The 57671-nt window shown below is 64.1% G+C and carries 42 protein-coding genes and 2 pseudogenes (1 of these 44 running past the window's edge); 10 read left to right on the top strand and 34 right to left on the bottom strand.

All coding sequences use genetic code 11. From position 1 onward, the window contains the following. The 5 genes from EMO90_RS08455 to EMO90_RS08435 all read right to left on the bottom strand — a co-directional run. Positions 1-989 carry the 5' portion of a quinone-dependent dihydroorotate dehydrogenase gene (locus EMO90_RS08455; RefSeq protein WP_150354140.1) on the bottom strand. It extends 163 nt beyond the left edge of the window, so 989 of the gene's 1152 nt are visible here — the first part of the coding sequence; its start codon is at positions 987-989; its stop codon lies beyond the left edge, outside the window. Positions 990-1257: 268 nt separating this feature from the next. After that, the gene (locus EMO90_RS08450) at positions 1258-2637 is read right to left on the bottom strand and encodes an NADH:flavin oxidoreductase/NADH oxidase (RefSeq protein WP_223849761.1); all 1380 of its coding nucleotides are present in this window, start codon (positions 2635-2637) and stop codon (positions 1258-1260) included. A 150-nt stretch (positions 2638-2787) separates the two neighbouring features. Continuing rightward, positions 2788-5241, bottom strand: a complete 2454-nt coding sequence (locus EMO90_RS08445; protein ID WP_150354139.1) for a transglycosylase domain-containing protein — start codon at positions 5239-5241, stop codon at positions 2788-2790. A 171-nt stretch (positions 5242-5412) separates the two neighbouring features. Beyond that, the gene (locus tag EMO90_RS08440; protein ID WP_150354138.1) at positions 5413-6144 is read right to left on the bottom strand and encodes a Crp/Fnr family transcriptional regulator; all 732 of its coding nucleotides are present in this window, start codon (positions 6142-6144) and stop codon (positions 5413-5415) included. Between the two features lie 593 nt (positions 6145-6737). Beyond that, positions 6738-7877, bottom strand: a complete 1140-nt coding sequence (locus tag EMO90_RS08435) for a lipoate--protein ligase family protein (protein WP_317909000.1) — start codon at positions 7875-7877, stop codon at positions 6738-6740. A gap of 96 nt (positions 7878-7973) precedes the next feature. Here EMO90_RS08435 and EMO90_RS12465 point away from each other — a divergent pair, with 96 nt between their 5' ends. After that, a complete protein-coding gene (locus EMO90_RS12465) occupies positions 7974-8282 on the top strand; it encodes a hypothetical protein (RefSeq protein WP_223849769.1) in 309 nt (102 codons plus the stop codon). Positions 8283-8817: 535 nt separating this feature from the next. On the opposite strand, the gene EMO90_RS08430 is transcribed toward EMO90_RS12465, so the two are convergent. From EMO90_RS08430 to EMO90_RS08395, 8 genes are all read right to left on the bottom strand, one after another. After that, on the bottom strand, positions 8818-9849 hold the full coding sequence (locus tag EMO90_RS08430) for a 3-isopropylmalate dehydrogenase (RefSeq protein ID WP_150354137.1): 1032 nt from the start codon (positions 9847-9849) through the stop codon (positions 8818-8820). A gap of 86 nt (positions 9850-9935) precedes the next feature. Next, positions 9936-12290, bottom strand: a complete 2355-nt coding sequence (locus EMO90_RS08425) for a S9 family peptidase (protein WP_150354136.1) — start codon at positions 12288-12290, stop codon at positions 9936-9938. 48 nt (positions 12291-12338) lie between these two features. Then, positions 12339-13538 (bottom strand): App1 family protein, encoded by a 1200-nt coding sequence (locus tag EMO90_RS08420; RefSeq protein ID WP_150354135.1) that lies wholly within the window; start codon positions 13536-13538, stop codon positions 12339-12341. 18 nt (positions 13539-13556) lie between these two features. Further along, entirely contained in the window at positions 13557-13958 is a 402-nt protein-coding gene (gene gcvH / locus EMO90_RS08415; protein ID WP_150354134.1) for a glycine cleavage system protein GcvH, read from the bottom strand. Between the two features lie 99 nt (positions 13959-14057). Further along, positions 14058-15695 (bottom strand): L,D-transpeptidase, encoded by a 1638-nt coding sequence (locus tag EMO90_RS08410; RefSeq protein WP_190972011.1) that lies wholly within the window; start codon positions 15693-15695, stop codon positions 14058-14060. A 207-nt stretch (positions 15696-15902) separates the two neighbouring features. Beyond that, positions 15903-16988 carry an NAD(+) diphosphatase gene (nudC, locus tag EMO90_RS08405; protein WP_150354132.1) on the bottom strand — a complete coding sequence of 362 codons (1086 nt, stop codon included), beginning with the start codon at positions 16986-16988 and terminating at the stop codon, positions 15903-15905. Then, positions 16988-17869 carry an alpha/beta fold hydrolase gene (locus EMO90_RS08400; protein ID WP_395953114.1) on the bottom strand — a complete coding sequence of 294 codons (882 nt, stop codon included), beginning with the start codon at positions 17867-17869 and terminating at the stop codon, positions 16988-16990. Before EMO90_RS08400 ends, nudC begins: the two co-directional genes overlap by 1 nt. A gap of 104 nt (positions 17870-17973) precedes the next feature. Then, positions 17974-18600 carry an NUDIX hydrolase family protein gene (locus EMO90_RS08395; RefSeq protein ID WP_150354130.1) on the bottom strand — a complete coding sequence of 209 codons (627 nt, stop codon included), beginning with the start codon at positions 18598-18600 and terminating at the stop codon, positions 17974-17976. A 167-nt stretch (positions 18601-18767) separates the two neighbouring features. On the opposite strand from EMO90_RS08395, the gene trxA reads away from it, so the two are divergent. Together trxA and EMO90_RS08385 are read left to right on the top strand one after the other, a co-directional pair. Further along, positions 18768-19124, top strand: coding sequence for a thioredoxin (gene trxA / locus EMO90_RS08390; RefSeq protein WP_150354129.1), 357 nt, complete (start codon positions 18768-18770; stop codon positions 19122-19124). Positions 19125-19399: 275 nt separating this feature from the next. Next, complete coding sequence (locus EMO90_RS08385; protein ID WP_150354128.1) at positions 19400-20452, top strand: aggregation-promoting factor C-terminal-like domain-containing protein; 1053 nt, start codon at positions 19400-19402, stop codon at positions 20450-20452. Between the two features lie 638 nt (positions 20453-21090). Here the strand turns inward: EMO90_RS08385 and EMO90_RS08380 are convergent. From EMO90_RS08380 to EMO90_RS08350, 7 genes are all read right to left on the bottom strand, one after another. Next, the gene (locus EMO90_RS08380; protein WP_150354127.1) at positions 21091-22476 is read right to left on the bottom strand and encodes an NCS2 family permease; all 1386 of its coding nucleotides are present in this window, start codon (positions 22474-22476) and stop codon (positions 21091-21093) included. 380 nt (positions 22477-22856) lie between these two features. Continuing rightward, on the bottom strand, positions 22857-23636 hold the full coding sequence (gene pstB, locus EMO90_RS08375; RefSeq protein ID WP_150394994.1) for a phosphate ABC transporter ATP-binding protein PstB: 780 nt from the start codon (positions 23634-23636) through the stop codon (positions 22857-22859). A 33-nt stretch (positions 23637-23669) separates the two neighbouring features. Next, complete coding sequence (pstA, locus tag EMO90_RS08370) at positions 23670-24665, bottom strand: phosphate ABC transporter permease PstA (RefSeq protein ID WP_190972010.1); 996 nt, start codon at positions 24663-24665, stop codon at positions 23670-23672. Then, positions 24665-25618: a phosphate ABC transporter permease subunit PstC gene (gene pstC, locus EMO90_RS08365; RefSeq protein ID WP_150354125.1), complete on the bottom strand. Its 954-nt coding sequence runs from the start codon at positions 25616-25618 to the stop codon at positions 24665-24667. Before pstC ends, pstA begins: the two co-directional genes overlap by 1 nt. Before the next feature lie 138 nt (positions 25619-25756). Beyond that, complete coding sequence (pstS, locus tag EMO90_RS08360) at positions 25757-26893, bottom strand: phosphate ABC transporter substrate-binding protein PstS (protein WP_150354124.1); 1137 nt, start codon at positions 26891-26893, stop codon at positions 25757-25759. A gap of 191 nt (positions 26894-27084) precedes the next feature. After that, on the bottom strand, positions 27085-27792 hold the full coding sequence (locus EMO90_RS08355) for a response regulator transcription factor (RefSeq protein ID WP_150354123.1): 708 nt from the start codon (positions 27790-27792) through the stop codon (positions 27085-27087). A gap of 320 nt (positions 27793-28112) precedes the next feature. After that, on the bottom strand, positions 28113-29561 hold the full coding sequence (locus tag EMO90_RS08350; protein WP_150354164.1) for a sensor histidine kinase: 1449 nt from the start codon (positions 29559-29561) through the stop codon (positions 28113-28115). A 226-nt stretch (positions 29562-29787) separates the two neighbouring features. Between EMO90_RS08350 and EMO90_RS08345 the strand changes: the two genes are divergently transcribed. From EMO90_RS08345 to EMO90_RS08330, 4 genes are all read left to right on the top strand, one after another. Continuing rightward, the gene (locus tag EMO90_RS08345) at positions 29788-30327 is read left to right on the top strand and encodes an arsenate reductase/protein-tyrosine-phosphatase family protein (protein ID WP_150354122.1); all 540 of its coding nucleotides are present in this window, start codon (positions 29788-29790) and stop codon (positions 30325-30327) included. Positions 30328-30623: 296 nt separating this feature from the next. Then, on the top strand, positions 30624-31166 hold the full coding sequence (locus EMO90_RS08340) for a hypothetical protein (RefSeq protein WP_223849759.1): 543 nt from the start codon (positions 30624-30626) through the stop codon (positions 31164-31166). Positions 31167-31431: 265 nt separating this feature from the next. Beyond that, a complete protein-coding gene (locus EMO90_RS08335) occupies positions 31432-31899 on the top strand; it encodes a hypothetical protein (RefSeq protein ID WP_150354121.1) in 468 nt (155 codons plus the stop codon). A 505-nt stretch (positions 31900-32404) separates the two neighbouring features. Then, positions 32405-33418 carry a DUF559 domain-containing protein gene (locus EMO90_RS08330; protein WP_223849758.1) on the top strand — a complete coding sequence of 338 codons (1014 nt, stop codon included), beginning with the start codon at positions 32405-32407 and terminating at the stop codon, positions 33416-33418. A 406-nt stretch (positions 33419-33824) separates the two neighbouring features. Here the strand turns inward: EMO90_RS08330 and ilvC (EMO90_RS08325) are convergent, their stop codons facing one another. Further along, complete coding sequence (gene ilvC / locus EMO90_RS08325; protein ID WP_150354120.1) at positions 33825-34877, bottom strand: ketol-acid reductoisomerase; 1053 nt, start codon at positions 34875-34877, stop codon at positions 33825-33827. Between the two features lie 473 nt (positions 34878-35350). On the opposite strand from ilvC (EMO90_RS08325), the pseudogene EMO90_RS08320 reads away from it, so the two are divergent. After that, positions 35351-36467 (top strand): annotated as a pseudogene (locus EMO90_RS08320) (ATP-binding protein). Positions 36468-36948: 481 nt separating this feature from the next. Here EMO90_RS08320 and EMO90_RS08315 read toward each other — a convergent pair. The 10 genes from EMO90_RS08315 to EMO90_RS08270 form a co-directional block, all read right to left on the bottom strand. Next, entirely contained in the window at positions 36949-38187 is a 1239-nt protein-coding gene (locus EMO90_RS08315; RefSeq protein ID WP_150354119.1) for an AGE family epimerase/isomerase, read from the bottom strand. Between the two features lie 79 nt (positions 38188-38266). Continuing rightward, positions 38267-38485, bottom strand: coding sequence for a hypothetical protein (locus EMO90_RS08310; RefSeq protein WP_150354118.1), 219 nt, complete (start codon positions 38483-38485; stop codon positions 38267-38269). Positions 38486-38750: 265 nt separating this feature from the next. Continuing rightward, positions 38751-39794: a LacI family DNA-binding transcriptional regulator gene (locus EMO90_RS08305; RefSeq protein ID WP_150354117.1), complete on the bottom strand. Its 1044-nt coding sequence runs from the start codon at positions 39792-39794 to the stop codon at positions 38751-38753. A 264-nt stretch (positions 39795-40058) separates the two neighbouring features. Continuing rightward, a complete protein-coding gene (locus EMO90_RS08300; RefSeq protein ID WP_150354116.1) occupies positions 40059-42785 on the bottom strand; it encodes a glycoside hydrolase family 2 protein in 2727 nt (908 codons plus the stop codon). 36 nt (positions 42786-42821) lie between these two features. Beyond that, positions 42822-43646 (bottom strand): ABC transporter ATP-binding protein, encoded by an 825-nt coding sequence (locus EMO90_RS08295; RefSeq protein ID WP_150354115.1) that lies wholly within the window; start codon positions 43644-43646, stop codon positions 42822-42824. A gap of 5 nt (positions 43647-43651) precedes the next feature. Continuing rightward, positions 43652-44575 carry an ABC transporter ATP-binding protein gene (locus tag EMO90_RS08290; RefSeq protein ID WP_150354114.1) on the bottom strand — a complete coding sequence of 308 codons (924 nt, stop codon included), beginning with the start codon at positions 44573-44575 and terminating at the stop codon, positions 43652-43654. Continuing rightward, entirely contained in the window at positions 44572-45576 is a 1005-nt protein-coding gene (locus EMO90_RS08285) for an ABC transporter permease (RefSeq protein WP_150354113.1), read from the bottom strand. The genes EMO90_RS08290 and EMO90_RS08285 overlap by 4 nt, the downstream gene beginning before the upstream one ends. 18 nt (positions 45577-45594) lie before the next feature. After that, complete coding sequence (locus tag EMO90_RS08280) at positions 45595-46584, bottom strand: ABC transporter permease (RefSeq protein WP_043163760.1); 990 nt, start codon at positions 46582-46584, stop codon at positions 45595-45597. Between the two features lie 19 nt (positions 46585-46603). Further along, a complete protein-coding gene (locus tag EMO90_RS08275) occupies positions 46604-48325 on the bottom strand; it encodes an ABC transporter substrate-binding protein (RefSeq protein WP_150354112.1) in 1722 nt (573 codons plus the stop codon). Between the two features lie 195 nt (positions 48326-48520). Continuing rightward, positions 48521-49909 carry a GH1 family beta-glucosidase gene (locus EMO90_RS08270; protein WP_150354111.1) on the bottom strand — a complete coding sequence of 463 codons (1389 nt, stop codon included), beginning with the start codon at positions 49907-49909 and terminating at the stop codon, positions 48521-48523. 359 nt (positions 49910-50268) lie between these two features. On the opposite strand from EMO90_RS08270, the gene EMO90_RS08265 reads away from it, so the two are divergent. Next, positions 50269-51504, top strand: coding sequence for a GDSL-type esterase/lipase family protein (locus EMO90_RS08265; protein WP_150354161.1), 1236 nt, complete (start codon positions 50269-50271; stop codon positions 51502-51504). Between the two features lie 70 nt (positions 51505-51574). Then, positions 51575-53431, top strand: a complete 1857-nt coding sequence (locus EMO90_RS08260; protein WP_150354110.1) for a sialate O-acetylesterase — start codon at positions 51575-51577, stop codon at positions 53429-53431. 251 nt (positions 53432-53682) lie between these two features. Here EMO90_RS08260 and ilvC (EMO90_RS08255) read toward each other — a convergent pair whose 3' ends face one another. The 3 genes and pseudogenes from ilvC (EMO90_RS08255) to EMO90_RS12165 form a co-directional block, all read right to left on the bottom strand. Next, positions 53683-54768, bottom strand: coding sequence for a ketol-acid reductoisomerase (ilvC, locus tag EMO90_RS08255; protein WP_223849768.1), 1086 nt, complete (start codon positions 54766-54768; stop codon positions 53683-53685). A 207-nt stretch (positions 54769-54975) separates the two neighbouring features. Beyond that, positions 54976-56271, bottom strand: a complete 1296-nt coding sequence (locus tag EMO90_RS08250) for an MFS transporter (RefSeq protein ID WP_190972016.1) — start codon at positions 56269-56271, stop codon at positions 54976-54978. Between the two features lie 1170 nt (positions 56272-57441). Next, positions 57442-57671, bottom strand: a pseudogene (locus EMO90_RS12165) (glycoside hydrolase family 25 protein); the annotation flags it as partial.

Genomic DNA, 57671 nt, shown 5'->3' with positions numbered 1-57671 from the left:
GCCTGGCGGGGCGTGAACACGCCGCCGATGCCCGCGATGGCGAAGCGGTCGCCGAAATCGCGGTACGTATTGGCGACGATCGCATTGCTGGCGCGGTACGTGGGGCCGCCGGACAGGCCACCCTCCCATTCGCGCGGGATCTGTAGGCCCGTGCGGTCCTTCTGCAGGTTGGCGATCGACACGCCGTCCACGCGATGGTCCGCCAGCACCTCAAGCAGGTCGCGGAACTCGGGCCAGGTCTTGTTGAGCGGCATCTTCACCAGCACCGGCTGCGGATGTTCGATTTTGTCCAGTTCGGTGAACAGCTTGTCCAGATTCTCCGGGCTGGAGGTGAACGGCTCGCCCACATGGGTGTTCGGGCAGGAGACGTTGACCTCGATCATCGCGGTGCGGCCGGCCGCGCGGCGCATGGAGATGCAGTAGTCCTCGATGCCCTCGTCCAGATCGCCGCAGTACTGGTCGTTGGTGCGCGCGATCGACACGGAGATCTGCATGCCGTGCGACTTGCGCCAAGCCTCCTCGGCACGCGGGATCACCTTGTCCGAGCCGTCATTGGCCAGACCCACGTGCACCATCATCGAATCGTATTCGGGCAGACGATGGAACCACGGCTTGGGATTGCCCGGGCAGACGCGCGCGGTGGTGGAGCCCACGGTTTCGAAGCCGAAGCCGGCGTTGTCCAGCAGGACCGGCATGTCGCAGTTCTTGTCCAGGCCGGCGGACAGGCCAAACGGGTTGTTGAACCGCACGCCCATCACATTGGTCTCCAGAATCGGGTCCGTGTAGTTGAGCATCTCGCGCTCCAGCCACATCAGCGGCGGAATGTTCTTGGTGACGCGGCAGAACTCGATCATCTGGTCGTGCGCCACATCGGGCGTGTGGTTGAAGACGAAATGCGGCTTGATGACGTGCTTATACCCGAAGGTGAACAGATCGGTGGTGGCCTTGTTCACGGCGTCGTGCCAGAAGTTCTCGGAAACGTAGCTCATGCGTTCCATTGTCTCACCGCATGCGGCGAAGCGCCAGCGAATGGTCGGGAGGGCCCGCGTCATCCTGAGCGCTGAACATGCCTCCTCGTCATCCTGAGCGAAGCGCGTGATTCGGTGCTCTCCCGTCATCCTGAGCGGAGCCCGTTAGGGCGGAGTCGAAGGATCCTTAATTCCCCACACAAAGTTAAGGATCCTTCGACTCCGCTATGCTCCGCTCAGGATGACGGAGAAGGGCGCTCAGGATGACGAAGCGCCTACACGCGAAGGGTCAGTACGCGCCACGGATGTACTGCGGCTGGTAGGGCGCCTCGGATGTCTTGAGGCCGAGCTTGTCGGCGGCGCGCAGCGGCCAGTACGGATCGCGCAGCGCGGCCCGTCCGATCTGCACGGCGTCGGCCTCGCCCCGGCGCACGATCCGATCGGCCTGCTTCGGCTTGGTGATGAGCCCCACCGCGGTGGTGGGCACCAGGGCCTTGAGACGAATCTGCTCGGAGAACGGCACCTGATAGTTCGGCTTGGCCGGAATGGCCACGCCCGGCAGGATGCCGCCGGTGGAGACATCCACCAGATCCACGCCGTGCACCTTGAGCACGCGCGCGGTTTCGATCGTCTGGTTCAGATCCCAGCCGCCGGCCGCCCAGTCGGTGGCGGAGACGCGCACGAACAGCGCGACGGACGGGGCCACGGCCGCGCGCACGGCGTCCACCACCTCGACGAGCATGCGCATGCGGTTCTCGAGGCTGCCGCCGTACTCGTCGGTGCGGGTGTTGGTGAGCGGGTCGAGGAATTCGCTCAGCAGGTAGCCGTGGGCCGCGTGGATCTCGATCACGTCGAATCCTGCGTTCACCGCGCGCACGGCGGCCGCGCGGAAGGCACCCACAATGCCGTGGATCTCATCCACAGTCAGTTCGCGGGGCGCGGCGAAGTTGTCGAAGGCGATGGGACTGGGAGCCACCGTGGGCCAGCCGCCCTGATCCTGCGGCACGCTTTCGCCCTCGAAGCCGGTGGCGAAGCAGCCGGTGGACCCCTTGCGCCCGGCATGGTTGAGCTGGATGGCGGCCACCGCGCCGGCATCCTTGACGCCCTGCACGATCCAACGGTACGCCTCGATCTGATCGTCGTCCCACAGACCCAGATCGCACGGTGAAATGCGGCCATCCGGCGTGACCGCGGTGGCCTCGAAGCACACCAGGCCGAAGCCGCCCATCGCGCGGGAGACATAGTGCTGGTAGTGGAAGGGCGTGGGCTTGCCGTCGCGCGCGAACGCCGAATACGTATCCATGGGCGGCAGCCAGATGCGGTTGCGGGCGGTGGCGCCGCGCAGCGCGATCGGGCTGAACAGCGCGGGCGCTTCGGCCTTCGTGGCGTTCTTGGACGACTTGAACAGTCCCTTGCGCGAGGGTTTCTTCGGACTGGGCGCGGCGGATGCGACGGACTCGGCGTCGGCCGTGTCATCATCGGCGCCAGCGGCGGAAGCGCCATCGGAGGCCTGAGCCGCGGATGTGGCCCCCTGACCGGTCAGAACGTTCGGGATGACCGGATCGTCCTCATCATCATCCCTGTCGTAGGCCGACGTCTTGTCCGCCACGGTGAATCCCCTCATATCGAAGCCGGTCATGTCCATATCGTCGTATTCAGGCTGTGCCATCGACGCATCCCCCTCTCGAAGCCGACCGGCCGCCACCTTGACGGCCGTACGCCCTTTCATTGTAGGTGAACAACAGGCGAACCCCCACGGCCATGTGTGTATGGCTCGTGAGGGTTCGCGCATTAGGGGCCGGCTGCCGGCCGGGTGACGCTACTGGCCGCTCTGCTGCTGTCCGGCGTTCTCCTGACCGGCGTTGTTGTTCTGGGCGCCCTGCTGCTGGTTCTGCTGCTGCGTTTGCTGCTGGGCCTGCTGCGTGGCGGTCGGCGCCGGCGTGGAGGTGGCGCCGGTGTTGTTGCCGTTGCCCTGGTTCGTGGTTTCGGACCGGTTCGTGGTGCCGTTCTGCCCCGTGGTGCCGGACTGGTTCGAGGCGTCGCCGCCCGCGTCGGTTGCGGTCCCATCCGACTTGGACGTGCCGGCGGAGTTCAGAACCGCCGTGTACTTCGAGGACGGGGTGCCGTAGTCGTTGTTGGCGGGGATGCCCGCGGCGTCAAGGTAGGTGTTCATGAAGTTCACCCACACCGGGGTGACCAGCTGGTAGCCGAACCAGGTGTCGTGGAACACGCCGTTGATGGTGCGGTTCGTGAAGCCGTTGGTGGTCGTCCAGGTGCCGGTCTTCTTGTCGTACTCCTTGGTGTAACCCTCCGCGTTGCCGGCGATCGCGAACGCGGCCACCTCCGGGGTGAAGCCGGCGGTGACCAGATACTCGTTCTCGTTCGTACCGGTCTTGGCGAACGTCTTGCGGCCGTTGGCCAGCTGCGCGGTGTGCGCGGCGCCGGACGGGGTGACCACGCCCTGATTCATGGCGTAGGCCACGGTCTGCGCGATCTCCGGGTCGATGGCCTGATGGCAGTTGGCGCTCGGCACGGGGATGTCCTTGCCGTTGCGGTCCACCACCTTGGTCAGCGCGATCGGGGTGCACTGCACGCCGTTGGCCGCGATCGTGGCGTACACGTTCGCCATGGTCAGCGGGGAGGCGGAGACGCCGGTACCGATCACCATGGGCGGGTTGTACAGGGTCTTCTGCTCAAGCAGGCTCTTGCCCTCGTCCGCGATGGCGGCGCTGTGATAGCCCATGTCCGCCGCGGCATTGAGGATCGGGGTCAGACCGATCACCTTGAGCATGGCCGCCTGCGTGGTGTTGTGCGAGTTGACCAGACCCATGAGCGGGGATTCGGCCGTGCCGGCGCGGCCCGAATTGCTCACGGTCCACGTGACGTTGGCCTTGTAGTCGGGGATGTCCGTGCGCTCGTTCACGCTGTTGGCCGCGGGCAGGACCTCGTTGATGGAACGACCCGCGCGCATCCATGCGACCAGGTTGATGGGCTTCCAGGTGGAGCCCACGGAGAAGCCGGTGCCGCCGCCGTCCTTCTGATCCACCGCGTAGTTGACGGCCGTGCGCGTGGGATCGGAGGCCGCGGCGCTGGTGGCGTCGTATGTGCGGTTGATGCCGAAGCCGAGCACCTCGCCGGTGCCCGGGCGGATGGCCGCGATGATCATCTCGAACTGGCTGGGGTCGTTGACCGGGATGCCCTCCTTGGCCGCATTCATGGCCGCGTTGTTGGCATTCACGTCCAGCGTGGTGTGGATCTCCAGACCACCGGCGTTGAGCAGCTTCTGGCGCTCCTCCTTGGTTTCGCCGAATTCGGGCGAGTTTTCGATCTGCTTGACCACGTAGGTGCAGAAGAACGCCGCATCGCCGGCCGCCATGCAGCCCTGGGCCACGGATGTGATGTGCAGGGTGTCCTTGATGGGGGTGTTGAAGGCCTCGTCATGCTCCTGCTGGGTGATGTAGCCCTCCTGAAGCATGATGTCCAGCACCAGATTGCGCTGCCTCTGCGCCTCCGGCTGGTTCGCCTCGATGGAGGGATCGTACTTGGCCGGGTTCTGGGTGATGGGCGTGATGGTGGCGGCCTCGACCAGGTTGAGGTCCTTGGCGCTCTTGTTGAAGTAGCGACGGGCCGCGGATTCCACGCCGTACAGGTTGCGCGTGCCGAACTGGGCGATGTTGAGGTATCCCTGCAAAATCTCCGCCTTGGAGTATTCCTTCTCGATCTGCACGGCGATCAGCATCTCGCGCAGCTTGCGGGCGATGGTGTCCTCGGTGGCGTGATACGCGGCGATCGGATCGTCATCCGATTCGGCCTGGGAGAGCAGCACGTTCTTCACGTACTGCTGGGTGAGCGACGAACCGCCCTGGGTGCCGCCGCCCGATTTGATGTATGTCTGCACGAACGCGCGCATGACGCCCTGGATGTCCACGCCGGAATGCTGGAAGAAGCGGCGGTCCTCGCTGGCGACCATGGCCTTCTTCATGATGTCCGAAACCTCGCTCAGCGGCACCACGATGCGGTTCTGCGTGTAGAACGACGTGATCTTGCTGTTGTCCGCCGCATACAGCGTGGAGGCCTGCGGCAGATCCGCGATGGAGAAATCGATGCCCTCCGCCTTGAGCGACGGGGCCACGGTCTTGATCACGGCGTTGGCGCCGAATACGGCGGGCAGCAGGAAGCCGGTCATCACCACGCCGCCGGCCCCGCAAAACATGATGTACGCCAGCAGCAGCGTGAACACGCGCTTGACGGATATCGATTTCTTCTCAGGCATGCTGCCCATTCTAAGGGCCCGCCTCTACCGGTGGACGGGCTTCGGATCCAAACGATCACCATAGCTCCACTCGCTGGGAACCCGCCGAAAACCGGCTGGATGGAGGGGTTTGCCGATCCGTCCGCGGCCCGTCTGACCGGACTGCCCCGGCCCGCCCCGGTCGCCACCCGGCTACCGCTTGGAGCGGCGGATGAGCATGCCCGGCTGGAAGATGATGATCGAACGGCCCTTGCGCGCGATCCACCCGCGGTTGTCGAAGTCCATCAGCGCCTTGTTCACGGTCTCGCGCGAGGCGCCCACCAACTGGGCGAGCTCCTCCTGCGTCAGATCGTGCGGGACCATCAGACCGGCCTCCATCGGCTCGCCGAACCGCCGGGCCAGATCCAGCAGCGTCTTGGCAAGGCGGGCGGGCACGTCCATGAACACCAGATCGGAGATGCGCTCGTTGTTGGCGCGCATGCGGCCGGCCAGCACCTGCAGCATGTCCACGGCCACGCGGGGATGCTCGTCCAGCCACGCGAACAGATCATCGTGCTCCAGGGAGACGACCACGGTGTTGTTGGTCATGGCCACCGCATTGGCCGTGCGCGGACCGCCGTGGGGATCGAACACCGGGATCTCGCCCAGAATCTCGCCGTGCCCGTGGATGCTCAGCAGCTGCACGCGATGGTCGTCGGACGTGCGGGTGAGCTTGACCCGGCCGTTTTCGAGGATGTACATGCGGTGGTCCACATCGCCCTCGCGGAAGATGGTGCCGCCCTTGTTGAGCGACCAGCGCCTCAGATGGGGAATGAGCTGCGCGGCCTCCTCCGGCGAGACCTGCTTGAACAGCGCGGTCTGGAGCAGGGCGTTGTCCGCGTCCGGCATCTCGTTCGGAACCTCATCCGGGCTGCTTGCGCTCATCCCCACCTCCATGCGATCGTGGCTTCCTCGACCTTAAATACGGGAAGACATTGTATCCTGCCATTGCGACTCAGGGGGCGGATCGTCCCATCCGCATCCGGCGGTGCCGTGCCCTACGACGCCCCGCGCCCTTCGACGTCCCGTGCGCTACGGCATCCTGTGCGCTACGGCATCCTGTGCCCCGGCGTCCCGTGCCCCATAATGTCCCGTGCCCCATAATGTCCCGTGTCTCAAATCGCATCCATTGTCGGATTCGGCAGCGGTTTGAGACACAGGTGGCTCTTCCTGCGTCTCGTTTCGCACCCGTTTTCGGAATTGGAGGTGGTTTGAGACACAGGAAAGCCGAACCGCGTCTCAAATCACCACCACTTCCCATTTCGGTGGCGACTTGAGACGCGGGGAGGGGCAACTGCGTCTCAAATCACCACCAATCATGGGAATGGATGCGACTTGAGACACAGAGGCAGACACAGAGGCATTCAGCGCGTCCGAAATCACATCCAATTCCGGATTTGGATGCGACTTGAGACACAGGCGTCGTCCCGGGCATGCGCTCTGTACAGGATGACGGAATCCGACCGCGGCCAGCCAGGCTACGGGATGATCGCGGTCCATTCCGGCGTGGAGAACCGGTCCCGGGCCAGCTCTTCGGCACGGGCGATCACCTGCGGGGGGATCGCCCTATCCAGACCGACCACACTGTCCAGACCCGCCGCATTGCCCGGACCGACCGCGCCGCTTGCCTTCTCCGTCGGTCCAGGCTCGCACAGCCGCGCGCGGTACGGTCCCGCCGGATCCGTGAGCACGCCGATCATGCGGTCGATCACCTGCGCGCGCGCCAGACCGGTCTGCGAGCGCAGCGGATCGACGCGCTTGGCGGCCGACTTGACGGCCTTGTCGGACATCTTCTCCCGGGAAATCCGCAGGATCCGCGTCATCTTGGCCGCGTCGATGTTGTACGACAGCATCGTGTGGTGCAGCACGGCACCGGGAGCTTGCGCGGTCTGCGCGGTGCGCGCGGCCCCTGAGGCATCGGCCGAGCCCACGGGCGGGAATCGCCGCTGGGCAGCCCCGCCGATCTTGCCCAAGGGCGATGCGATGTCGTTGATCGGCTGGTACCGCGCCTCGATTCCGAGTGACAGCAGCGCATCCAGCACCCACTGATCGCAACGATGGTACGATTCGCCGATTCCCACGCCGGCCACGACGTCAAGCGGCGCGACGAGCGAGTAGGTGATCACCGATTCCGGCTCGGCGAACATCGCGCCGCCGCCGGTGATGCGCCGCACGACCGTCACGCCCTCCGCCGCGGCCTGATCGAGATCCACCTCGTTGGCGAGCGACTGGAACCGTCCAATCACCACGGCCGGCCGATCCCATTGCCACAGCCGGATGATCGGCCCCATGCGACCGGCGGCCACGGCCTCCGCGCACGCCTGATCCAGGGCCAACTGCATGGCGGGCTCACGCGGCACGTCCCTGAGCACGATCAGACCGGGCAGTTGCGGGGCGGATGCGGTCTGGTTAGGCATGGACTGACCGGCCACGATTTTCCGGCCTGCCGCGGCCTGCCGATCGGCCATGGGCTGCGGAGCGGGCGAAGACGCAACCGCCACATCGGCGCCCATCGCGCGCAAAGCCGCCGTGGCGATCGTGCGGGCGTTCGCGCCGACCATCGTCACCTCCGGCCATCGGCCCATCACCGCAGCCAGCCGATCGGACAAATCAGACATTGCCTTGGCCGCGGACCCCGCACAGGACGCGACGACGGGATCAGCGGGCACTCCCTGCGACTCCCCCGCATACGCGACGATCGCACGCTCCAACTCATGCAGCAGCCCGCGCGCGGCCGACGCATCGCCCTCCACGAAAAAATCCCCGTCGATCCGGGCCTTGACCGTACCATCGTCCCCATCCGCCGCGGGGCCGATGCCGACCGCCACCAGCTTGCCGCCTGGCATCTTGCACTCGCCGCGACGCCAACCACCGTCGGCATCATGCCCATTGCGACCATCGCGCCCGTCACACCGTATGTCAGCCATCACTCCCCCGATCATCTGATTCCGACCATTGCTCCCACCATACCGCCGATTCGCTCAGCGATCCGCTCACTCTACGAATCCACGAGGCCAGAATGAGCAAATCCGATGTCCTACAGCCAGAAATCGACCGCAAGACAGCAAACTTGCTCACTCTGTGCAGAACCGGAATCAGAATGAGCAAATCCGATGGCCGACGGACTCAATGCAGAACGCCATGCAGAACCCGCACATCCGATCCGTTCACTCTGGATTTCCAAGACGCATAATGAGCACCTCGAAGGCCACGTCAATCGGCACGTTCCGTAACGGCGTTACAAAACGGGCATCCCGGGCGTCTCTCCGGCGCACATTCTGTAACGGATTTACAGAACGCACCTCGAAGACCCCTCCAATCGGCACGTTTTGTAAATCCGTTACAGAAGCGACTGCGAAAGACCCTCTCAGACGCACGTTCTGTAACGGATTTACAGAAAGGACTCTGAAACCAGACCGCCAAGCCCGGGCCACCAAGCCGGACCGACGAAACCGGACCAAACCCGTGCCGATATGAAAACGGACACCAAGCCACGGGGATGCCACGACCGGTGTCCGTTCCGTAAGATCCGCACGCCGAGCCCAGACCGAATGCAGGTCAGATGCGGGCCAGAATGTCCTTGCCCACCTGCTCGGTGGTGCGCGTGGTGGAGCCCAGCTCCTCGATGTCCGCCTCGACGGCCGCGTCGATCTTCGCGGCGGCCGCATCGAAGCCGAGGTGGCGCAGCAGCATGGCGGCGGAGAGGATCGCGGCCGTGGGGTTCGCGATGCCCTTGCCGGCGATGTCCGGGGCGGAACCGTGGATCGGCTCGAACATGGACGGGAACTCGTTGGAGGCGTTGATGCAGCCGGACGCGGAGTAGCCCACGCCGCCCACCACGGCGCCTGCCTCGTCGGTCAGGATGTCACCGAAGAGGTTGTCCGTGAGGATCACGTCGAAGCGCGACGGGTCGGAGACCAGGTAGATGGTGGCCGCGTCGATGTGGGAGTAGTCGTGCGTGACCTCGGGGAACTCCTCGCCCACGCGGTCCACGATGCGCTGCCACATGTCGCCGGCGTTGATGAGCACGTTCTTCTTGTGCACCAGCGTGACATGCTTGCGGCGCTTCATGGCCAGCTGGAAAGCGTAGCGGACCACGCGCTCCACGCCGTACGCGGTGTTGATGGACACCTCGGTGGCCACCTCGTTGGGGGTGTCGCGGCGGACCGCACCGCCGGCGCCGCAGTACAGGCCCTCGGTGCCCTCGCGGACCACCACGAAGTCGATGTCGCCCGGGTTGGCGAGCGGGGAGGTGACGCCCTTGTACAGCTTGGACGGGCGCAGGTTGACGTACTGGTCCAGATCGAAGCGCAGCTTCAGCAGCAGTCCGCGCTCCAGAATGCCGGCCTTGATGCGCGGGTCGCCCACGGCGCCCAGCAGGATCGCGTCGGTGGCCTTGATGCGGTTCTCCTCGTCCTCGGGGAGGATCGCGCCGTCGCGCAGATAGCGCTCGGCACCCAGATCGAATTGCTCGTAGGTGAACGATGCCTCGCCCTCGGCGGCCTTTTCAAGAGCCGCCTGGGCCCAGGGGGTGACTTCCTTGCCGATGCCGTCGCCGGGGATGACGGCGATTGTGTATGACTTGCTCATAGCACGGCAGACTACTCGCGCGCCCATGGGCCGGATCGATGCCGCTCAGCAAGTGGACACCGATCCGGCCGGCGGGCACGGCAGCGCTACTCCCGCAGCCCCATGATCCACAGGCACCAGGCGTTCTCGTAGGAGATCTCCTCCCACTGCTTGTACCGCCCGCTGGTGCCGCCGTGGCCGGCCTCCACCTCGATCTTCACGATCGCGTCGGCGCCCACCTCGGGCTCCTGCAGACGCGCGATCCACTTGAGCGGCTCCACGTACAGCACGCGCGTGTCGTTCATGGACGTGGTGACGAAGATCCGCGGGAAATGATCGGTCCCGAACCGCGCCAGGCGCTCGGCGGCCGTGGGCACGTTCTCGTAAGGTGTGTAGGACTTCATGTAGTCGTACACGGAGGCATCGTGCAGTGGGTCGCCCCACTCGTCCCATTCGGTCACCGTAAGCGGCAGATCAGGGTTGAGGATCGAGGTGAGCGCGTCCACGAAGGGCACGTCCGCCTCCACGCCGGCGTACAGGTCCGGGGCCATGTTGGCCACCGCGCCCATCAGCAGGCCGCCCGCGGATCCGCCATTGGCCACTGTGCGCTTCGGATCGGCCCAGCCTTCCTCCTCCAGCGCGCGCGTGACGTCCACGAAGTCCTCGAAGCTGTGCTTCTTGTTGAGCCTGCGCCCCTGCTCGTACCATGCGCGGCCCATCTCGCCGCCGCCCCGGATGTGCGCCACCGCATACAGCACACCGCGGTCCAGCAGGCTCAGGCGCGGCACGGAGAAACCCGGGTCGAGGCTGTACTCGTAGGCGCCGTAGCCGGTGATGAACATGGGCGCCGGACTTCCCTCGATCTGCGGATGGCACACGGACGGCCTCCACACCAGCGACACGGGGATCCGCTCGCCGTCGCGCGCGGTGATCCACAGCCGGTGCTCCACGTAGTCCTCGGGGTCGAAGTCGCCCAACACCCTGACGCGCTTGAGGAGTACGTCCTCGCCGGTGGCCGGATCGAACTCGTGCAGCTCGCCGGGCAGGGTGTAGCTGCCGAAGGAGTAGCGCAGCCGAGGAGCCTCGTAGGACGGGTTGCCGCCGGCGCCGATCGAATACAGCCGCTCCGCATGGGGGTTCCGCAGCGGCGCGGACGGCCTGGGATGCAGCTCCTCGAACCGCCAGGGACGCCCGGCCCGCCAGTCCTCCACGGCCGCCTGCTTGGTCATCACGGCCAGATGCGGCAGACCGTCGGCGCGGTAGGACAGCAGCACGAAGTGGCGGTGGATCGCGATGCCCTCGATCCCCAATCCGCTCGCCCCGTCCAGAATCGCCGGATTGTCCGGATTGCGGTAGGGCCGGCCCACCGGCATGCCCGAGCACTCCCCGCCGCGCTCGCAGCCGTAGGGCGATCCGGCGGCCACGACCACGCCCTCGTCCAGCGCATACGGCGGCTCGTGGCGGCGCATGTCGATCACGTTGATCTGGAAGTTCGGATTGCTGACGTTGTGGTACACGATCGCCACGGGCACGTCCGCCCCATCGTCCCCGGCGCCCTCGAAGCACGCGAAGCTCACATCGTATTCGATGCCCTCGCGACGCGGGATGAACGGCTGGAAGAGGCCCGTCGGATCATCCACGGACAGGGTGAGCACCTCGGTGGTGGTTTTGGAGCCGGTGCCGATCACGATGTTGCGCTCGTCGAAGCTCATGCCCACGCCCACCCAGAAGCGCTCGTCGTCCTCGCGCCACGCCTCCACGTCCTCGGCGGCGTCGGTGCCCACGCGGTGGCGCCACACGGCATACGGCCGCCAGGCGTCGTCCACCTTCACGTAGAACGCCCACTTGCCGTCCGGGGTCAGGCATCCGCCGGCGGACACCTGCTCGATCGTTTCCGGCAGATCGCGCCCGGTGTTGAGGTCCCGGATCTTGAGATCGTACCGCTCGTCGCCCTTGACGTCGACGCCGTAGAGCATCCACCGGCCGTCGCGGCTCAGATCGATGCCGCCCAGCCGGAAGAAATCGTGCCCTTCGGCCTCGGCGTTTGCATCGAACACAATCTCCTCGCCGGGCATGGATCCGGGCGCGGCCTCGGGATCCACCTCGGGCGGGGTCCAGTCGTCCGGACCGGCCACCGGGATGCGGCACTGCGTGGCATACTGGCGGCCCTCCTGTGTGCGGGCGAAGTACCAGTAGCCGTTCACGCGCGTGGGCACGGACATGTCGGTCTGCTGCACGCGCGACTTGAGTTCGTCGAACAGTTTGGCGCGCAGTCCCGCAAGGGGCTTCATGCGCTCCTCGGCATAGGCGTTCTGCCCGCGCACGAACTCCTGCGTGCGCGGATCATCCTTGGCCCGCATCCACTCATAGGGGTCGGAGAACAGGTCGCCGTGGAAGGACCGGTCCTTGGGTTCGCGGACCGCGGCGGGATAGTCGTTTCGGTATGCAGTCGTTGCAGTCATAGTGGGGACCATGCTACACCGGCGCGGGGCCGAACGGACAATCCCCGCTCACACGTTGTGCTTCAGGAACGGCAGCATGGTCCTCATGAGGTTCGAGCCTGTGGGACCCATGAACACCGGCACATCGGTGACCGGGATGGGCTGGGTGGTGGTCATGCCGGCGATCTGCATGGGCATGACCGACGCCTCGCGCGGCGTGAGCTGGCGGATGGCGATGCAGATCACGCGCCCCGGGTACCGCTTGGCGATCGTGGCGTAGGTGGTGGGATCCTTCTGCCCGTCGTCGCCGATCAGGATGAACCGCATGTGCGGGAAGTCGGCCATGAGCTGCTCGGCGAATTCGAGCTTGTGCTGCACGCCGGTGGGGATGAAGGTCTTGGGCCGCGGATCGAGGTCGCGCAGCAGCAGCGGCCCCTCCGGGTAACCCTGATAGCGGATGAAATGGCGGATGGAGGTCTCCACGTTCCACGGCGAGGTGGACAGGTAGAAGAACGGGGCGTCCGGGAACAGGTCCGCGATCTTGGAGTACAGCACGTTCATGCCGGGCACCACCGCGCGCTTGCGGGGGTTCAGGAACAGCAGGTTGTACGCGGCCTTCCACAGGGTGGGGGCCTGCGTGACCATGATCGTGTCGTCCACGTCGGAGATGATGCCCACCTGCGCCTCGGAGGGGATGGTGAACAGCGGGGCGGCCACGTCGCGGCGGCGCTCCACGCTGTAGGTCACCTGATGCACGCCGGGCGACATATGGTGTTCGGCCACCAGATCGAGGTAGCCGGCATCGTCGGAGATCGCGAAGCTGCTGGGCTGATCCTTGGACGGATCGACCGCGTCGTACACCTCGGAGACGCCCACCTGCACGGTTTCGAGCGGACGACGGTCCACGGTGATGCGCACCTGCGTGCGCGGGGCGGGCACGGTGAGCATGCCGCGGATGCCACGCATGAGCACACCGGCCTCGCCGTTCTCCGGGGCGCGCACGGTACGGCAGATGAGACGCGAATAGGATTCGGTGCCGTACCCCACATAGGGCTCCACGCGCGGATACCAGCCGAGCTGGCGGGTGAACAGCGTGGAGAGGGCCGACCACACGCCGAACCCGCGCGTGACCACCCGGCGGACCGCACGGGTGAGGATCGGCTTGTTCTCGATGCGCTCGCGCCACGAGACGGCGTCCACGATCGTGGTGGTGCGCCGCGCCCGTATGGGCTTGGGCCTTTGCTCGCGTTTCTGATCGCGATTGGACATGGTCCCGCGCCGCCTCGCCTAGCGGATCATCGCGGCGTAGGCGTCGGCGTCCAGCAGTTCGGGCTCGTCGTCGTCCAGCTCGATCTTGACGATCCAGCCTTCGCCGTAGGGGTCGTTGTTGACCACGCTCGGGTCGTCCGCGGCGGCCTGGTTGACGTATCGGATGGTGCCGGCCACCGGGCTAATCAGCGGCTCGACGGCCTTGGAGGATTCAAGCTCGAGGATCTCGTCGCCGGCCTGCACGCGGGTGCCGACCTCGGGCATGTCGATGAACACGAGTTCGCCCAGCTGGCCCGCCGCGTATTCGGTGATGCCGATGATCGCCGGGTCGACGGACTGGTCCACCCACACATGCTCCTCGGAGTATTCCAGATGCTCGGGGATGTCCAGGTTCTGGGGCTTGTCTTCTTCAACGCTCATGCGTCCACCATAACACGTCGGTTTGAGCGGCCATGTCGGGTTTGCGGGCGGTTGCGTCCGGTCGGCACCGCGCAGCGGGCCAATCAGTAGACGGGCGGCTCAGGCGACGGGCGCAGCGGCCGCCGGATCGGCGGCGGGGTCGGGTGCCGGGGCGCGCACGGCGGCAGTGGGCGTGGTGCCCACGACCTGCACCATCGCGCCGACGGGCAGGAAGTCGTACATCCACTTGGCGTCCGCCACGTTCATGTTGACGCAGCCGTGGGAACGCGGCTCGCCCTTGGCGATGCCGTCCGGATTCCACGGGGCGCCGTGCAGTGCCTCGCCCTGGTTGTAGAAGATCGACCACGGCACGTTGGGGGTGACGTAGTCGGCGCCGCGCATGGTCTTCTTCTCGTACTTGATGTACACGAAGAACGTTCCGTTGTCCGTGGGCGTGGACAGCTTGCCGGTGGAGGTGAGGAACGTGTTCACGAGCGTGGAGCCCTTGTACGCGTAGACCTTCTGCTCGCTCAGGTTGACCACCACATGCGGGTCGCCGTTGGGGCTCTCGTAGTCCACCACGCGCGAATCGGTCTCGAACTTGGTGACGTCGGTCTTCACCGTGGCGGTCACATCCGAACCGGAGTGCAGGGCGTTGACCACCTGGCTCACGGCATCATCCGTGTTGGCCACGGTCACGCCGTCAACGCCCTCCTGCAGGGTGATCATGACCTTGCCGGCCTTGTTGGTGACCACGGAGGCCTTGACCATGTCCTGCTTGAGCTCGTTCGGCAACACTTGGTTCAGGTAGCTTTCGGCGGCCTTGTCGTCGTACTTGAGGGCGATCGTGCCAGCGTCCGGATCCTCATCGAAGCCGATCCACTTGGCCACCTCCTCGGCGGGGACCGTGAAGGACTTCTTGGCGCCGTTGTTGACCACGAGCTTGACGTTCAGACGCGCGTTCGCATCGTCCGCGGCCTTCTGCGCGGTCTGGACGGTGATCGGCATGGCCACGGTCTCGTAGGTGACCGACGCGTTCACCGTGGTGCCCGGGTGGGCGGCCGCCTGGACGACGGCGTCCTCGACGGACTTGGAAACCGGGGACTGGCCCTCTTTGCCGGGGGTGACCGCGAAGTTCTTCGTCTCGGGGCCGTAGGACACGGTGGAGGCCACCGCGCGTTCGCTTTCGTCGATGAACTGCGCGGTGAGCGCGTTGGACAGCGCGAGCTTGTCCGTGGAGACCACCAGCGGCACATCCTGCGCGCTCCAAGGGTTGATGCGGGACAGATCGTCCGCCACGCTACCGCCGGCCTTGGCCGCCACCAGATTGGCCACGGTCGCGTCAACGTCCACGCTCACGCCCAGATCGTCCAGCGAGGCGGTGAAGGTCTTGCCGTCCTGCGCGCTCACGGCGATGCGGGAATCGGCGGCCTTGGACTCGACCACCGCACGCGCCTCGTCCGCACTTTTGCCGGCAAGGCTCTCCCCCGCGAAGGTGACGCCGGGGGCCACACGGTCCGCGAAGTAGGAGCGGGCGCCGAAGAAGCCGCCCACGGCGATGACCAGCACGGCCGCCAGCACACACAGGGCCACAATGAGCCCTGTGTGGCGCTTACTGGCCAGATGGGCCGCGCCCCGGGTGTGGTCATGTCCGCGTGCCGGGCCGGAGCCGGGCATGGTCAGCGTTTCGGGAGCGGGCAGCGGCGGAATGTACGCCGTGCGCTCCGGATCGAAGCCCTCATTGATAGCGTTGGCCATTGCCCTCATCCTCTCATCAAACTTCAGCCTTGAGTCTGGGGCCCACTATATACCGCAAAACGGACGCCGTATATTGCGAAATCGTTGCCATTCGGGCTTTCCGAGGCCGTTTGGGGCCTTTTGGAACGATCGGAACGCCGTTGCGCGCAGCGCTGAACTGTGAATCCCGTCACAGTGAACGCTCACAATTCGCGGCATGCACGGCCCTCACAACTCGTGGCCCAGCCATTCCTCGATCATGTAGCGGGCGATCGTGGCCTTGCCCGGGGCCTCCATGCGGCCGGCGATCAGCGCATGCGTGTACTCGTCGCGCGTCACCCACACCGCGTCGGTGGTCTCCTTGCCATCCACGTGGATCTCATCGGTTTCGGCCTGACCCTTGAACGCCACCATCAGGGAGGACGGGAACGGCCACGGCTGCGAGCCCAGATAGCGCAGTTCGCCCACCTTCACGCCGGTCTCCTCGAACGCCTCGCGACGGGCCGCATGCTCCAGATTCTCGCCAGCCTCCACGAATCCGGCCGATGTGGAGTACAGCGCGCCGCGCCAGGCGGCGTTGTGCTGCAGCATCAGACGGTCCTTGCGGTCCACGATCGCGGTGATCACGGCCGGCTCGATGCGCGGGAACAGGATGCGGTTGCCGTCGGCCTCGGACGTGCAGCGCTGCGCCCAACCGCCCAGCGCCGGGGCCACCGGGGCTCCGCAGCAGGGGCAGTGCCGCTGGGCGTTGTGCCACATGCTCACGCTCGCCGCACTGGTGGCCAGACCGGCCTCGCGCGCGGAGGCATGCGGCGCAAAGCCCCTCAGGTCCACCCAATCGAAGCGCTGCGGGGCTTGGTCGATGATCGAGGCGCCCCGCCCGCGCGACGGGCCGTCAGCCGCGCCGAAGGAGTCATCCGCACCCACACCGGCCGCATCGGGGATCGAATCGGCCGTGCGCACCGCCCGGGTCACATCCACGGCCACCACGTGTTCGGCGTCCGCGCGCGGCCCATACGCACCCAGGAAGATCGCCACCGCGCCGGGGTGCGAGGCCAGTTCGGCGGACATATAGCGCCCGGGCAGCATGGCCAGACGCATCTTGGCCGCCTCGTAGTTGACCATGGCCGCCTCGCCGCGCGGCACGGCGATCCGGCCGGCGTTGACCAGCATCACGCGCGTGGTGGGCTCGGCCAGCACGGTTTCGATCAGCCCCTCCTCGCCACGGCGATCCACCTGATAGTCGATGTCTCCCTGCGCGAGGGGCAGGAACGGCAGGGCGTGGGTCAGGGAAAGCGGCGTGAAACCCGTCATCAGCGGCGGTCCTCCTTGATTGTTTCGATCGTGTCCACGCGGGCGGCCAGCGCCAGCAGCGGGCGGACCAGCTTGTCCGGGTGCTCCAGGGCGGAGAAGTGGCCGCAGTCGGCGATCACCGTGAACGCGGCCGTGGTGCCGGTCATCGCGTCGGCGATCGGGCCCATCACGGCCGGCGGGCTGGAGGGATCCTTGTCCCCGCAGACCACGGCGGCGGGCACGCTGATGAGCGGCAGCTGGTCGTTGAGGTCCGGGCGGCCGGCGGCCATGCGCTCGCGCCACGCCACGCCTTCGGGATGCTGCGATTCGATCAGCTGCGTCATGCGCGCGATGAACTCGTGCGAGCATTTGACCGTGGAGTCGCGCATCGGGTTGGCGGCGGCGAAGTGCATCACCGGCTCATGGGTGCCGGTCTCCTCCATCGTGCGCGCGATCTGAAGACGGCGATCGTGCGCTTCGGGCCCGTCCGCGTCGGCCTTGGTGTCGCACAGGGCGATGCCCGCCACCGCGGCCGGATGCCGGCGATGGATGTCCAGCACCAGATAGCCGCCCATGGACAGGCCCACCCAGATCGCGCGATCGTATCCGGCCGCACGCAGCAGCTCAACATAGGCGTCGGCCATGCGATCCATCGCATACGGGTACGCGCCGTCCGGGGCCGCGCCGCCGCTTTCCTCCGGGCTCGGGATGGGCCCTTCGCCGGCACCAGGCATGTCCGGCGCCCAGATCGTGGGCTTCTCCAGGCCTTCGGTTTCCGCTTGGCGCAGAATCTCCTGCGCGCAGTCGTCCCACATGTGGTGGTCCACCGGGAAGGCGTGCACGAGCACGATCGGCGTGCCCGTGCCCTGATGCACAACATGGTTGAGGATTCGCATATTCATGTCCTTGCTTGTGGTTTCGTGCACTTGATCGTGTTATCCGTGCTATCCGCGCTGCTATCCGCGCTATCGCACCCGGAGCGCGCCCAACGCGGGCACGCGGCGAGTCAGACGCCGGCCCACGCCAGCGCCTGGCGCACCAGACGGCCATGGCCGTTGGGCATTTGCGCCACGAAGCGCTCCAGATCGTCGCTGCGCGGATCCACCCACTCCACGTCCAGCGTCTCGTCCTGCGGCTTGCAGTCGCCGGCGATCGCCACCACGTAGCACAGGGCGATGGCATGCTGGCGCGGGTCGTAGAACTCGCTCACGCCGGGGGTGGGGAAGAATTCGGCCACGGTGAACGGCTGCAGGCTGCTCGGCAGCACCGGCAGGGCGATGTCCCCCAGATCCTTGGCGATGTTACGGGCGATCGCCTCACGCAGGGACTCGTGGAACAGGACGCGACCGGTGATCAGCGTGCGCTCGATGTCCCCATCGTCGCCCACGCGCAGCAGCGAACCGACGCGGCTGACGCGGCCCAGATCGTCCACGCGCACCGGCACGATCTCCACGTACGGGATGGGCAGCTGGCGGCGGGCGCGATCGATGTCCGCCGGCCCCAGCCATCCGGGCGGGTTGTGGTGGCCGCTGCCGCGCACAAAGTCCTCCGGGGTGATGTTGTCGAATTCTCCGCGCGGACGGTTCGCGTCAAAGTCGTCGGGACCGGGCACTTCATCATTCATCACTGGCATGGTCCCATTATCCGGCGGGCGCATGACCAATGCGTGACATTGTCCACCGCCCGAGGACTCCATGCTTCGCCGTGCGCCGAATCGCTTGTCCCGACGGGCGGGTTATCCACTGGTGATGGAATGCTGGGCATAAGAACGAAGGCATTCCAAGAGTAAGGAAAACAACCATGGCCACGCGCGCAATCACCTCCGCGGATTTTGAAAAGCTCGTCAACGACAGCGATCTGGTCCTCTTCGACTTCTGGGCCACCTGGTGCGGCCCGTGCAAGGCGTTCGGCCCGGTGTTCGAGGCCGCCAGCGAGGCGAACCCGGACATCGTGTTCGCCAAGGTCGATATCGATCAGAATCAAGATCTCGCGGCCGCCGCGGGCATCTCCGCCGTGCCCACGCTGATGATCGCCAAGAAGGGCCAGATCATCTTCAAGCAGGCCGGCGCCCTGCGCGCCTCCGATCTGGACGACCTGATCGCCCAGGCCAAGAAGCTCGAAGTCCCGGCCAACGCCGGCGAGGCCGCCGCCAAGTAAGCGGAGCGGATTCTCCCTAATTCGCCCCGGTGCGTTCCGGTTTGCGGATCGTGCAAGCCCCCTCGCGCAACATGCGCCAGGGGGCTTTCCTGTATATTGCCGACGTTGCGATTTTCCGCGCATTTTCAGGACCTGAAACGTCCCATATCTAGCCCCTCCGATTTCGCGCGATTACCGTATTTAGCGATTTTGGTCTAATCTGGAGATTGTGTGTGCGTCAGGCGCCCTGTTGCGCGGACGCACGCCGGGCATTATCCGCAACCCGAAGGAGCTAGATGGGACGCCACGAAAAATCGCATACCTCCCCACTTAAACTGATCACCAAGCGTCAGTGGGCGCGCTGCATCGCGGGCATCGCCGCGGTCGCCGCAGTGGTGAGCGTGGGGCTGGTTTCGCGCGATTTCTACGCGCGTTCGGTCGCGGCATCGGATACATCAACCGAAATCACGTCGTATTCCGCCACGGATATGAAGGGCATCGAAGTCTCCCGTGACACGGTTCGCAGGGCCATCAGCGAAGGCGCCGGCGGAGCGAACGCAAACACCTCCTACGTCACAGTGGACATCAACGGCGACCAGCGCGTGGTGCTGGGCGACAACCTCACCGACGTCCGTTCCGTGCTGGAGGCCGGGGACATCACCCTGGACCCCACGGACACCGTCACCCCCGGACTTGATGAGCCGGTGAACGAATCGACGACGATCACGATCACCCGCGCCAACGCCACCGTCGAAACCGTCGACGAGGAGATCCCGTTCAACACCGTGCAGAAGGAGGACGACTCCCTGCCCGCCGGCACCACCAAGGTGCAGACCGAGGGCGTCAACGGCGTGGTCGAGTCCACCAACCTCGTCACCCGCAACGGCGATGCGGTCGTCTCCACGAACACCATCTCCAAGTACGTCAAGACCGCCCCGGTGGACAAGGTCGTGCTCGTGGGCACTAAGAAGGCCACCGCGAAGAAGTCGACCTCCGGCTCATCGTCCTCGAATTCCGCAGCCTCCTCCATCGGCACCACCACCCCGGTGGGCGCGATGCAGCAGTGGGCGCACGACTACCTGCTGGCCAACGGCTACAGCGAGGCCGACTTCACGGCCACCGTGTTCATCATCAACCACGAATCCGGCTGGCAGGTCAACTCCTCCAACCCGTCGTCCGGCGCATACGGTCTGCCTCAGGCCCTGCCCGGCAGCAAGATGGCCTCCGCGGGCTCCGACTGGCGCACCAACTACCAGACGCAGCTCAAGTGGTTCTTCAACTACTGCAACAGCCGCTACGGCAGCATCCAAGGCGCCTACTCCTTCTGGCGCTCGCACAGGTGGTACTGATCGCCGTACTGACTTGGCCTTACAGGGGCCCGACCGTTCCATGTGATCGGCCGGGCCCCTGTGCATTTGGTTGCGTTTTGAGACACAGGTGGGGCTCCCGTGTCTCAAAACGCCACCACTACCGGAATTGGTGGTGTATTGAGACACAGATACCGCCCCCTGAGTCTCAAAACGCCACCATCCTCGACTTTGGTAGCAACTTGAGACGCGGACGGGGCCCCTGCGTCCCGAATCGCCACCAATTCCGGAATGGGATGCGATTCGAGACACGTGCAGGCGATGGTGCGTCCGAAGTCGCCACCATTTTCAGAATCGGTGGCGTTTTGAGACACGAATACTGCCCCCTGCGTCTCAAGTCGCCACCGAATTTTGAAGTGGTGGCATTTTGAGACACACGAGCTGCCGACTGCGTCTCAAATCGCCACCACTACCGACTTTGGTAGCAACTTGAGACATAGACGGGGCCCCTGCGTCCCGAATCGCCCCCGATTCCCGGCAATGACCCGGTCAGTCGCAAACACTCGCGTGCGCAGATACGCGAAGGTCCCGGCTCCGCATGCAGGGAACCGGGACCTTCGCAACATGCCTGCACCGATAGACCCGCCGATAGACCGGCAGGCCTACGGATCTACGCGGCCTTACAGCACGGCCAGCAGGATGAAGTTGAGGATGAAGAGCACCGAGACGATCCAGATGATCGGGTGCACGTCCTTGGCTTCCTTCTTGCAAACCTTGACGATGCAGTAGGTGATGAAGCCGCCGGCGATGCCGTAGCTGATGGAGTAGGAGAACGCCATGAACACGGACGCGAAGAACGCCGGGATGGCGATGGAGATGTCGCTCCAGTCGATCTCCTTGAGGGACGCGGCCATCATGCAGCCCACGATCACCAGCACGCCGGCGGTCGCGGCGGACGGAACGGCGGAAATGACCGGGGACAGGAAGGCGGACAGTGCAAAGCAGATCGCCACGACCACCGAGGTCAGACCGGTGCGGCCACCGGCGGCGATGCCCGCCGAGGACTCCACGTAGGTGGTGGTGTTCGAGGTGCCGCAGATGGCGCCGATCGAGGTGGCGATGGAGTCGGCGAACAGGGCGCGGTCCAGCTTGGAGGAGAAACCGCTGCCGTTCTCCATGTTCTTCATATCCTCGTCGGAGAAGATGCCCGTGCGACGGCCGGTGCCGATGAAGGTGCCCAGGGTGTCGAAGGTGTCGGACATGGAGAACGCGAAGATGGTGACCAGCACCAGCGGGATCTTGGCCGGGTCGGAGAACAGGGACGGGAAGCCGTCGCCCGTGAAGATCACGCCGAAGGTCTGCGGAAGCTGGGCGAAGGTGTCTCCGATGGAGATGGAGTTGGCCATGGAGGTCTGGCCCATGGGGATGCCGATGATCGCGGTGATCACAATGGTCAGCAGCATGCCGGCCTTGACCTTGAGCACGGTGAACACGACGGCCAGCAGCAGGCCGATGAGGAACAGCCACAGCGTGGGGTTGTTCAGCGTGGCCAGACCAGGGGTCGCGCCGACGGCGTGGTCGGTGGTCGCCTCGTCCGGGGTGAACTTGATGAGGTCGACGTTCAGCATGCCCACGTAGGCCACGAAGATGCCGATGCCGCCGCCGATGGCGTTCTGCAGCATGGGCGGAATGGATTCGATAATCATCTTGCGGATCTTGGTGACCGTGATGATGATGTTGATGACACCGCACAGGAACACCATGCACAGGGTCTGCTGCCAGGAGAAGCCCAGGCCGAAGCAGACGGTGTAGGTGAAGAAGGCGTTGAGGCCCATGCCGGCCGCCTGCGCATACGGCACATTGGCGAACAGGCCCATGACGAGGGTGCCGATGATGGCCGCGATGATGGTGGCGAGGAAGACGCCGCCCCACGGCATGCCGGTCTGGCTCAGAATCTGGGGGTTGACGACGATGATGTAGCTCATCGCGAAGAAGGTCGTCAGGCCCGCGGTGATTTCGGTGGAGGCGGTGGTACCGTTCTCCTTGAGTTTGAAGAAGCTCTCCATACTCTGTGTTCTCCTTAGCTTTCTCTCTCCGGCGCAAGGTGCGGCGGGAAGCGGGGCGGTGGCCGTGGAGAATGACGGACGGCTGAGAATCGCCGCACGATTGCCACGGTTTGGCTCCGAACAAGCTAGAGCGTAACACCGCCATGAGTCAGGGGTGTTGCGAAGCAGCTCCGTCGCTGATCCTTTAACAGAAAAAGCCCCACCGAAGCGGGGCTGTGTTTATTGGTAGGAAACGGAGCTACGCGCTGCCATACTGCTCGCCTGTCGGCTCGCCTTCGCCTACAAACGCCTCTGGCGTTTGCTTGACGGCTCAGCAGCTCGGTCGCTGATCCTTTAACAGAAAAAGCCCCGCCAAAGGCGGGGCTTTTTCTGTTAAAGGATCAGCCGAAGCGACCGGTGATGTAGCGCTCGGCCTCTTCGTTCTGCGGGTTGTTGAACATCGTGGTGGTGTCCGCGAAGTACTCCAGATGGCCCGGCTGACCAACGGCCTTCAGGTTGAAGAAGCCGGTGTAGTCGGCGATACGGGCGGCCTGCTGCATGTTGTGGGTCACGATCACGATCGTGTACTCACCCTTCAGCTCGTTGATCAGATCCTCGACGGCCAGCGTCGAGATCGGGTCCAGAGCGGAGCAGGGCTCGTCCATAAGCAGCACCTGCGGGTGGACGGCCACGGCGCGAGCGATGCACAGACGCTGCTGCTGACCACCGGACAGGCCGATGCCCGGGTTGTCCAGACGATCCTTGACCTCCTGCCAGAGGTTGGCGCCGCGAAGCGCCCACTCGACGAGGTCGTCGGCGTCGGACTTGGAGATCTTGCGGTTGTTCAGACGGACACCGGCGAGCACGTTCTCACGAATGGACATCGTGGGGAACGGGTTCGGGCGCTGGAACACCATGCCGACGTCACGACGCACGGCCACGGGATCCACATCGGCGCCGTAGAGGTTCTTGCCCTCGAGCAGGACCTCGCCCTTGCAGTGGGCGCCGGGGATGATCTCGTGCATGCGGTCGAGGGTGCGGAGCACGGTGGACTTGCCGCAGCCGGAGGGGCCGATGAAGGCGGTGACCTTGTTGGCCTCAATGTTCATGTTCACGTCTTCGACGGCCAGGAAGTTGCCGTAGTAGACGTTCAAATGGTTGACATCAATACGCTGTCCCATTATGTTTCCTTTGGTTTTGTTCCTAGAGTCGAATCACTGCTCGGTCTTGACCGCGAAGATCTTGGCGATCAGACGGCCCAGAAGGTTCAGCAGAAGAACGATGATGATCAGCACAAGGGCGGCCGCCCAAGCGCGCTCGGTCGGGATCGTGGTGATGCAGGACGGACCGGCGCTCTTCGAGCAGGAGACGGTCATGGTGCTGTACTCCTGATAGACGTACACAGGCAGGGTGGTCATCTGGCCCGAGAACAGATTGGCGTTCGTGGAGCTGATGTAGCCTGCCGTCATAAGCAGAGGAGCGGTCTCACCAATAACACGGGCGATAGCCAGAATGGCGCCGGACACGATGCCCGGGAGGGCCGTGCGCAGCACGATCTTGGTGATCGTGCGCTGCTTGGTGACGCCCAGAGCGTAGGACGCCTCACGCAGATCGCCGGGGACGATCTTGAGCATTTCCTCGCTGGTCTTGACCACGGTCGGCATCATCAGCAGGGACAATGCCACAGAGCCTTCGAAGCCGTTGATCGTACCGGGGCCGCCAAGGATGGTGAACATCGAGAAGGCGAACAGACCGGCGACGATGGACGGGATACCGCTCATGACGTCGACGAGCATGGAGATGGTCTTCGCGAGGCTGCCGCCGTGGGCGTACTCAACCAGATAGACCGCGCACAGCAGACCGATCGGGATGGAGATGATCATAGCGCCGCCGGTGATCTCCAGCGTACCGATGATGGCGTGGAGCACACCACCGTAGCCACCGGAGGCGGACGGCTTACCACCGGAAATGCCCTTCATGTTGTGGGTCAGGAAATCGATGTTCAGACGCTGGAAGCCATCGGCGATCGTGGTCCAAAGCACCGAGATCAGCGGGATGAGGGCGATGATGAAGGCGATCACAATGAGCGCCTGCATGATCGTGTTCTTGCGCTTACGAGCCGCGATGAACGAACGGGTCGGCTTGAACTTGTCGAAATCGAGAACGGGAGCGCCGTCCATCGAGCTCTTCTTCTTTGCCGCTTCAGCCATCAGGCACCTGCCTTATCGGTGATCTTGCGGGCGATGTAGTTGACCAGGAAGGTCAGCACGAACAGCACCAGACCGGTGCCGATCAGCACCGACACGCCAAGGTCATCGGCCTCAGGGTACTGGGCGGCGATGTTGGCGGCGATCGTCTGGTTCTGCGAAGCCTGCAGCAGTTTGAACGAGTAGTTGAGGCCGGGGGAAAGGATCATCAAGACGGCCATCGTCTCACCCAGTGCACGGCCGAGGCCGAGCATCGAGGCCGAAACGATACCGGACTTGCCGAACGGAAGGACGGCGAGCTTGATCATTTCCCACTTGGTGGCGCCAAGGGCCAACGCAGCTTCCTGCTGCAGGCGCGGGGTCTGCAGGAAGATGTCGCGCGACACGGAGGTGATGATCGGCAGGATCATCACGGCGAGCACCACGGCCACGGTTGCGACGGTACGCGACGGATTTGCCGCCGGACCGCTGAAAATCGGAATCCATCCCAGATAGGTGGCCACCCAGTTCCAGAACGGGTAGATGGCCGGCACCAAGATCACGCCGCCCCAAAGACCGTAGATAACGGAGGGGATGGCGGCGAGCAGATCGACGACCGAGCTCAGGACGGTGGCCAGCTGCTTCGGCGCGTAATGCGAGATGAACAACGCGATGCCGAGGGAGATGAAGAAGGCCAGAATCAGAGCCAAGGCTGCCACAAGTACGGTACCGAACAGCAGCGGCCCAACGTACTGCCAGAAGTTGTTGGCCTTGCCACCGGTCAGGGTGTTGATGGTTTCGGAGTTGGCGGACTGATCGCCGCCGATGAGCGGCCAAGCACGGTACAGCAGGAACAGCGTCACCGCGCCAAGGGCCACGAGAATCATGATGCCGCACGCGTAGACGATGACCTTGAAGACCTTATCGGCGGTCTTGCCGGTCACCGGCTCCACAACGGCCTTTTCTTGCGAACTCACGGGTTCTCCTTAAATCGCTACGTATCCAAGCGAAACCGCAGCCGCGGGGCGGATAGTCCCTAAACCCAGCGGACTGCGGCTACACGTTTCGGATGTGAGGTGTGATCATGGACCCGGCTTGCTACCGGGCCCTATGACTCACTTGATGGCGTTGATGGACTCGGTGACCTTGGAGCGCAGGGTGTCCGAGATCGGGGAGGAACCAGCATCCTCGGCAGCGGCCTTCTGGCCCTCCTCGGAGGTGATGTAGGTCAGCCAAGCCTTGACGAACTTGCCGGTGTCCTCGCCGCTCTGGTACTGCGGGCAGGCGATCGCGTAGGAAACCAGAATGACCGGGTAGGCGCCATCGGCGGTGGTGGTGCGGTTGATGTTCACAACCACGCGGTTCGCACCCTCGGCGGAGGAGTCGAGCTCGGAATCGTCCAGAGTCTTGGCGGCGGCGCCCTCATCGTTGTAGGCGACGTACTTCTCGCCGACCTTGACGGCGACGGTGCCGAGGGAGCCAACGGCGGAGCCATCGGCGTAACCGATGGTGCCATCGGCCTGCTTGACGGTGTTCACCACACCATCGGTGCCCTTGGCGGCCTGACCAACCTCGTTCGGCCAGTTCTCGCCGACCTCGTAGTTCCAGTTCTCCTTGCCGCCGGCCTTCTGGACGTAGTCAAGGAAGTTCTTGGTGGTGCCGGACTTATCGGAGCGGTGAACCACGGTGATGGCCTTGTCCGGCAGGGTGACGTCGGAGTTCTGCTCGACGATGGCCGGGTCGTTCCACTTGGTGATCTTGCCGTCGAAGATCTTGGCGATGGTGGCGGCGTCGAGGTTCAGGTGCTTGTCCTGGCCGGAGATGCCCTCAAGGTTGAAGATGACGGCGATCGGGGAGACGTAGACCGGGACATCGAAGGCGGTGGTGCCGGCGGCGCAGGCCTTCTCGGAGGACTGCTTGACCTGATCGGCGGTCAGGGCGGCATCGGAGCCAGCCCAAGCGGCGGCGCCCTGGCCGAAGGCGCTCACACCGGCGCCGGAGCCGGACGGATCGTAACCGATCTTGACGTCCGGGTTCTGCTCCTGGAAGTTGTTGATCCAAGTCTGCACGGCGGTCTTCTGGGAGGAAGCGCCCTTGCCCTGGAATTCGCCGGAAAGGCCGGAGGCCGCGGCGGAAGTGTTGCTGCCAGAGGTGCTGGTGCTGGCGGAGGTGTTGTCGCCACAGGCGGCGAGAGAGGCCATCGCGGCAACGGAAGCCACGGCGGCAATGGAACGAATCACAATCTTGCGCATTCTTGTTTCCCTCTATCTTTAATATCGGCGGACCGGAGTCCGGACCGCCTCATCTCATGACATATTCCAGCCTAGAGGCGTGCGAGGGAGTTGCAATCCAAAAATGGTGAACGGAAGATGAATACTTTTTGATGGTTGCGGACCGGGCCGCCGCACCACGCATCCGGCCCGCAACATCGCCTGTTTCGGCGCTATTCCGCGGTAGGTTCGTCGATCTTGTAGCCCAGTCCGCGCACGGTGGTCAGGTATGCCGGATGCGCCGGATCCTCTTCGATCTTGGAGCGCACGCGCTTGACGTGCACGTCGAGGGTCTTCGTATCCCCCACGTAGTCCGAGCCCCAGATGCGGTCGATGAGCTGATGACGGGTCATGACGCGGCCCTTGTTCTGCATGAGGTATTCGAGCAGCTCGAACTCCTTGAGGGGGAAGAACACCACCTCGCCGCGCACGGAGACCTGATGCTGTCCCACGAGCATGGAGATGTCGCCGCACTTGAGCGGCACATCCTCGTCCCCACCGCCGGGAGCCAGCGCACCGCCCTGGTTGCGTCGCAGCACCGCGCGGATGCGGGCCAGCAGCTCACGGAAGGAGTACGGCTTGGTCACATAATCGTCCGCCCCGATCTCAAGGCCCACCACCTTGTCGATCTCGGCGCTCTTGGCGGTGAGCATGATGATCGGCACGCGGCTCTGCTCGCGGATGCGGCGGCACAGCGAGGTGCCGTCAAGCCCAGGCAGCATGAGATCCAGCAGCACCAGATCGATGCCGCCCTTCGTGAAAAGCTCAAGACCCTCCTCGCCGGTGGCGGCCGCCGACACCTCGAACCCCTCGCGATGCAGCTGGTACACCAACGGCTCGCGGTACGATTCCTCATCCTCGACGATCAGAATACGAGTCATGCGACTGTTCTCTCCTTCCCCCACCAGCGCCCTTGGCGCGCTCGTGCATACCGCGCCGGGCGACGCGACGTTCATCAATCCGCCATCCATCATACCCACTCGAGCCATCTCGGATTCACACCCTGTTTCCCTTTCCGTGCAAACCGCTGCGACGCCCTTGTGGACTACATACTTCCCCCTCGAGCTACATACTTTGTGGGGTGGAATCTGGGCACAATTGGGGCACAAACTGGGCAAACCGGGCAAACCGGGCATACAGGACTGGGCTGACAGCGATGCAATGACAGTGACCCCGCCTGCCGGGATCCGCATCTATTCAGCTATGATTCCGCGGAATCATCAGCATGATCGGACTCCTTGGAGTCACCGGTCTCCTTGGCTTCCCCGGATTCCTTGGCTTGCGCAGGTTTCGGCGACGCATCGTTCCCGGACGCCGAGCCGGAGCCCGCCGCCGCACCGGATCCCGCCGCCGCACCGGATCCCGACACAGCGCCGTTCCCCGAATCCGCATACGTCGAAACCGGCAGCTCGATCGTGAACGTCGAACCCTCGCCCTCGCGCGACCACACCGAGATCGTGCCGCCGCACTCCTGCACGCAATGCTTCACGATCGAAAGCCCCAGCCCGGTGCCTCCCGTGGCGCGCGACCGGGCCGGATCAACGCGGTAGAACCGCTCGAAGATGCGGTCCAGCGAGTCGGCCGGGATGCCGATGCCCTGATCCACCACGCGAATGGCGACCTTGGCGCCGTTCACGCTCACGCCCACGCCGATCGTGGTGTGCTCCGGCGAATAGCGCACCGCATTCTCCACAAGGTTCTTGACGGCCGTGGTGAGCGCCTCCTCGTCAAGAAAGACCGTGGCGTCCCCACGCTGCCCAAGCGCGGCGGCCTCGGCGGCGGTGGGCGCCACCTGATCGCCGTTGAACGAGATGTTCACGTCGATGTGCTTGGCCTGCGCCTGGACGGCGTTCTCCTGCACGGCCTCGCGCACCACCTTGAGCACGGAGACGTTGGTGGCGGACAGGTTGAGCGCCTGGTTGCTCTGCGCCTTCTGCAGGTCGATCAGGCGTTTGACCATCTCGGTGAGCCGCTCGGACTCCTTGCTGATACGGCCGGAGAAGTAGCGGACCATCTGGGGGTCGTCGGCCGCATCGGTGATCGTTTCGGCCAGCAGGCTGATCGCGCCCGCCGGGGTCTTGAGCTCATGCGAGACATTGGTGACGAAGTCGCGTCGCATGGCCTCGAAGCGCCTCTGCTCGCTGACGTCCTCGATCAGCACGGCATACAGCGTTTCGGTGATCTGGCCGGCGCGGATCCGCAGGTGCAGCGTATCGCTGGGCAGCTTGTCCCCCACCGTCAGACCGCGTCCGGACGCCGCCGCCCTGGGACGCACGCCCGCCGGATAGTTGATGGGCATGTCCACCTCGCGCTGGCAGATCTCCCCGTCCTCGGCGCTCTGCATGATCACGTCCTCCACCTCGCGCGAGGACAGCCATCCGCCCTGCACCACGCCGAGCTGCCGCGCGCCGGGGCTGTAATAGCGGACCATGCCGTGGATGTCCGCGACCACCACGGCGCTGGGCATGACCTCGATCAGCCCTCGCTCGGCCTCGCGCACCGGCACATCATCGCCGAACAGCGAGGATTCGCCTTCGATGCGGCGCATCAAGTCCCGCGACCGCTCCTCCTCCAGCATTCGCCCGGTCCGGTATCCGCCCAGCCACAGGCCCACCGCCACCAGCAGCAGCGCCACCGCCGCCACGATCATCTGCGTGGTGGACAGCGCGCCCAGCACGCCGCCAATGCCCTCCAGCTCGTCCATGCCCTGCTACTCCCGTCCGCGCGGCAACGGGCCGCACGCTACGAATCCTACCGCCCGCGCACCGCAACGGGCTACAATCGGGCGGGGACGTTTCGCCGCAATCCGGACAAGATCGACGGCGTTCCGCCAGCATCACGTTTGTCTCATATAGTGAAATATCGAAAGGGGACCGATGAACATACTATTCGTCTGCACCGGAAACATCTGCCGCTCCCCGATGGGAGAGCTGCTGTGGCCGCGCTCCATCACCGATCCGAGCATTCAGGCTCGGTCCGCCGGCACCTACGGCCTGGATGGCCACGCGATCGCCGAGCACTCCCGCGAACTGATGGAGCGGGACGGCATCGATCCGTCCGCATTCCGCTCACGCCGGCTCACCCGCGAGATCGCCGCGAACGCCGATCTGATCCTGTGCTTCGAGCGCGAGCAGCGCGGCGACATCGTCACGCTCGCCCCGAACAAGGTCCGCCGCACGTTCCTGCTGCCCGACTTCGCCAACGCGGCCGCCTACTGCGCCAGAGAGCGCTTCATCACCGGCGCCACGGTGGCCGATCGCCTCGAATCGGTGATCGACAACGCTTCGCTGGCCCGTCCGATGCTGCCGCAGGTGGACGATGTGCCCGATCCGCAGGGCAAGGACATGCAGGCCTTCGAGCGGGCGCACGCGTCGATCGTCGCGGATCTGAGAACCATCGCGGACGCCGTGCGCTGATCGCCGACCACCGACGGGGGTATAAACCCCACACGCCGAGCACAGACTCGGCCCGCACGCATCCGCATCCATCGCACAGCCCCGACAACGCCTGTGCCGCAGCGCAAAGCCCGCAAAAGCAGGCAAAACACCCAACACCATGTTCATTTGAACGTTACTTTTCCGATTGCCCGGATGTCATAAAGGGTGGTATAGTCGTTACCGCGTAGGGGGGAAAGCCAAATCACTTGGGACCCTCGCGAATAATCAAAGATTCGGAGGGCTTATCCCCCGGCGTGTTTGTTAAGGAGTAACCCATGAAGGGATTGAAGAAGAAGATCGTGGCGATCGTCGCCGCCATCGCCGCGCTGTTTGCCGTCAGCGCGGGCACCACCGTCGCTTTCGCCGATGACTACGGTGCATCCATCACCGTGTCCGGCAACGTTGCCACCGTTACGTTCCAGCCGGGTTCGTTCGAGCCGAACGAGACCGTCAACGTGACCGTCGACACCGATTACGTTTCCAACGTTGAGCAGATCGCCAACAAGACCTACACGTTCAAGGCCGATGCCAAGGGCGGTCTGAACCTGCGTTTCACCCTGACCGATAAGGCCGTCAAGGAAGGCGCCACCATCACGGCGACCGCCAAGGGCGCCACCTCCGGCAAGGTGTACACCGCTTCCGCCAAGGTCCCGGCCACCGGCACCGGCACCGTGACCAACGCCTCCACCACCGACTCCAAGTCTGGCGCCACTCTGGCCCAGACCGGTGCCACCGTGGCTCCGTACGCCATCGCCGCTGTTCTGCTGGCCCTCGCCGGCATCGCCGCGTTCGCCGTTCGCAAGCAGAACACCCGCTGATTAGCTAATAGAAATCCCAAACTTCAGGGTTGAGAATCCCGGAGGCCACTTGGTCTCCGGGATTTTTTTCATGCCCCCATAACATGCAATGCGATCGCAGCACGCTTGCGGCATTATGGGCAATGACTTGGCAATGACGCGAAATACGACCTACTTAATACTTATTGCAGCATATTGTCATCTCTTATATGCACCACACATTGTGCAATGAATGTTATACTGTCGTTGTTCATATAAGTAATGACCCGCTATAAAGGAGTGCAATATGCCGTCGTTGTTGCAGGGCTTTAATGAAATTACCACGGTTACACCGTCACTGAACATCAAGCTGACCGTCACCGATTCCGCGCTTCGTTTCAATAAGGAAACCGCCAAGGCGCTCAACTACCCGGCATATGTCAAGGTGCTGATCAACGATCGCAGCAAGCGTATCGCCATCACGCCGTGCGAAAAGGGCGATGCCAACGCCGTGCGTTTCTCCAAGGAAGCGGAAAAGCAGGTGCTGTCCATCACCGTCAAGACCCCGAAGGTTCTTGCCGCGGTGCAGCCGTATTTCCCGCTTGAGGAGGCTCCGGAAGGCGAAGTGAGCTACCAGTCCGTCAAGGGCAACTTCTACCAGCGCGAGAACGTGGTGATCTTCAACGTCGCCGACGCCGTCGCCGGTGTGATGAAGCATCGCGGTCGTCGCAAGGGCGCGACGGTTGCCGCCAAGGCTGAAGACGACGCCGAGTGACGCAGTGATTCTTGGTTGGCCGGTGTCCAAGCCGAGCCAATCATCATCGTGACGGCCGTTGGCATTCCATTGTCATGTCAGTGGAATACCAACGGCCGTTTACTTTTGCCATGTTCTCCGTCACAGGGCGCGGATGGGCCGTCACCGGGCGCGAACTTGGCGTTACTCGGCGCGAACGGACCGTCACAGGGCGCGAACACCGTCACTCGGCGCGGCCGCACCCCGTGACGCACTCCGAAAACCCTTGGAAAATAAGGCCTCCCAAGGGCCGTCACATGGAGCGATCGCACCCCGTGACGCACCCCGCTCCCCGTGACGGCCCATTCGCTCCACGTGACGACACAAATGTGATGTCAAGAGTGCCCCGCAACGCCCACAGCTGATTGCATCGCACTCAGCGGCGCCATAATGCATGGCGAATCCGCATCATACGGCGGCAAATCAACATTCGTCCACAGCCCATCTCGAAATTGTTCCGCATATGCAGCCGCGATACGCTCAGCTCATGAATCACAACACCAACGCCACCGAGTCCGCCGTTCCACGCGACTATCTGCTCAACTCCCTCATCCAGATCCAACGCGAAACCCTTGATGCCTGCGTACGGCATATGCAATCAGCAACGGTCATGCGCGATCTGGTGTACACCGGGTTCACCGCGCTCAAACTGTGCCGCATCGAACTGCCCCACTGTCCCAGACTGTCCGGCGCGGATTTCCATGTGCTGTACACCAATCGCAGCAAACGCCATGCACGCCGCAAGACGCGCTATCTGCATCTGCCCGAATCACTCACGCTGCAACAGCTCACGCTGCAACAGCTCACGCTGTCCCACGATGGGCAAACCATCACGTGCACGCACCCGCTGACGACGTGGGCGATCCTCTCCGCATTCCTATCCCAGATCGAAACCACGACTCTGCTCGATGCCATTCTGCGGGCAAGCGCAGCTCGCTACAGCTTCACCGGAGGCAGAATCCTGACGATTGCCGACGCCGCGCAATTTTTGGATGGCACAGGCGATTTTCCGGGCAAACGCAAATGCCAGGAAGCGCTATCGCTGATCGATAAACCGACCGATTCCGTCATGGAGTGCCGCACGCTGCTTTCGCTGATGCGGCACGGCCTTGCCCGGCCAATCGTGCATTGGCAAATCTATCTGGAGGAGCTCCGGATGACCGTCACTGTGGACGCGGCATATCCGGAGCAGAAGGTGATCATCGAATATGACGGCGATGCCCATCGGCGCGACAAACGGCAATATCGTTGGGACGAACGCAAACGTCAGGCACTGCGCGCGGCCGGATACACGGTGATCGTGGTGTTCGCCGACGACATCCTGACTGACGATGGCCCCGCGAAGCTGGCCGAGCGAGTGGGACGTGCGCTCGGCTCGACCGTCTCCGGCATTCCGCTGCCCCGATACAGGTCGCTGTTGGGGGATGATAGGCGCAGGAAGGCGCGCGATCGTCAGAGGGCATACAGACGACGCCAGCGGGCGGTGGGGCGGAAGGTGTGAGAGGACGATATGTGGACTGGGCACGGGGAACAAAACCCTTGGCGGCGCCTCCATCCCATTCCTGAGTCGGCATCCTGAGCGATCCACCCGCTGTCATCCTGAGCAGATTGTCCTTTCATCCTGAGCGATCCACCCGCTGTCATCCTGAGCGTAGCCGAAGGATCCTTCGTCATTCCGCATTGGTTATTTGGGAGTATTAAGGATCCTTCGACTTCGCGCTACGCGCTTCGCTCAGGATGACAGGGGGAAGCTGCGCCCTGCGCTCGGTGACGCCCACGGGGGGAGGCTGCGCTGCGCTCAGGGTGACACCCACCCCGTCCAGAATGACGAACACGAAAGAGGCCGCCGACCCGGGAAATCCGAGCGGCGGCCTCCTAATGGGCAACCCTAGGGTTGGCGGTCAGGCTCACTGAACCTGGGCGCGGGCGATCTTGCCGGTGAAGGAGTTAGCCTCATCGGCGTCCTTCACGCCATCCTTGTTCCAGGAGAACATGGCGCGCAGCTTCGGGCCGACGGTCTCGATGCGCTCGTTGGAGTACTTCTCCTGCAGCTCCTTGAAGTGCGGGGCGCCGGCGTCCTGGTCATCGATGAACTCCTTGGCGAAGGAGCCGTCCTGGATGCGCTGGAGGTGGTACTCCATGCGCTTGCGGCAGTCCTCGTTGATGACGGTGTTGGTGTAGTCGCCGTACTGGGCGGTGTCGGAGCAGGACCAACGGGCCTTGTTGAGGCCGCCCTCGTTCATCAGGTCGACGAGCATCTTCAGCTCGTGGCAGACCTCGAAGTAGGCGATCTCCGGCTGGTAGCCGGCGTCGGTGAGGACCTCGAAGCCCATCTCGACGAGCTTGTTCACGCCGCCCATGAGGACGTTCTGCTCGCCGAAGAGATCGGTCTCGGTCTCCTCCTTGAAGGTGGTCTTGATGGCGCCGGCGCGCAGGGCGCCGAGGGCCTTGGCGTAGGCGAGGGTCAGATCCCAGCCGTCGCCGCGGGGATCCTGCTCCACGGCCACCACGACCGGGACGCCACGGCCGGCGGCGTACTCACGACGCACGATGTGGCCCGGGCCCTTCGGGGCGACCATGAACACCGGGTGGTCCTCGGACGGCTTGATGTAACCGTAGTGGATGTTGAAGCCATGCGCGAAGGCGACGGCCGCGCCCGGCTTGATGTTGGGCTCGATGTCGTTCTTCCAGATGTTGCGCTGGTACTGGTCGGGGGCGAGGATCATGATCACGTCGGCCTCGGCGGACGCCTCCGGCACGGACTTGACCTCGAGACCCTGCTCCTTGGCGAACTCCACGGACTTGGAGGTCGGACGCAGACCGACCACCACGTCAACGCCGGAATCGCGCAGGTTCAGCGCGTGAGCGTGACCCTGGGAACCGTAGCCGATGATCGCGACCTTCTTGCCTTCGAGCACGGAGAGATCGCCGTCGTTTTCATACCAGATCTGTGCAGCCATGTAAGCACTCCTTGTACTTGCGTACCTTCCGCGACACACGGTTCGCGCGGTCGGCACACGGTGTTGTTGTGGTTGCGCATTATGCAAGACGGATGCATGCCATTCTGCGCGTTGGGTGTCCGGGCGCTGGTGTCCGGACGTGCGTGCGTTGAGGATTGTGTCCTCGTGAACTGGATTCCATCCTACAGGTGAAAGCCCGAAAGCCCTCTTCGCGTCCATAACGTGAGCCATGTCACGTTGGCGTTTTTCCCCGATTATGGACACCGTCCCGAGATTCGGACCGAGATACGGGCCAGCGGGGGACGATTGTTGGAATCGGGGCCAATCAATCGGCCAATCAATCGATCCGAGGCCCGCAATGCAAAACCGCCGTCCCCGATCAACACCCAATAAGTCCTGTCCTCCAACCTCTTTTGATATTTTTGATATTTTTGATATTTTTGATTTGGCTTCATATCAACGCTTTGGAGGAGATAGTGCGTACACCAGCAAACCCGTTCAAGCCGACCGCCGGCGGTGAACCTCCCCTGCTCATCGGACGAGTCAAAGTCATTCGCGACTTCGAGAAAGGTCTCGACAACGGCGTAGGAGCGCCGGGACGCATCATGCTGATCACCGGGGCTCGTGGCACCGGCAAAACGGTCATGCTCACCGTATTCGGAGACAAAGCCCGAGCCAGAAAATGGGATGTCATCGAAGAAACCGCCTCGGAAGGCCTGTGCGACCGACTCGTCCTCGAATTGCGAAGCAAGGACCGCATGCTCGACAAGTTCTCCATCAAGCCGGCCGTCAGCTTCGCCGGCGCAAGCGTAAGTCTAGGCGAAGCGGAGCTGTCCCCCCAAACGCATGCCGGAAACCCTGCGTAAAGCCATGTCCGCACGGCTTGACTCACTCGCCAAGCATCACGCCGGGCTGCTGATCACCATAGATGAAACGCAAGCCGCGCAACGCTCCGATATGATTGCACTGGCCACGGCGATCCAGCATCAGATTCGCGAGCGTCGCGACATCGCCATCGCATTCGCTGGACTCCCCCAGATGATCTCCGACCTTTTCAACGACGAAGTCATCGCATTCCTTCGCCGAGCGAAGACCCATCTACTGACCGATGTGCCGGTCAGCGACGTACAGGACGCGTTCAGCGCAACCTTCCGAAACGCCGGCATGGAAATCAACGACGGACAACTCCGCACCGCCGCCGAGGCGACATGCGGATACCCCTACATGATCCAGCTGGTTGGATACCACATCTGGGACGCAGCCGACATGCGAAACTCGGACGTCATCACTGACGGCGATGTCGCCAACGGTCTCTCCGAAGCGCGAATCGATCTCGGCAACGCCGTATGCGTTCCCGAATTGCACGGACTCTCACGCAATGACCGAGCGTATCTGGAAGCGATGGCGGCATCCGACGGCCCATCCTCCACCAGCGATATCGCCCGCCGCATGGGCAAGACCAACAACTACGCCGCCACATACCGCAAGCGTCTGCTCGACGCCTATGTCATCCGCGAAACCGAACGTGGCGAAGTCGATTTCGCCGTGCCGTTCCTGCGTGAATACCTGCGCCGCCGACAGCAGCACTGACCCGGCTCATTCTCGGTTTGCGGAGATTGGTCTGCGAAGACGCGAAAGGCCGCCAAACCGATAGGGATCGGAATGGCGGCCTTTGTCATACGACTTCAGTCGCGTTTAGGCGACGCTCATGCGGCCAAGCTGAGGGCCGCGCCGGGCTCACTGAACCTGATGAGCGACGATGCCGCCCGCAGGATCGTTTTCCTTTGAATCGCGGCAAGGTGTCAGTGAAACGAGTCAGCCCCCGGTGGATCTCCTCCGCGTTGCGCCCTTGCAACAGCACCGCTTGCCGCGTCATCACGGTGATAATGACATCGCCGAGAACGACCAGCGATTCGAGCGGGAGAAGGCCGTGCCGGTGTGCGGGAAAAAGGGAAAACGCACACCGGCACGGCCATGAATAAGGAGAAGGACAAGCAGAAGACCGGAATCAACCGATCATGACATCAAAGTCAAAAGTCACCAACAAGTCGAGTCAACGACAGGTCAGCGGTCAACGGCCCTCCTTTGATGCGACGGCAATGGACAACGACGGGTCGGCCAACGGGATCATCATCGACTGGGTGGCGTGGTACAGGTCGGACTTGCCCGGCCAGACGGTGCCGATCGGCTGGTTGTTGCGGTCAAGCTGATGGAACCAGGAACCGTTGACGTGGTCGATGACGCAATCGTCGGCGTACTTGAGGAAGGTCGAGTACAGGTCGGCGTATTCCGTCTTGCCGGTCACGCATGCCAGCACAGAGGACGTGTTGATCGCTTCGGCGAGCGTCCAGTGCATACGGTCATGCACGACGGGCACGCCGTTCCAGTCGGTGGTGTAGACGATGCCGGGCGCGCCGTCAGCGTCCCAACCATCGGCCACGGCGCGACGGAACAGGTGCTCGGCGACGTCGATCAGCTGCGTCTTCTTCGACTCGGCAAGGCCGGGGGCGCTCAGCGCGTACTGGGTGATGAGTCGCGCCCATTCGATGCCGTGACCCGGGGTGGCGCCGTACGGCTTGAACTGGTCGTCCTTCTTGTCGGAGTTGCATTCGAGGTCCAGCGACCAGTCCTCATGGAAGTGTTCGGGGATGCGCCATTCGTTGTTTTCTGCCCAGCCGATGACGTGGTCGATGATGCGACCGGCGCGCGTGCGCCACGTTTCGTCGCCGGTGACATCGGACACGGCGAGGAACGCTTCGACCGAGTGCATGTTGGCGTTGAGTCCGCGGTACGGGTCGAGTTCTGTGAAGTCCTCGTTCCATGTGTCGACGGACAGGCCGATTTCGTCGTCCCAGAATCGCTTGAGGAAGACCTGTTGCGCATCGGCGAGCAGTTCGGCGGCGCCAGGGCGGCCGAGCAGCGTGGCAGAGGATGCGGCAAGCAGTACGAAGGCGTGCGCGTAGCACTGCTTGGTGCCGATGTGGCAGCCTTCCGGGGTGACGGCCGCGTACCAGCCGCCGTTGGCGCTGTCATGGAGTTCGCCCGTGAGGCCCTTCAGTCCGGCGTCCACGAGCGCCTCGGCGCCGTCGTGCCCGGTGAACGCGGCGAGCGAGTAGACGTGGGTCATGCGGCAGGTGATCCACGTTTCGCGATTACGGTCCTTCCACGGAGTGCCGTCGTCCCCCAGCCAATACGAACCGCCGGTCGGGGCGGGGAACGCGTGGCCGAAAGCCATCAGGGAGTCACGCTGCCCATTGAGCCACGTCTTGTTTTCCGGAGTTCCGAGCTCATATCGGGATTGAGTTCCCATTGTTTTTTCCTTTCGCCAGATTTCCCGAATGGCGTTGCCACCGCTTCCGCACATGCAAGGCGGTGTCCACCACGGCTATTTATCGGTTAAGCTCCTGGCACAGGGCGGCACCATAGAGGCTGGCAGCCAACGCCACACCTACCACCACCGCGACCATGCCGAGCACGCTGGCCGGGAACGTGGGGATGGCGGGCGAAATGGTAAGCCCCGCAACGGTGAGAAGAATTCCCAGCATGAAGAAGACGATCGAATCCACAGTCGTCTTGGACGACATGCGGGCAGAAACGAAGTTAGACATAAGAGGCTCCTTTGATTCTTGGTTGCTAAGCGTCGTCGTCGGTAACTGAACCGCTTAAGTAAAGTATATGGCAAAGAAAGTGCGACACGCCAAAGAAATCCTAGAATCGCAACAAGTTCGTGCTGACTACGCATCTGAAGAGGCACATTTTCAATGAACCGATAAAGTCGTCAAGTCGCCAAACAGACAGAACCGTCAAACCGTCAAACAGTCAGACCGCAGTCCATCGACACCCGAACCAGCCCAAGCAGTCGCCCCGCCACCACTACGCTACTTGCGCAGACACAACCACAGGCCCGGTAGAAGCCCTCTTCACCAGACGGTACGGCGGCTCTGGCTCATCGCCGACGGTCTCCCCGTCGATCATGTGCAACAGCATCTCCCCCGCTTTCAGTCCGAGCGCCCGGACATCGCGGTGCAGGGCAGTGAGCGTGGGCGTGGCCGAAACGCATGCGGCGGAATCATCCCAGGCCACAATGGAAAGATCCTCCGGCACCGAAATTCCACGGGCCAAGGCCGCATGCAGCGCGCCGACCGCCGTAGTATCCGTATCGCATATGATCGCAGTGGGACGGTGTCCGAAGTCCAGAATCGCGTTGCACAGCCGCTCGCCGGTTTCAGCCATGTACTTGCCATGCAGGGTGGTGCAGCGCATGCCCAGTTTGGAACATTCGTCGGCGGTGGCGTTGTCGCGCGCCAACGTGTGCACGTATTCCTCGGGGCCGGCGATGCGCGCGATGTTGCGATGGCCCAAGCCGTGCAGGTATCGGACGACCATGCGCGCGCCTTCGTCGTCGGAACTGTAGAGCGTGGGCAGCCCGCTGGTGATCTCACGCTGGGAGATGAACAGGGCCTTGGCTTCGGGGTGTTCACGGAACAGCGCCAGTCGCGGGTCTCCAAGTTCGACGCCCAAGATGAGATGCGCGTCCACCTTGCCGGAGGCGATCCAATCCTCGTAGATGCGGCAGGCAGCCGCGGCGCCGCCCGCGGTCATGCGCAGCACGATGGAATAGTCGCGCGGGTCCACGGCCTTGCTCAAGCCGGCGAGGCAGTCCATGGCGAACAGGCCCGAGCCGAAACCCTCGGCATCAGCCACCATCAGCACCACGCCAATGGACCTGGTGCAGGCATCGGAAAGGGACTTCGCGGCACTGTTCGGCTTCCACCCCATGGAACGCGCCAATTTGAGTACCTTGGCACGGGTCTCCTCGGAGACGCCGGCCTTGCCATTCAGCGCGTACGACACCGCGCTTTTCGATACGCCGGAGGCCTTCGCCACGTCAGCGATGGTGATGGTGCCTTTCGCCATGGTTCTCCACTTTCCTCATACATCGTGGCCCTGCCACGTATCACACCGGTTCGCATGATTCATTCGAACCGACTGCGCGCGATTCACGCGCGATCAGGCGGGGCGCATCCATCCCGGCATATTCCCGTTCAGGTACGCGGTACGGGTTCCATGCCGCGGCACTGAACCCGTACAGTCGTTCCCCATACTAGTCTTACGCCATCCATGCGGCGCATCACACGCCCACTGCGACACCCAGACCGAGGCCGCAGGCGTTCAGCTCCGTCACGCCACAGCCCAGTCTCGATTGAGATCGTTGGCCGAACGCAGCACGTTGGCCGCCGTGAACGCCTGCGGATCGTCGACGCCGTCCGAGGCGATATGCCAGACGACCGTCTCGCCGGGCAGCAGCGTCACCAGTCCGCCGTCGATCGACGCGGCCGCATCGACCTTGTCGACCATGCAGAACACGTCGCGGGCGTAGGCGTGCGCCGTCACCTTCAGCGTGTATCCCTCGTCGACGGCCTCGACCGTCGCCGTGAACGGCGCACGGTCGAGCTTCTGTTCGATGACTTCGGCCGGATTGTGGATGACGCGGGCGAAGCCGTCATCACCGGCGGGCGTCGCGATGAGGATCTCATCCGTCGCGTCGCGGAACGCGGCGACGGACGCGTCGAGCGTCAGCGTGACCGATGACGTCGCCTCCAACATGACATCGTCGAAGGTCTGCGAGGCGAGCGTCTCGCCGGCGAGCGTGCGGCGCTCGACCGTCCACGAGCCATGCCACGGCGAGCAAGTGTCGTTGACGACGACGAGCGCGAGCGTGTCCGGATTGACCTTCTTGCCTTCCCAGCTCAGATCGGCCTGCGCCCGGGCGGAGACACGCGGCTGGATCGTGGCGAAGCGCGGCGCGAAGAAGTCGCGCGAGGCGTACCACAGCGGCTTGCGGTGACCGTTGTAGTCGACGGCCGCCCAGGAGACGACCGGCCAGTCGTCGTTGATCTGCCAGATCAGCGCGCCGGCGTTCACCGGTTCCAACGAGCGCATGTGCTCGACGCCGAAGCGGATGGCCTGCGCCTGCTGCAGCTGGCATGCCCAATGCCAGTCCTCGATGTCGTTCCAACGGTCGGTGGGGATGAGCCAGTCACGCGTGCCGTCAGCGTTATAGCTCACGTCGTCGAAGCGGCCGGGGGTCAGATGCGAGCGCATGCCGCGGGCGAGTTTGACGTTGCCTCCGGACGCTTTCTGGTGGACGAGCATCTGCGTACCGAACGGGTCGAGCTTCTCGTCGTGGACCACGCTGGTGAGCGTGCTCCAGGCGGGCGGCGCCTGATAGCCGAATTCGTCGGCGAAGCGCGGCGTGTAGTCGAGGTATTTGCGGTAGTCCTGACGGTTCCACACGTCCCAGATGTGCATGGTGCCGTCCACGTCCTTGTTGGCGTCGGTGAACGGGGTGAAGCTCATCGGGGAGCTCGGCAGGTACACGTGGACCGGGTCGAGTTCGGCGAGCAACGCGGGGAACAATTCGGAGTAGTAGTAGTCGCCCCAGCCCTTTTCGCCGTAGCCGTGCTCGTTGGCGGGCAGGTCGTCGGCGCGCAGGGCCTGCTTGAAGCCCCACCATTCACTGTAGGCCACGTAGTTCTCATTGGAGCCGTTCCACACGGTCAGACTGGCGTGGGAGCTCAGGCGCGCGATCTGTTCGCGGGCTTCGGCTTCCACTTCGGCCTTCGTTTCGGCGTCTTCCGGGTAGGCGGCGCAGGCGAGCATGAAGTCCTGCCAGACCATGATGCCTTCGCGGTCGCACATGTCGTAGAATTCGTCGGCTTCATAGATGCCGCCGCCCCACACGCGCACCATGTTCGAATTCGATTCGACGAGGTCGGTGATGCCGCGGCGGTAGCGCGCGTCATCCACCTGCGAGGGAAACGCGGAGTCGGGGATCCAGTTGTAACCGCGCGCGTGCACCGGCACGTCGTTGACGGTGATCCGGAACGGGCGTCCGGTCATGTCGGCGCGGGTGTCGACGGCGAGGGTGCGGAAGCCGACGTGGCCGCGCCACTTGGCTTCCGTGGCGATGCCGCCAACTGCCACGTGCACGTCATACAGCGGCTGCTCACCGTAGCCGCGCGGCCACCAGCGTCGCACTTCGGGGATTTCGACGGTGAGCACGGCCTCGTCGCGTCCTTCCTCGACGACGCCGGCCACTTCGAGGTTGACGTCGTAGCCGCCGACGGTGACGGTCACGGGCAGCGCGCCGCTGCCGTCGCCGGTCACGCCGTTGAGGTCCAGCGCGTCGGCCACGGTCATCACGCGGCCGCGTCCGGCGCGTTCGACCTCGACGTGAACGTCGAGCACGCCGGTGCCATCCGGACGGACGTCGACAAGCGGGCGGACGGAGGCGATGCGCGCGCCGCTCCACGAGTCGATGCCGATCGGACGCCAGATGCCGGCATTGGCGACGTCGATGCCCCAGTCCCAACCGAAGGAGTAGCTGGGCTTGCGGATCTGGTTGAACGCGTGGTGTTCGGTATGCGGGTAGTAGCCGCGACGGCGTTCGGCGTCGTCGGAGCTTGCCACGGGCGACAGGAACGTGACGCTCAGACGGTTGGCCCCGTCGCGCAGGTACGGGCGCGCGTCCCAACGGTATGTGCGGTGGAAGTTGCGCGTTTCGCCGACGATGATGCCGTTGAGCGCGACGTACGCGACGGTGTCGAGCCCGTAGGCGACGATGTCGTGGCGCGTGTTGCCGTCACCGTGCCAATCGAATTCACAGGTGAATCGCCAGACGATGTCGCCGATCCACTGTTGGCGGTTCTCGTTGTCGCCGTCGAAGGGGTCGCCGATGAGTCCGGCGCGGAACAGGTCGACGGTCGCTTCGCCCGGCACGGTCGCGGGGATGCCTGCGGCGAGACGTTCGCGCAGTTCCTCCGGCGCGAGTTCGGGGTTGAGCGCGGTGAGCGTCCATCCGCTTTCAAGTGCGGAGAACGTGCGCGGGGTGGTGATGGTCGTCATGGTGTTCCTTGCGATGATGATGACGGTTTGCGGTTGTCAGTGGGCGGCGCGGGCGACGGCGAGCTCCTTGAGGCGGCGCTCCGGGTCGGGCGCGGCGCCGATGAGGGTCTTCGTATAGTCGCTCTTCGGATTGAGGATCACGTCATCGGCGGGGCCGCGTTCCACGATTTCGCCGCGGCACATCACCATGATCTCGTCGGAGAAGTGGCGTGCGGTGGCCATGTCGTGCGTGATGTACAGCACGCCGAGGTTTTCCTCGCGCTGGAGTCGGGCGAGCAGGTTGAGCACACCGAGTCGGATGGACACGTCGAGCGCGGAGACCGGCTCGTCCGCGATGAGGATGCTCGGCTCCGGGGCGAGCGCGCGGGCGATGGCGACGCGCTGGCGCTGGCCGCCGGACAGTTCGCTGGGCAGGCGCTTGGCGAAGTCCTCGCCGGGGGTGAGACGCACACGGTCGAGCAGTTCGATAACGCGCTTGTGCACTTCCTCGTTGCTCATGCCCGGGTGATGTAGCTTCATCGGTCTGGCGATATGGTGCTCCACGGTGTGGAACGGATTGAGCGAGGCGTACGGGTCCTGGAAGACCATCTGCACGGTTTTGCGGAAGATGTGGTCCGCTTTGCGGCCATGATGGTCGACCGGCTTGCCGTCGATGAGGATCTGGCCTTCGGTGGGGGTCTCGAGGCCGAGGATCATCTTCGCGATCGTGGACTTGCCGGAGCCGGACTGACCGACCAGGGCCACGGTCTTGCCGGATTCGAGCGTGAAGTTCGCGTGGCTTACTGCCGTGAACTTCGTGGTCTTGAGGCCGGAGCGCAGGTCGAACTGCTTGGTGACATCCTTGAGTTGCAGCGTGGTCATGATGCTCACTCCTTGGTGGCGAACGGCGAGGCGCCTTCGGCGAGGTCCTCGGAACCGGTGCGGATGAACGAACCTCGGTCTCCGGTCAGGGAGGGGAAGCTGGAGAGCAGCTTGGCGGTGTATTCCTGCTGCGGGTTGGTGTACAGGCTCATCGCGTCGTTCAGTTCGATGATCTCGCCCTTGCGCATCACGGCGATGCGGTCGGAGATCTCCAGCAGCAGCGGCAGGTCGTGGGTGATGAAGATCACCGCGAAGCCGAACTCGTCCTTGAGACGCGTGATCTCGCGCAGGATCTCGCGCTGGACCACGACGTCGAGGGCGGTGGTGGGTTCGTCCATGATCATGACCTGCGGGTCGAGGGCCATGGCCATCGCGATCATCACGCGCTGGCGCATGCCGCCGGACAGCTCGTGCGGGTAGGCGTTGAGGCGGTTGCGGTCCACGCCGACGCGCTCCAGCAGTTCGCCGCACTTGTCGAGGCGTTCCTTCTTGCTCATTTCCGGGCGGTGGGTGGTGAACACGTCGCCCAGCTGATCCTTGATCTTCTTGACCGGGTTGAGCGAGTTCATCGCGCCCTGGAAGACCATGGAGATCTTCTCCCAGCGGAACATGCGCAGGTCGTCGCCTTCGAGGGCTCGCACGTCGATCGGGTAGCCTTCACGGGAGTTGAAGACCACACGGCCGGAGGTGATGACCGCCGGCGGCTTCAGGAGCCGGTTGACGCCGTAGGCGAGCGTGGACTTGCCGCAGCCGGATTCGCCGGCGAGGCCGAGGACCTCGCCGCGGCCGAGCTTCAGGTTCACGTGCTTGACGGCCTGCACGGTTTTCTCGGCGCGGTATTCGACGCAGAAGTCGTCGATCTCAAGCACCGGGTCCGTTTCGTAGACGGGCGGGATGACGTTGGTCTTGATCTCAGTCGTCTCGGTCATGATGCCACGGCCTCCTTCGTACCGTTAATGACGTTGCCGTTGACGCTGGCAACCGGGGTGAACGCGGCGTCGGTCTTGGCCTTGCCGGCCTTCTCCTCGAGCTTCCACTTCTTGATCTGGCTGCGGGTCGCAGCCTTGAGCTTCGGGTTGACGATCTCATCGACCGAGAAGTTGATGAGCGCGAGGGCCGCGCCGAACAGGGCGATGCACAGTCCCGGCGGGATGAACCACCACCATGCGCCGAGGATCAGAGCCATGCCGTTCTGCGCGTAGTAGAGCATCGTGCCCCAGGTGTAGGAGTCGGTGGCGCCGAGGCCGAGGTAGGACAGACCGGCCTCACCGAGGATGGCGGCGATGACGGCGCTCATGGCCTGGGAGGCGAGCAGCGGGATGAGGTTCGGGAAGATCTCGACGAACAGGATGCGCCACGGCTTCTCGCCGGCGACGCGTGCGGCGAGTACGTAGTCGCGGGAGCGGACGGACATCGTGTAGCCGCGCAGCACTCGGGCGGGTCCGGCCCAGGAGGTCAGGGCGAGCACGCCGGCGACGAGCACGGACGACTTGGAGGGCATGTAGCTGGCGATGACGATCATCAGCGGCAGGCCCGGGATGACGAGCATCACGTTGGACAGGAGGGAGAACGCCTCGTCGGTGGCGCCGCCCACGTAGGCGCCGAGGATGCCGAAGAAGCTGGAGAGGGCCACGGCGAGCACGCCGACGGTCAGTCCGATGAACAGGGAGCCACGGCAGGCGTAGGCGAGCTGGGCGAACACGTCCTGTCCGGTCTGCGTGGTGCCGAGCCAGTGTTCGGCGCTAGGGCCGGTCATGCCGATGTCGCTGACCTTGTTCGGGTCGTCCACGAAGAACGGCACGAAGATGGCGAACGCGGCGATGATGGCGACGATCGTCAGGCCGACGGCCAGTTTCGGCGTCATCGGGGGAAGCATGGAGTCGGCGCGGGATTTGCGAGCCTTACCGGCTTTGGTGGTTGTTGCAGCCATTGTCTTTCAGTCCTTTCCTCAGCCCTGGGCCCGGGTGCGCGGGTCGATGAAGCCGTAGATCAGGTCCATGAACAGGTTCGCGCCGAGCACGGAGACCGTGATGATCATGAAGATGCCCTGCATGAGCGCGTAGTCGTTGTTCTGCACGGCGGTCAGCAGCGCGAAGCCGATGCCCGGATAGGAGAACACGGATTCGGCGACGATCGAGCCCGCGACGACGAAGCCGAGGGAGATCGCGAAGCCGGAGATGGACGGCAGGATGGCGTTGCGCGCCGCGTAGGAGGTCATGATCTTGAACCGGGACAGGCCCTTGGCCTCGGCGGTCAGGATGTAGTCCTCGGAGAGGGTGGCGACCATCATGTTGCGCATGCCGAGCATCCAGCCGCCCACGGAGGACAGCACGATGGTGATGGCCGGCAGTGTGCCGTATTTGATGACCGAGCCGATGAACTCCCAGCTCCAGCCGGGAGTGACGCTCCACACGTCGTAGCCGCCGAACAGCGGGAAGATCGGGTTGAGCAGGCCGAAGAAGTACAGGAGGATCAACGCGAGCCAGAAGTACGGGATCGACTGCAACAGCGTGGTCACCGGGATGAGGTTGTCGATCCAAGAGCCGCGTTTCCAGCCGGCGAGCGTGCCAAGCAGCGTGCCGATGAGGAAGGCGAGGATGGTGGAGATACCGACCAGGCCGACGGTCCACGGCAGGGTGCTGCCGATCACGGAGGAGACGGAGTTCGGGAAGTAGGTGACGGAGACGCCCAGATCGCCGCGGAAGATGTTGCCGAAGTAGTTGAGGTACTGCTGCCACATCGGCACCGAGGAGTCGGAGCCGAGCATGAGCTCAATAGCGTGGCGGGTGGCCGGGGTGACCTGGCCCTTCTGCGCGAGCTTGGAGATCATCTGGTCGACCGGGTTGCCGGGCATGATGCGCGGCAGGAAGAAGTTGAGCGTCAGTGCCGCCCACAGGGCCACTAAGTAGAAGCCCAGTTTTCTCAGGACATATTTCATGATTGGCTCCTTACTGCCGTCACTGCTTCGGTTCGAGATGCTGCAGGATGATGCCCATGTCCCACGCCTTCCAAGCTGCGGGCAGCGCGTACATGTTGTCCTCGGTGGGCCAGCCGGTCACCTTGGAGTCGTTGAATTCGGTGAGCATCGAGTTGATGTAGACCGGGATGTAGGGCACGTCGTTCGCGATCTCCTTCTGCACGATCGCATACTGCGCCTTGCGCTCGGCCTCGTCCTCCGTGCCGGCGGCGGCCTCGATGGCATCGTCGACCTTCGGGTTCGAGTAGCGGGCGTAGTTCTGGCCGCCAGATGTCTCACCCACCTTGGCCATCTGCAGGGAGCTGTAGCGCGGGTTGTACGTGTAGTACGGGTCGGCGGTGACACCCAAGCCCAGCGAGTCAAGGGAGAGCTGGTAGTTGCCCTTCTGCTCGTTTTCGTTCCACTGGTTCCATGCCATCTGCGTGGAGATGATCTCGATACCCAGCGGCTTCATCTGCTGCTTCAACGTGTCGTTGATCAGAATGTAGTCGGACCAGCCGGCCACGGTCTGGATGGTCATGCTGAGCTTGACTCCATCCTTGTAGCGGTAGCCGTCGTCACCCATCTTCCAGCCGGCGTCCTCGAGGATCTGCTTGGCCTTCTCCTGGTCCTCGGTCTCCGGCGTGGTGACGAGGTTCTTGTCGGTGATCCATTTGCGGTCTCGGTCCGGCATGAGCATCGTCGGCGAGCCGATGGCGCCCGCGCCGGCGCCGGCGAGCTTGTTGAGCTGCGTGCGGTTCATGCCGTAGTACATGGCCTGGCGCACGGCCGTGTCGGTCTGCGGGCCCTTGCATCCGGCTTCGGTGTTCGAGCAGGTCATGACCACGGTGGTCAGTCGCGGCGTGTTCACGGCCGAGATGCGCGGGTAGTTCTTGAGCAGCGTCTGGTAGCTGGGGATGTAGGCGCTCATCCAGTCGACCTGTCCGGCCATCAGCGTGCTGGTGGCGGCGGAGGCGTCGTTCAGGGCGATGTAGCGCACACCGTCGATCTTCGGAGCGCCGTTCCAGTAGTCCTTGAACGCGGAGAAGCTGTAGGACTGGTTGGTGAACCTGCTGAGCTTGAACGCGCCTGTACCGATCGGGTTGGCGTTCGTGTAGTTCATCGGGTCCTTGACGTTCTTCCAAATATGCTCGGGCACGATGGCCTGACCGCCGAGGATGCCGCCTTCCTGCATGTAGGCGCCCTTGAATGGCTCGTCAAACGGCGTGCCATCGGCGTTCTTGGTCGGGAAGATGAGCTTGACGTGGTTCTCGTCGATGAGCTTGGCCGTGCAGGCAGTGCCGTTGGTGTTCAGCGCCGGGGTGTCGTGAATCAGGTTGAACGTGAACGCCACGTCCGCGGCGGAGAAAGGCTCGCCATCCTGCCACTTGACGCCTTCACGGGTGGTGATGGTCAGTTCGGAGCCGTCCTCGTTCCACTCGTAGCCGGTGGCGAGCATCGGGGTCGGATCCTCGTCGGTGGCCAGATTATACCAGTAAAGCGTCTCGTAGATCACACCCAGGGTGGGGCCGAGTGCGGTGGGCGAGAACGGGTTGAAGTTCTCGTTGAACGTACCCGTCGTGCCGTTGAAGATGCTGACCACCGTGCCGTCCTGTGCGGTGCTTGACGAGGTCCCGCCACAGGCCGCGACGGACATCAGGGAGGCAAGCGCGGCCACCGCGGCGATTGTTCGGCGCAGGGCTTTCCTCACTTTCGACGTCATCGTCAATCCTTTCGATTGGTTGGTTCTCTCTATGCCGGCGACCTCGCCGGTTTCTCTTGCCGATTATATAACTTAACCGGTTGAGTTGCCCTCACTATAACTCAACCGGTTAAGTTTCGCCACTCGGCGTGTCGTCCGTCGCACAGCCCCGGACCGCTCGTCCGCGGTGCCTCTCAGGAATCCCGCAAGGAATCGCTACGCCTGCGGGATGGCTCGGTCGGCGATGAGCTTCCTATACCACTTGAAGCTGTCCTTCGGGGTGCGCTCCAGCGTCTCGTAGTCCATGTAGACGATGCCGAAACGCTTGGTGTAGCCGAACGCCCATTCGAAGTTGTCAAGCAGCGACCACACGAAATAGCCGCGCAGATCAACGCCAGCGTCCATCGCACGGCCGGCGGCCTCGAAGTGACGGCGCAGGTAGTCAATGCGGTCGGGGTCGTGCACGGCCTTGACCGTCTCGTCAGTGGAGGGATCGACTTCGGAAACCAGACGGTCGTCGCAGGCCATGCCGTTTTCGGTGACCATCAGCGGCATCTCCGGGTAGTCGTTGTGCACGCGCACCAGCAGGTCGTACAGTCCGTCCGGGTCGATGTTCCAGCCCATCGCGGTGTGCGGCCCCTCGGTCGGCAGCCAATCCACATCGCTGGCGCCCGGCGCGGTGGATGCGGCAGTGGATTGCGGGAATTGCGGCCGGTCGCTCATCGCGAGCAGCGAGGTGCTGTAGTAGTTGACGCCGAGCACGTCGATCGGCTGGTGGATCTGCTCCAGATCGCCGTCCTTGACGAACTCCCAATCGCAGATGCCCTTGGTGATGGCGAACAGTTCGTCCGGGTAGTAGCCGCGCAGCATCGGGTCGAGCCACACGCGGTTGGCGATGAGGTCAAGACGGTGCACGGCGTCGGCGTCGCCGCGGTTGAGCTGGAGGTTGCACGTGACCGACACGTCCGAACGGTCGCCGACTTCGGCGCGTACGGCCTGCGCCATCAAGCCGTGCGCGAGGTTGAGGTGGTGCACGGCGGGGAAGGCACCCGGACCGAGCCCCAGGCCGGGCGCGTGCTCGGTGGCGCCGTAGCTCAGGTAGGAGGAGCACCACGGCTCGTTCAGCGTGGTGTAGGTCCGCACGCGGTCGCCCAGACGATGGGCCACGACACCGGCGTAATCGGCGAGCTTATAGGCGGTGGAACGGTTCAGCCACCCGCCTTTGTCGCCCAGATACTGCGGCTGATCCCAATGGTAGAGCGTCACCGTGGGTTCGATGCCCCTGACAAGCAGCTCGTCAACGATTCGCTCGTAGAAGTCGAGGCCCTCTTCGTTCACCGGACCGTCCTCGGCGGGCAGTACGCGCGGCATGGCCACCGAGAAGCGGTAGGAGTTGACGCCGAGGTCGGCGAGCAGGGCGATGTCCTCGCGCCAGCGATGGTAGGAGTCACAGGCCACGTCGCCGGTATCGCCGTTGACCGTCTTTCCGGGAGTGTGCGAGAACGTGTCCCAGATGGAAGGGGTGCGCCCGCCTTCCTTTGCGGCGCCTTCGATCTGGTAGGAGGCGGTGGCCGTGCCGAATCGGAATCCTTCAGGGAATCGCATGATTGCCATGTCCTTTCTTGGGGTTATGCGTCGTCGATGCCTTCATCGGCCCGACGTCAGGTGCGTATGTGATTGCTGCGGTAACGGCCGGGTGTCGGCCCGTCCGGCAGTAGTGTATCATAAAATACATGAACCGGTTAAGTCATTGCGGTCGCAAGCGTTTCGCACCCACGCCGCATCGAGGGAACCGGAAAAAGACCTAGAACAACATCGGTTCAATCAACGAGGAGCCACGAATCGCCATGTCACACCTGCCAGACACGACCGCTTTTACGGACGTTCCCATTCCCGCCGATGCGGACGTCACGCGGGACGGCGACCGCACCATCATCAGCCCTGATCATCCGGCGTTGCGAGCCATGGGCCGCATCGACCTGACCGACCCGACCCGACCGGTGTGGGTGTACCCCTACACGCAGGTCTCCTTCCGCTTCACCGGAACCTCGCTCAGCGTCACTGTCGTCAACCACTGGAACTACGGAGACACGAAACTCGGCGTCGTCATCGACGGAGCGCAAACCGCCGTACGCATCCCCTCTGGCTTCACCGGCGCGAACGACATGCCCAACAGCAGCACCAGCGAAGGCACGGCCGCGGCGCCGGCTACCGCAGTCGAGGCCGACGACGCCGCGCAAGCGGACGTCGCGGCCGATACAGGCGGCGTCGCGCCGACGTATGGACCGGTTACAGTGACTCTGGCGGACCGGCTGCCGGACATCGAACACGAGGTGACGCTGTTCAAACGACAGGACGGACAGCACTATCTCGAAGTACTCGGCTACGGGCTGGACGCGGGCGCAACCATCCTGCCGCCGGCGACACCCGAACCGACGCGACGCATCGAAGTGTTCGGCGACTCCGTGTCCTGCGGCGAGCGCAACGAGGCGTCCCTGTACGTCGGCAGGCTCGACCCGGCCGCGGACCTGAGCGGATACAGCAACGCGTGGTACTCGTACGCGGCCATCACCGCGCGCAACCTCGGCGCGGAACTGCACGACACTTCGCAGGGCGGCATCTCACTGCTTGACGGCATCGGCTGGTTCGCGGGCCCCGACTACGTGGGCCAGGAAAGCGCGTGGGACTGCATCCAGTACAACCCCGTGCTCGGCGAATCGAAGCCGTGGGACTTCTCCCGGTACACGCCGCACGTCGTGGTCGTCGCGATCGGGCAGAACGACGCGCACCCCGACGATTTCATGGCCTCCGATTACGACGGCGAGCGAGCGCGGCATTGGCGCACGCGCTACGTCGACTTCCTCAAGTCGCTGCACGCGCGTTACCCGAAGGCCGTCATCGTGTGCCTCACCACGGTGCTGCAGCATGATCCGGCGTGGGATCGCGCCATCGACGAGGCGGTGCGCGCGTTCAACGCTGCGCCGGACGCGCCGGCCAGCGCGGCGTATGGCAAGTTCGCGACCGGAGACGCGGCGGACGGTGTACACGACGCCGTCGCCCCCGCCGTCGCCCACCACTTCCTGTTCACTCGCAACGGTTCGGCCACGCCGGGCCACCCGCGCGTCGCCGAGCATAAGGAGATGGCACGCGAATTGACTACGTTCATCGAATCCCTCGGCGAGGACGTGTGGCAGTCCTGAACGACGCCGACAACATACGACACCCGACCAATCAACCAACCAACACCCTACCCATCCTCCAAGGATTATCATGACCGAAACAACTGCTCTGGTCACCGGACCTGCGCCCGGCGCCAATCTTTCCGGATTGAACGATCACAGCGACGCGGCGGACGACGCGAAACCGCTGGGCACGGACGCATTGCGCGCCGCTGCCATCTTCTCGCATGACATGGTGCTGCAACGACGACGGCCGATCCCCGTATTCGGCACCGGCAAGCCCGGCATCGACGTGCGTGTGCGGCTGATCGCGGAGGAATCGGGCGAGGCGGCGGCAACTGACGTTTCCGGGACGTCGGTGACCGTTGCCGGGACGGCCGCCGACGCCGATGCGCACGGCGACTGGCTGGCGCTGCTTCCCGCGATGGAGGCGGGCGGGCCATACCGGCTGGAAATCACCTCGTCGGGCGCGGACGTGACGCTCGTCTACCGTCGCGTGGTCGTGGGCGAAGTGTGGCTCGCCGGCGGACAAAGCAATATGGAGCTCGAACTGCACTCCAGCGCAGGCGCGGACGCGGCCATCGCCGTGAGCGCCGACCCGCTGCTGCGCTTCTACAACACACCGAAAACCGGTGCCGTCAGCGAGGAACTCGAGCGTCACGCCCGCTGGCAGGTCGCCGGACCGGACACCAGCGGGTCGATGTCCGCGATCGGCTACTACTTCGCGCGGAAGCTGCGCGCCGAACTCGGCCCAAACGTGCCTGTGGGCATTGTGGACTGCTATATCGGCGGTACATCGATCACGGCGTGGATGAGTCGGGCGAGTGTGGAGCGGTGTAAAGCAGGGCGCGACTATCTGGAACGCTTCGACGCGGCGATCGCAGGCAAAACGGACGAGCAGTTCAAAGCCGAAACCGAAGCGTGGCAGACGAAATTCGACCAGTGGAACCACGACATCGACACGGCGCGCAAGGCGGACCCGGATGTGGCGTGGGAGAAGCTGACCGCGCAGTACGGTGAATGCCCGTGGCCGCCGCCGGAAACGCCGACCTCGCAGTGGCGCCCGACCGGCGCGTACGGCACGATGGTCGAGCGGGTCGCGCCGTACGGCATCGCGGGATTCCTGTGGTACCAGGGCGAATCGGATGAAGGTTGTCCTGAAAGCTACCGTCATCTGCTGGGCATGCTCATCGACGAATGGCGTGGGCTGTGGACGATTCCCGGCGCGGGCTCGGATGCGGGGGGTGCGGACGGCAAACCGCTGCCGTTCCTTATCGTGCAATTGCCGCAGTGGATCGACAAGGCGACGGCCGCTGCCGGCAATGACCCGCTGCGTTGGCCACTGATCCGCGAGGCACAGCAAGACGCGGCGCGCACGATCTCAGGCGTGTCCATGATCACGTTGATCGACTGCGGTGAGTTCGACAATCTCCACCCCACCGACAAACGCACGCCGGGCGAGCGTCTGGCCGATTGCGCGCTGCACGACGTATACGGCCGCGGCGACATCGCCGTCGACGGACCGGAAGTCACGTCCACCACCGTGCGCGTCGCGCGTGACGGCAATGGTGAGGGCGCAGCGGTGACATTGCACTACAGTCACGCCGCAGGACTGCATTTCGACGGCACCGTGCCAGGCACCTTCAGGCGCGACATCGGCGCCACCGCACCGGCGGCGCCGAATGCGGCCGAAGTCGGGGCGGATATGGGCGATACGCGTTCACGATTCCACCGTGACACGGCGGAATCCGGCTTCGAATTGGCGGGCGACGACGGCGACTTCCATCCGGCCGAGGCGACCATCGACACTGAGCACAGCACCGTCACCGTGCGAGCCGAGCAGGTGGTTCGACCCACACAGGTGCGCTACGCGTGGCGCAGTTGGGGCCCCGCTCCACTGTTCAGCGGCGACGCCCTCCCCGCTCCCCCGTTCCGCCTCGCGCTGTGACCGACTACCGTCCTATTGCTCCATCCTCCTTTGGATATTCCGCGGGACTCAGCGCTCGATTCCGGGGAATCGAGCACGCCACTCCCGCACATCCATACACCCACGCATGCGTATGGCGTATGGACGCCAAATATACGACAAGGCCGCCAAACCGATGGGAATCGGAATGGCGGCCTGTGGTCATACGACTTCAGTCGCGTTCAGGCGACGCTCATGCGGCCAAGCTGAGGGCCACACTCACGCGGTCAAGCTCACTGAACCTGGGTACGAGCGATCTTGCCGTTGAAGGACTCGGCCTCGTCCTGATCCTTGGCCGGGCCGTTGTTCCAGGAGAACATGGCGCGCAGCTTCGGGCCGACGGTCTCCAGGTGCGGGTGGGAGAACTCCTCCTGCAGCTTCTTGAACTTCGGGGCGCCGGCGGCCTGATCGTCCATGAACTCCTTGGCGAAGGAGCCGTCCTGAATGCGCTTGAGCTGGTACTGCATGCGCTTCTTGGTCTCCTCGGTGATGACCGTGGAGGTGTAGTCGCCGTACTGGGCGGTGTCGGAGCAGGACCAACGGGCCTTGTTCAGACCACCCTCGTTGGCCAGATCGACCAGCATCTTCAGCTCGTGGAAGACCTCGAAGTAGGCGATCTCCGGCTGGTAGCCAGCCTCGGTCAGCACGTCGAAGCCCATGTCGCACAGGTGGTTGATGCCGCCCATGAGGACATCCTGCTCACCGAACAGATCGGTCTCGGTCTCCTCGGTGAACGTGGTCTTGATGGCGCCGGCGCGCAGGGCGCCCAGAGCCTTGGCGTAGGCCAGGCACAGCGGCCAGGTCTTGCCATCCGGATCCTGCTCCACGGCGACGACCACCGGGACGCCACGGCCGGCGGCGTACTCACGACGCACGATGTGGCCCGGGCCCTTCGGGGCGACCATGAAGACCGGGTGGTCCTCGGACGGCTTGATGTAGCCGTAGTGGATGTTGAAGCCATGGGCGAAGGCCAGAGCGGCACCCGGCTTCAGGTTCGGCTCAACGTCGTTCTTGTAGACGGCGGCCTGGTACTGATCCGGCAGAAGGATCATGACGACGTCGGCCTCGGCGACGGCCTCCGGCACGGACTTGACCTCAAGGCCCTGCTCCTTGGCGAACTCCACGGACTTGGAGGTCGGACGCAGACCGACCACCACATCAACGCCGGAATCACGCAGGTTCAGCGCGTGGGCGTGACCCTGGGAGCCGTAGCCCAGGATGGCGACCTTCTTGCCATCGAACACGGACAGGTCGGCGTCCTTCTCGTACCAGATTGTTGCTGCCATAATTGGCACTCCTTTATGTGCGTGCCGGGCGATTTGGGAACGTCCGGCAAATGGTGAGTTTGCGGACGATTTTCAGCGGATCGGGATTGTGTCCCTTGACGTTGGAAGTCGTCGATCACTGGGTTCTGTTCTAGTCCCCCAGCCTGTGACGTGGTCACCCACGTCCAAATATTGAGTTGTTGTTTCAGATTCGTTTCGGGTGATGGACATCGGCCGGGCGATTACGCTGGGCGGCAAATGTCACTTGGTGAAGTCGACGTCTTTCGTCTCCTTGCAGGTCGCCACGGAGACGAGGCAGCACACGGCCATCACGCCAAGATAGAGACCCACGGAGTGGACGCCCCAGTTGTGGGACAGCCAGGTGGCGATCGTCGGCACAAACGCGGCACCCACGATGGCCGCCAGGTTGTAGCCGATGCCGGAGCCGGAGTAGCGCACGTTGGCGTCGAACAGCTCGGGCAGGATCGCGCCGATCGGGCCGAACGCAATGCCCATCAGGGCGAAGCCGACGCACAGGAACGTGAGCACCTGGGCGAAGTTGCGATGGCCTTCCAGCAGGAACGGGAAGAGCAGCGAGAACACCACCAGCGCGCAGGACGAGAACATCAGCACGCGACGGCGGCCGATCTTGTCCGCATACACGCAGGAGAGCACGATGAACAGGGCGAACACGCAGATGGAGATCATGAGCATGAGCAGGTACTCCTGGTTCGTGAAGCCCAGTCCGCCGCCGCCGTTCTCCTTGGTCTTGGTGCCCCAGGCGAGGGACCAGGTGGCGAGCGTGTAGAACAGCGTGTAGGTGACGGCGACGAGGAACGTGGCCTGCAGGACCTGCTTCCAGCTCTTGCGGAACACCTCGACGAGCGGGGCCTTGACCACCTCGTTGCGCTCCTGGGCCATGCGGAAGACCGGGGTCTCCTCCATGTGGACGCGGACCACAAGACCCACGATCACCAGGATGGCCGACAGCAGGAACGGCACGCGCCAGCCCCACGCCATCATCGCCTGCTCGTCGTTGAACGCCTCAAGCAGGAAGTAGGTGCCGTTGGACAGGAAGAAGCCGATCGGGGCGCCCAGCTCCGGGAAGGAGCCATAGAGCGCGCGCTTGTTCTCCGGCGCGTTCTCGGTGGCGACCAGCGCCGCGCCCGACCATTCGCCGCCCAGACCGATACCCTGCACGAAGCGGCACAGGCACAGCAGCGCGACCGCGAAGACGCCCCACTGCTCGTAGGTGGGCAGGCAGCCGATCAGGAACGTGGCGACGCCCATGGTCAGCAGGGAGACGACCAGCGTGGTCTTGCGGCCCAGGCGATCGCCGAAGTGGCCGAACACCAGGGAGCCGAGCGGACGGGCGATGAACGCGATCGCGAAGGTCAGCAGGCTGGCCAGCAGCGCGACCGTGGGGTTGGACTTCTCGAAGAACACGTGCGGGAAGTAGTTGGCCGCGGCGGTGCCGTAGGCGTAGAAATCATAGAATTCGATGGCGGTGCCCACCATGGATGCGGCGATCACGGTCTTGACCGAGTCGCGCACCATGTCCGTGGCTTTGCCCGCGGCCTCGCCAACTGCCTTGGCCGCCGATGTTGCGGTTGTCATTGTGTTTCCTGTCTCCTGTTGTTTGTTTCTCTTCGGATTGCGCACCGCTCGCCGCGCAACGAAAAAGCCCCGCCAACCGGCAGGGCCCAACAGGATGATTCCGCATGAACCCTGCCATCGTTGGCGGGGTTTCGTGCATTGATACGCCGAATCAGTCCGCCAACGAGGACGGAATAATAATTCGTGCGGTCTGCGCGTTCATGCACTCAACAGTCATCAGCATCCCAGTCATCGTGGCGAACCTCCTCTCATATCCTTGGCAAACGTATGCTCTTATGTTTCCGCTCCGAGCCGCTTCCGCGACCCGAACTGGTTGTCACCATAGGAGCCCGGCGGACGGCCGGCGAGCAGGGGTTCACATTGTGGACGGGCGGGAAGGAGAACGGGAACAGGAAAGGAACTGGACGAGGAAGGGAACGGGACAAGGTGGGCCAGACGGGCCCCGCCGTAGGCCTTCCCGCAGTCATCCTGAGCGCAGTGAAGGATCCTTAACGCTCCCACACCAATGACCTTGTGCGAAATGACGAAGGATCCTTCGACTCCGCCCTTTGGGCTGCGCTCAGGATGACGGAAGATGCATACGAGTGCTGCACGTCACAGGGAGCGGGATGACCGTCACTCGGAGCGACTCACGCGTCACAGGGAGCGACCTGCGTCACGCGGCGCGGTCGCACCCGGTGACACACCTCGAAAACCGATGCGGCACAAGGCCTCACGGACCGCGTCACAGGGAGCGGCCGCGCCCGGTGACGCCATCCGCGCCGCGTGACGGCCAGTTCGCGCCCGGTGACGCGCAAAGTCGGAACGGGGGTTCTTCGTCATCCTGAGCGCAGCGAAGGATCCTTCGGCATTCCGCACAAGGTCATTGGTGTGGGAGTGTTAAGGATCCTTCGACTCCGCTACGCTCCGCCCAGGATGACGGGGAAACCAGCACGCTCGCCCAGGATGACGGGGTTGCTGCTTCGTCATCCTGAGCGAAGCGCGCAGCGCGAAGCCGAAGGATCCTTAACGCTACGCCCAGAATGACGAAAAAAGGGGGCCCGCGGCCGACCGAATGAACGGCAGGCCACAGGCCCCTCAGTCAGTCAGGATTCCGGGGCCGGCGGGACGCTAGGCCAGGTAGGCCCTGAACGCCACGCCCTCCTTCGTCCAGCCCTGAGACTCCAGGTAGTCGTACTCCTGCTGGCTCGTGGTCCACAAATGCTCGCCCGTATACCGGTTGTACAGACGGTACACGTCGGAGCCTTGGGTGTCGGACGCGTACCAGGCCTCGCCCTCCTGGGTCCAGCCCTGGGTCTTGAGATACTCGTACTCCTCGGGGTCCAGCGTGAAATGGTGCG

This window comes from Bifidobacterium vespertilionis (genome assembly GCF_008698145.1).
Taxonomy (GTDB): Bacteria; Actinomycetota; Actinomycetes; order Actinomycetales; family Bifidobacteriaceae; genus Bifidobacterium; species Bifidobacterium vespertilionis.
Note: the sequence above shows the minus strand (reverse complement) of the source record. Positions and strands in the feature narration are given on the sequence as shown.

Coding starts and splice junctions, on each gene's coding strand:
- EMO90_RS08450 (WP_223849761.1), bottom strand. CDS start 2,637: ATGGCACAGCCTGAATACGACGATATGGACATGACCGGCTTCGATATG.
- EMO90_RS08445 (WP_150354139.1), bottom strand. CDS start 5,241: ATGCCTGAGAAGAAATCGATATCCGTCAAGCGCGTGTTCACGCTGCTG.
- EMO90_RS08440 (WP_150354138.1), bottom strand. CDS start 6,144: ATGAGCGCAAGCAGCCCGGATGAGGTTCCGAACGAGATGCCGGACGCG.
- EMO90_RS08435 (WP_317909000.1), bottom strand. CDS start 7,877: ATGTCTGATTTGTCCGATCGGCTGGCTGCGGTGATGGGCCGATGGCCG.
- EMO90_RS12465 (WP_223849769.1), top strand. CDS start 7,974: ATGCAGCAGCCCGCGCGCGGCCGACGCATCGCCCTCCACGAAAAAATC.
- EMO90_RS08430 (WP_150354137.1), bottom strand. CDS start 9,849: ATGAGCAAGTCATACACAATCGCCGTCATCCCCGGCGACGGCATCGGC.
- EMO90_RS08425 (WP_150354136.1), bottom strand. CDS start 12,290: ATGACTGCAACGACTGCATACCGAAACGACTATCCCGCCGCGGTCCGC.
- EMO90_RS08420 (WP_150354135.1), bottom strand. CDS start 13,538: ATGTCCAATCGCGATCAGAAACGCGAGCAAAGGCCCAAGCCCATACGG.
- gcvH (WP_150354134.1), bottom strand. CDS start 13,958: ATGAGCGTTGAAGAAGACAAGCCCCAGAACCTGGACATCCCCGAGCAT.
- EMO90_RS08410 (WP_190972011.1), bottom strand. CDS start 15,695: ATGGCCAACGCTATCAATGAGGGCTTCGATCCGGAGCGCACGGCGTAC.
- nudC (WP_150354132.1), bottom strand. CDS start 16,988: ATGACGGGTTTCACGCCGCTTTCCCTGACCCACGCCCTGCCGTTCCTG.
- EMO90_RS08400 (WP_395953114.1), bottom strand. CDS start 17,869: ATGAATATGCGAATCCTCAACCATGTTGTGCATCAGGGCACGGGCACG.
- EMO90_RS08395 (WP_150354130.1), bottom strand. CDS start 18,600: ATGCCAGTGATGAATGATGAAGTGCCCGGTCCCGACGACTTTGACGCG.
- trxA (WP_150354129.1), top strand. CDS start 18,768: ATGGCCACGCGCGCAATCACCTCCGCGGATTTTGAAAAGCTCGTCAAC.
- EMO90_RS08385 (WP_150354128.1), top strand. CDS start 19,400: ATGGGACGCCACGAAAAATCGCATACCTCCCCACTTAAACTGATCACC.
- EMO90_RS08380 (WP_150354127.1), bottom strand. CDS start 22,476: ATGGAGAGCTTCTTCAAACTCAAGGAGAACGGTACCACCGCCTCCACC.
- pstB (WP_150394994.1), bottom strand. CDS start 23,636: ATGGGACAGCGTATTGATGTCAACCATTTGAACGTCTACTACGGCAAC.
- pstA (WP_190972010.1), bottom strand. CDS start 24,665: ATGGCTGAAGCGGCAAAGAAGAAGAGCTCGATGGACGGCGCTCCCGTT.
- pstS (WP_150354124.1), bottom strand. CDS start 26,893: ATGCGCAAGATTGTGATTCGTTCCATTGCCGCCGTGGCTTCCGTTGCC.
- EMO90_RS08355 (WP_150354123.1), bottom strand. CDS start 27,792: ATGACTCGTATTCTGATCGTCGAGGATGAGGAATCGTACCGCGAGCCG.
- EMO90_RS08350 (WP_150354164.1), bottom strand. CDS start 29,561: ATGATCGTGGCGGCGGTGGCGCTGCTGCTGGTGGCGGTGGGCCTGTGG.
- EMO90_RS08345 (WP_150354122.1), top strand. CDS start 29,788: ATGAACATACTATTCGTCTGCACCGGAAACATCTGCCGCTCCCCGATG.
- EMO90_RS08340 (WP_223849759.1), top strand. CDS start 30,624: ATGAAGGGATTGAAGAAGAAGATCGTGGCGATCGTCGCCGCCATCGCC.
- EMO90_RS08335 (WP_150354121.1), top strand. CDS start 31,432: ATGCCGTCGTTGTTGCAGGGCTTTAATGAAATTACCACGGTTACACCG.
- EMO90_RS08330 (WP_223849758.1), top strand. CDS start 32,405: ATGAATCACAACACCAACGCCACCGAGTCCGCCGTTCCACGCGACTAT.
- ilvC (WP_150354120.1), bottom strand. CDS start 34,877: ATGGCTGCACAGATCTGGTATGAAAACGACGGCGATCTCTCCGTGCTC.
- EMO90_RS08315 (WP_150354119.1), bottom strand. CDS start 38,187: ATGGGAACTCAATCCCGATATGAGCTCGGAACTCCGGAAAACAAGACG.
- EMO90_RS08310 (WP_150354118.1), bottom strand. CDS start 38,485: ATGTCTAACTTCGTTTCTGCCCGCATGTCGTCCAAGACGACTGTGGAT.
- EMO90_RS08305 (WP_150354117.1), bottom strand. CDS start 39,794: ATGGCGAAAGGCACCATCACCATCGCTGACGTGGCGAAGGCCTCCGGC.
- EMO90_RS08300 (WP_150354116.1), bottom strand. CDS start 42,785: ATGACGACCATCACCACCCCGCGCACGTTCTCCGCACTTGAAAGCGGA.
- EMO90_RS08295 (WP_150354115.1), bottom strand. CDS start 43,646: ATGACCACGCTGCAACTCAAGGATGTCACCAAGCAGTTCGACCTGCGC.
- EMO90_RS08290 (WP_150354114.1), bottom strand. CDS start 44,575: ATGACCGAGACGACTGAGATCAAGACCAACGTCATCCCGCCCGTCTAC.
- EMO90_RS08285 (WP_150354113.1), bottom strand. CDS start 45,576: ATGGCTGCAACAACCACCAAAGCCGGTAAGGCTCGCAAATCCCGCGCC.
- EMO90_RS08280 (WP_043163760.1), bottom strand. CDS start 46,584: ATGAAATATGTCCTGAGAAAACTGGGCTTCTACTTAGTGGCCCTGTGG.
- EMO90_RS08275 (WP_150354112.1), bottom strand. CDS start 48,325: ATGACGTCGAAAGTGAGGAAAGCCCTGCGCCGAACAATCGCCGCGGTG.
- EMO90_RS08270 (WP_150354111.1), bottom strand. CDS start 49,909: ATGCGATTCCCTGAAGGATTCCGATTCGGCACGGCCACCGCCTCCTAC.
- EMO90_RS08265 (WP_150354161.1), top strand. CDS start 50,269: ATGGGCCGCATCGACCTGACCGACCCGACCCGACCGGTGTGGGTGTAC.
- EMO90_RS08260 (WP_150354110.1), top strand. CDS start 51,575: ATGACCGAAACAACTGCTCTGGTCACCGGACCTGCGCCCGGCGCCAAT.
- EMO90_RS08250 (WP_190972016.1), bottom strand. CDS start 56,271: ATGGTGCGCGACTCGGTCAAGACCGTGATCGCCGCATCCATGGTGGGC.